Raw genomic sequence first — 41,464 nt, 5'->3', positions numbered from 1 at the left:
GACTCGGCGCCCTTCACTCACTTCGTTCGTTTCGGGTCGGCCATTCGCCCTTAAAATGCTCCTCTTGGTCGCATTTTATTGCAGGGCTCTCTTCGAGTCCTAAAAATGGTGGGCCCGGTAGGACTCGGCGCCCTTCACTCACTTCGTTCGTTTCGGGTCGGCCATTCGCCCTTAAAATGCTCCTCTTGGTCGCATTTTATTGCAGGGCTCTCTTCGAGTCCTAAAAATGGTGGGCCCGGTAGGACTCGAACCTACGACCAATTGATTATGAGTCAACTGCGCTAACCAACTGCGCTACGGGCCCAAAAGACATTCAGTTTGGGAATTATAGCATAATGCCAATTTCCTTGCAAGAAAAAATTAGGCCAGGCATTGGGCAATCTACGAATATATCGGCATTATAACTGTTAATTATTGCGGTAAGAAACACCGCGCCGGTTTAAAACGCCTGGGATAACAGTTGACGCCATTTTTTAACCCAGCCGTCATTGTGCCCGCAATCGTCCACAATAGTAACCGTTTCGCATTTACTATCCCCTGCCGCGCGGGCAAACCCTTCTATAACACTTATCGGCACAACGCTGTCTCCGGCTCCGGCAAAATGGCATTGAGGTATTTTGGAGATTTTTCCCGCATAATCCGCCGGGTTGAGTGAGCCTTCCAGCTGGCTGACCTTATGATAACGGTTAACTGCCTCATGGTCAAGATTACCGGCAATCGTTATCAAGCCGGACACATCATCTCTTTTGGCGGCAATCAATACAGCCACAGCGGCACCGCCTGAATATCCTATGAGCAAAACATCGCTTGCCCCTGATTGCATTTTTAAAACATCTATCGCTTCATTCATTGAATCTATAACCTCCTGTGAAAAACGCGCCTGCGACCAATATCTATCATGATAATTCCTCTCTTCTTTTTCAGATATATACTGGCATGGCCGGGCAAGATACGCCGTGTTTTTATGCGGATCAATTGCCGCTAATTTTAAGACAAGAGGCTGGGACGGAGTAGGATTACCTGAAACAAACCTTCTGGAACTAAACGCGAACCCGTCCCCTTCTATATATACCCTTAATAAACTGGACGCTTCGTCAAATCTGGTATATGCCGTAAGGCAAAAAAAAGATGTCGCAAGTCTTTGTTTTTTAAAACCGGAATCAACAGCCGTTTTATCCGCCGCTTCCAAGCCGCTGGTAAGATACGAGATTGAATATGCCGGCAAAGGCTTCCATAATGCGAACACAAGAAATACCGCGAAAGCTCTTGCCAAGACGGTAACAAAACTTTTTATCCGGGCATTATTATACGCAATCCGTCTAAACCAAAAGGAAAAATGTTCCATTATATTATCCAGCCTCCGCCAATAACAGAGTTATTCTTATAAAAAACAGCCGCCTGGCCGGGGGTTGGCGCGCTCTGCGGCCTGTTAAAATATACCAAAGCGCCGCCGTCTTGCTGGATTTTCAAAACCGCGCGGGTTTTTGCATGCTTATACCTGATCTTGACATATACGCGATGATCTTTTTTAAGTTCTGCGGACGGCATATTATAAATAGTATTTTTAACTCGCAGGGACCCTTTCATGGTATCACCATAATCTCCTACGGTTATATCTCCTGTCTTATGGTCTATATCAGTCACATAAACAGGGCTTCCGTAAGCTATGCCCAAACCCCGCCTTTGGCCTATAGTAAAAAAACAAGTGCCTTCATGTGATAAAAGCCTTCTGCCAAGCCGGTCTTTAACAATGCCTTTTACTATCGCGCCGCCAAGCCGTTCCCGGAGAAAACGTTTGAGATCATTATCCTGCACAAAACATATTTCCTGCGATTCACCATCGGGCAAAAAACTCAATCCAATCCGTCTGGCAATATAATAAATATCGTTTTTTTTATAATCCCCTACTGGTAATATAAGCCGGGAAAGCGTGTCCTGGCCCAGGCAGAACAGCACATATGACTGGTCTTTGGCCTTATCTCTTGCCTCTTTGATAAAAAACCTGCCGCGTATCAGGCTATAATAGCATCTGGCATAATGGCCGGTGGCGATATAATCAGCGTTAAATCTTCTGGCCTGTTCAATTAATACCGGAAATTTTACCTCCTTATTGCACACAATGCAGGGATTAGGGGTCTGGCCCTGCCTATAGCTGTCTACAAAACTTTCTATCACATCTTCTTTAAATTTTTTTGAGTAATCCACAAAATAATGGGGAACACCGATTTTTGCACATACCTCTTTCGCGCGAGAACAATTGTCCGAAAAAACAGGTAAACCATCCTGCCCTTTCCGGGCGCTTAAAAAGCCCATTGTAATACCTATCACAGAAAAACCTCGTCTGCGCAAAAGGTATGCCGCAACGGATGAATCAACACCGCCGCTCATGGCTAAAACAACCGTCTTATTTCTCATGTTTAAACCGAATCAGGATCAAAAAAGATGCCTTTTAGGCAAAGATTGGATTATTACGCCTTCGCGAAATGATTATAGAGATATTGGATATTGATTATACAGGCGCCTTGCGGCAGGCAATCGTCTGCCGTAAAGCGCCTGTATAATTTATATCATTTTACCAAAGTACATGCCATAACAAATCCGACAAACGATGTAGCAACCATAGACATAAGCTTTATAAGGATATTTAATGCCGGCCCCGCGGTATCCTTGAACGGATCGCCTACGGTATCGCCTGCTACGGCCGCCTTATGAGCAAAACTGCCTTTACCGCCGTGGTTTCCTTCTTCAATATATTTCTTTGCATTATCCCAAGCCCCTCCGGCATTTGCCATCATCACTGCCAAGACAAACCCCGACACAAGGGCGCCTACCAAAAGGCCTATGCCGGCCTCAAGGCCCACAAATATTCCAACCAACACAGGAGCAATTATAGCCAGTAAAGACGGTAGTATCATTTCTTTTTGGGCGGCAGTGGTGGCAATTCCTACGCATGAGGCATAATCTGCCTTTGCCTTGCCCTCCATAAGGCCTTTTATCTCTTTAAATTGGCGCCTGACTTCAACGACAATTTGACCAGCCGCTTTACCCACTGATTTCAACAGCATTGAACAAAATACAAAAGGCAGCATGCCTCCTATGAAAAGGCCGACTATAAGCCTTGGATTAAGCAGGGAAAGATCTTTCATTCCTCCTCCAAGAAAAACTACCTGATCCCTGTAAGCTGCGATAAGAGCCAGCGCGGTAAGCGCGGCAGAGCCTATGGCAAAACCTTTGCCTGTCGCGGCAGTGGTATTTCCCAGAGAATCAAGAGCATCCGTCCTCTTCCTTACCTCGGAACCCAATCCGGACATTTCCGCGTTTCCACCGGCATTGTCAGCAACAGGCCCATAAGCATCGGTAGCAAGAGTAATACCCAGAGTTGAAAGCATGCCGACCGCCGATATGCCCACGCCATATAACCCCATACTTGAATTGGATGCTCCTCCGGCAAAATAAAATGCCGCCAATACGGCCGCGCCGACTACAATAACGGGCAGCGCCGTAGAGAGCATACCTACAGACATGCCGAAAATAACAGCTGTTGCCGGGCCCGTCTCCGCGCTTTGGGCGACCTGTCTGGTCGGGCTATAACGCGCGGACGTATAATATTCTGTTGAAACCCCTATTACAATCCCGCAGAATAAACCCGCAAGCATAGCATAATATATACCTATATACTGCATGCCAAGGACATGTTTGATTATAAAAAAAGACAAGACCACGATAAGTCCGGCGGAGACTATCACGCCTTTTCTTAAAGCCATAAGCAAAGCGCCTTGCGAGGCATTTTCTCTGCTATTTACAAAAAACGATCCAACTATAGAGCACAATATTCCGATACCGGCAATTATCATAGGCGCTATCACGCCATTAATGCCAAGCCCCGCTGAAACAGCCAAAGCCGATGATGCCACAATAGCCCCGACATAAGACTCATAAAGATCAGCTCCCATGCCGGCAACATCTCCGACATTATCACCAACATTATCAGCAATAACGGCGGGATTGCGCGGGTCATCTTCAGGTATGCCTGCTTCAACCTTTCCTACAAGATCAGCTCCCACATCGGCCGCCTTTGTATATATACCTCCTCCTACCCTTGCAAAAAGGGCCTGCAGGCTTGCTCCCAAAGAACGCATCAAAAGTATGCTTGTTACAATAAAGATCTTATCATATCCTACCGGTGCCGGATTATTTGAATAATACCAATCTAATATGTAAAACCACGCAACCAAGTCCAGAAGGCCTAAGCCTACTACAACAAGGCCTAAAACCGTTCCGGCGTTAAAGGCAACCCGCAGGCCCCCATTCAAGCTTGTCTTCGCGGCAAACGCGGTCCTCGCGGAAGCATTGGTAGCCATTTTCATTCCTATATAACCGGACAAGGCGGAAAAAAATCCGCCTGTGAGAAATGCGAAAGGGACAAATATCACAAGATACCCGCAATGTACAAAATATAATAGCAGTAAAAAAACAAACAAAAAAATAATGCCTACCACGGAATACTGTCTTTTGATATAAGCCTGGGCGCCTTCTCTGACAGCGCAGGCTATCTCTTTCATTTTGTCGGTGCCTTCATCCATCTTCATAATCCTAGCCCCTAAGAAGCACGAGAACGCAAGCGCAAGCAACGAGCTCAAAGGTGCCAGTACAAGTAATGGCGACATTCTTTTTCTCCTTTTTTTAAGGTTTAAAAAAATTCCCCACAAACATATAGATGCCGCGGGGGCGCGTCAATCGGATAATTATACAACACGAAAATTCAATTAACAAGAGAAATTTAAAAAATCAAGCCTTAAAAATTACTTTTTATCGTTATCACTTCAATGCCGGGATACAAGGACAGCAGTTTCTTTCTAGTTTCTTCTCCTCCGATAAAAATAGCCGTGGCAAGAGAGTCAGCCAAAAAACAAGAATCAGCTATAACCGTTACAGAACTATATTCGCCGTTAGAAGGATAGCCTGTCCTCGGGTCTATCAGGTGGCTATAGCACTTTCCTTCATACATAAAAAACTGCTCATACCCGCCTGATGTCGCGGCCGCCTTATCGGATAGAGATATGACCTCACAAATATTTTTTTTATCATAAGGGTCTCTTATGCCGACACGCCAGGGTGAGAAAAGGTTTTTTTTACCTAAGCAAAAGATGTCGCCTCCGGCATTTATCATCGCGGACTTGATGCCGGAGATCTTTATCTGGCTTACAGCCTTATCTACCGCATATCCCTTGGCAACAGCTCCAAGGTCTATGCTCATGCCCTTCTTCTTAAAAAATACCTCTTGGCTCTCCGGATTCAGCGCAAGGTTACCGGGACCGGTTAAAACAAGGTTGTCTCTTATATCCTTGGCATCCGGCATTATCTTATTATGTATGCACAGTTTCCACAGTTTGGCGACAGGAGCTATCGTAATATCAAAAACCCCGTCGCTCTCGCGGTTCAGCCTGTCGGAATGGTATATCATGGCAAAAAGCTCTTTGTCCGCGTGAAAAGGACCAACACAAGCAGACCTGTTGAGATTGCTTAATTGGCTTCCAGTATCATACATATCGGCAATCTGCTCAACGCTGTCAATGGCGAGAAAAGCACTATCAAAAACAGGCCCAAAATCATTCCAAACAAAACCGGTCAATACAATGTCAACAAAGGTCCCCATCTTGAATCTGGTACGGGTCTCTGTCTTAAGGCACAAGGTAACTGTTATAGCCAGGCATATAACAATAAAAACCGATTTATATAAAATATTTTTAACGCTCATTTATGTTATTAATCCAAAACTCGGGGCTCATATCTTTGATAAAAGCGGCTCTAAGTCAACGTGTTCGGCAACCAGGCGTTCTATCATTGCGATCTTATCTTTCTCGCCGGGATGTATTTTTACTATCATATTATCAATCTTCGTTACTATCTCAAACGTGTCTTCCTGCACAAGCAGAGCGGGTATTTTGCTCTCCTCAAGCTTGCCCCTTATTTTTCTATTAGGCATCAGCCCGCATGTTATGATAAAACCCGCCAATATATCCTGTTGAGGCTTTCTTCTGCGGTTCTCTCTTAATAGCGCCTTTATTAGGTCGTCCCTGTCGCCTGATGTAATCACAAGGCTCCTTTCGCCCATCTGCCTTAAAACATTGCCCGGTAAACCCGCAGCAACTACAAATTTGTTTATGGCCTTAAGCATGTTCTCGGCCGAACCGCTTATAAACCTGCCTTTCAGCTCATCAGCCACATGTTCCATTGCGGGTGTGTCAAGCACCTTAAGATACGGTATCACGCCAAGAACATTAACGCCTTGGCGCTGAAAACCTTTTCGGACAAGGCTGTCTATCTTCTTGTATTTTGTGTCCTGGACCTTGTTTATTATAACGCCGGCTACTTCAACGCCCGCCTGCTTAAAAAGAGGCAACGAAAGCATAATCTCGTCTATCGGCCTGCCTATCCCGCCGCCGGACACTATGACTACCTTGGAGTTAAGCATCTTGGCGACAACGGCATTAGACATATCAAAAACCGAACCAACGCCCGCGTGGCCGGTACCCTCTATTACGACCAGATCGCTTCCTTCGGATATTTTCTTAAAGGCATTTTTTACCTGTAACTCCAGAGGCTTATGGTCAGGATTATCTATGTATTTCTGGGTAAAACCTTTTTCTATCGCCACAGGCGACATATCCTTCAAATTTGATTTTATACCGAATATCTCCTCTATCAGATATGAATCTTCATCTATATTGTAACCTTGTTCAACAAGATACCGCTGGCCGATTGGTTTTATAAAACTGACATTATTAAATTTCTTCTTAAATAATGCCATCAGACCCAGCGAAAGCGTGGTCTTGCCGTCATTCTGCCGGGTGGCTGCTATAAATATTCTTTTAGGCATGATTTGAAATCCAAAAAAAACCGGTTTTTTTAGACAACTTGCACGCAAGGCCTGTTTTCGCGCGGACAGAATAAATATTTATTTCAAAACCCGGTACGCGCGCAAGAGGCCTAAAACTCCAAAAGCCCGGCCCTGAAGGCCTTAATGTAATTCATTGAATATTCGTCTTTTCCGAGTATGGCATCCTGGGCAATAGAAAAAACCTGCTTTGGCATGTCCTTACCTGACAATAATGCGCCTGTCTGCTTCTGTGTGGGATCCAGTATAGCTGCGTCTATACCGGCATCTATGGCAAGCCTGATAAATACCGCGTTAAGAATATCACGCCTGGGCAGGCCGAATGAAATATTGCTTAAACCGCCTATGCAGCTTATGCCTTTGCCTTTTAATATTTTAACCGCCTCTAAAAAACAGCGCGCCTGGCCGGGCTCTGTGCTAACGGGCTTGACAAGCGGATCTATAAAAACATCCCGCCTGTCTACCCCCTGTAAAGCCGCGTATTTTATTATCTCCTCTGCCACAGAAACCCTGCCCTCAACGTCATCGGGTATACCGTCGTCATTTATGGAAAGCGCTATAATAAAGCATTGCCTGCAGGACATAAAACTTTTCATAAAACCAATCCTGGATTTTTCACCGGTAATAGAATTGACAAAAGGCCTTTTCGCGCATAAGCCTATAGCCTCTTTCACGATACCAGGGTCAGGGCTGTCAATACTTAAACCGCACCCAAATTTCTCTTGCACATTTTCCAGCAGCCAGATAAGATCATCTTTTTCTTTCGCGATAGAAGCGGCCGTATTTATGTCAATATATTGGGCTCCGGACAACAATTGGCTTCCTGCCTCTTCCAACAATACGTCAAGCCTTTTTCCGGCTATGGCTTCTTTTATGTGCCTGCGGGTTGAATTAATCTTTTCGCCTATTATTATCATATACCCGCTTGTTCCTTATAGCTGTCTTCTATAGCCTTTATAATGCAGACTATCGTGTCATTTACCGGGGTTTTTATACCGGCGTTTTTCGCGTATCTTGATATGGCGCCGTTTATAAAATCTATTTCCGTGCGTTTTTTGTTAAGCACATCCTGAAGCATGCTTGAAATATTATCGGCGGTAGACTGGCACACGGATTCAACCTTAGCCAGCGGGTCATCAAATATAAGCTTTATCTTATTTTTCTTGGCCACTTTTACGGCCTCAATAACCAGTTGACGCATCAACTCTTTTATGCCTTCGCGCTTAAGGATTACGCCGTTGGGAACCCGGCATATTGCCGACAAAGGGTTAATACCGGCGTTTATGATAAGCTTGCTCCATAAGGCATTGCCTATATCTTTGGAAGTTTTTGTCATGATACCGGCATCATTTAAGGCATTTGATATGTGGCGGACGTCCCTGAAAAGCTTTCCGTCAAGCTTGCCTATCACCGTGTCCCCTTTGCCGGTGTGTTTTACTCTGCCGTCAGAGATCAGGGTAGCTCCATGTGATGTTATAGCGCAGACAGTCCTGTCCTGCCCCACCATGTCCGATACAAGCTGTAGGTTCCCAATACCGTTCTGCAATGACATCACATTTGTCTCGCCGGAAAGCAAAGGCTTGATTGAGGCAAGCGCGGATTCGGTATCATATGATTTGGTTGCTATAACAACCAGCTCTGACTGCCCTATCAGCTTGGCATCAGCTGTTATATTAACGCTTTGCTTTGCGGCTGTCACGCCTTCTATGGTAATTCCCGATTCTTTAATCTTTTTAGCCCGCTGGGGATGTTTATCCAGCAACCAGACATCATGCCTGCCTTTCTGCCTGGAAAGCAAGCCTGCCAACAAACACCCTATCGCCCCGGGGCCTACTATCGCTATTTTCATATACTGCCTTTGTTGTCTTCCGGATAAAAATTAACCTTCTGCTGTTTCAACCGCCGCATTAGCCTTTGCTCTTGGACTGGCGCAATTTAAGCGCCTCTTCCGGGTTCATGGTATACATATGTTCTCTATCGGGAAAAACGCGGCGCTTGACTTCGTCTTTATAATTCCTTGCCGCATTCTCTATCTGCGAATATATATCGGCATATTGTTTTACGAATTTAGGTTTACGCGGCCTTGTGATGCCGAGCATATCATAGGAAACAAGCGCCTGCCCGTCACAATAAGGCCCGGCGCCAATACCGATAGTAGGTATATCAACGGTCTCGGTAATAATTTTTGCCAACACGTCAGGCACGCATTCAAGCACAAGGCTGAAAACACCCAGACCGCTTAAAACCACGGCCTGTTCAATAATTTTATTCGCGGCGTCAACGTCCTTTCCCTGGACTTTCAAGCCGCCGAGTTCATCCGCCGTCTGGGGCGTAAGGCCTATATGCCCCATAACAGCAATGCCTGAATCCAATATATCCCGGACAACTTCAGGGCAGTATTTAAACCACTCAACTTTGACCGCGCCGCAGCCTGCCTCGTTAATAAATCTTTTGGCATTGGCGGCGGCCTTTGATATGTCCTTTTGATAGGACTCAAAGGGCATATCCCCTACAAGGAGGCTTTTTCTTACCGCCCGGGAGACGGCCTTGGCATGATGTATCATCTCATCCATCGTCATATACTTTGTAGACTCCAGCCCCAGCTCGGTATTGGCAACGCTGTCGCCCACGAGGATTATATCTATTCCCACATCATCAAATATCCTGGCCATCGGATACCCGTAAGCCGTCAGAAGAGTTATAGGCTCTGATCTGGCCTTCATTTGTTTTATCACATCAGGCATAATCATGTTCATATCACATTCAGGAAACTTTTTACTATTCCCGGGTCAAATTCTATACCGCTTTTTTTCTCAATTTCTTTTTTGGCATCATCCCTGCTCATTCCCTTGCGATATGGCCTATCCGTCGTCATGGCATCATAGGCATCGCAAATCTTTATTATCCTTGCCGACAGGGGTATCTCTTCGCCTTTGAGCCCGTCCGGATAACCGGTGCCGTCATAGAGCTCCTGATGATAGCGCACTAAATCTGATAGGGCCGACATGCTTCTTATCGGTTTTATTATATTTACGCCGATTATCACATGTTGTCTCATCTCTTTCTGTTCCTCTTCATTCAACGGGCCTTGTTTTTTCAGAACCTCATCCCTTACCCCTATCTTTCCCACATCGTGTAATACAGCTCCGTTTTTAAGTATCTTCATCATCTCTTCATCAAGGCCCATTTCCCTGCCAAGCCTTTGGGCATAATCAGATACCCTGTCAATATGGCCTCTGCTATAAGGGTCTTTTGCTTCAACCGCAACAGCCAGGGCGGTCACGGTCTCAAGATAGGTCTTTTCAGCGTCTTCATTAAGCAAAAAGTTTTCTATAGCTATAGCGGTTTGGGCCGAGACATTTGATAATAAGGCCGTGTCGTCGCTGCTAAAAGACCGGCCACGCGTTTTATCGCACAATATAATTACGCCTAAAGTATCGTCTTTACAAATCAGCGGCGAAACAACGATAGATTCCCGGGCCAATTTATTCTCATATTCAAACCGCGCAAGCGCGTTTTCTTTGATGTCGGATGCGGTTTCTATGGTTTTTAATCCAAGCGCTTTACCGGTCAGGCCCTGATCCATAGCCAGTTCAGTTTTTCCGGCAGGGTCAAATACCCCAAAACTAACCCTCATCACAAGCCTGTTCTTTTCATTGTTTACAATATATATGGCCCCCGATCTGGCCTCTGTGCCCTGGATCAGAGTCTGCAATATAAGCTCAAGAAGATTTTCTATACCCTTAGTTGATGTAACCGCTGAACCTATCTTGTTCAATATATGCTGGAGCAGTTTTTTTGATTGTTCCAGTTGTTTTATCTTATTCTGTAATTCAGCGGTAATTTTATTAAATGAATTTGCCAGCTGGCCTATCTCCTCATCATTGGCATGTTCAACCCTTTTGTCGTAATTACCGCTTGCGATTATGGCGGCGTTTTTACTGATACGAGACAGTGAGACCATACTTCTTCTGACAAGGTCAAAAGAAGCTAAACTTAATAATACCACAAGAAGTATAGTAATGTTGAAAAAAGGCAGCTGCTTTTCAACCAAAGGAACAATCTGAAAATAATGGATAATAAAAAGTATCAGCAATATCGGCACCAAAGACATGAGAATAAATGCCACGCTGAATTTTTTTTGTAAACTCACCGTGGATAAACTTTCTATCTTTATCTTAGGATTCATACCGCCTCCCTATCATAGAGCAAAAAACAAACATAAATATCAAAAACATTTTTCCTTTTTTCATGCCGCGTTACAGGCCGCGAATAAACAGGCACAGCTCATATGCCGGCCCTGTCAACTATATCAGGAACAAGCCTCTCCCAGCCAATAGGCATAATATGCACCCCGTCGCATATATTCTTTAACCGGCCGATCAGGCCGCACGCTATTCCGACAGATTCTTTTTGTTTGTCCGCGGCAGTATCAATGCGTTCAATAAGCGCTTTTGGCACATATATGCCCGCGACATTATCATTCATATATAATGCCATCTTGGCCGATTTAAGCAATACAATGCCCGCGATTACAGGCACATTATATTTTGACACCTTGTCCATAAAAAGGCCGAACCTTTCCACATCAAAGACAGCCTGTGTCTGAAAAAATTGAGCTCCGGAATCAATCTTTTTTCTCATCTTTATCAATTCAGGTTCAATGGGCTCCGCGCACGGATTAACAACCGCGCCCAGGCAAAAATCAGGCTTGCCATTAAGCTTATTTCCCGACATGTCCCTGCCCTGGCAAAGGCCTCTGGCAACGTTAAGGAGCTGGACCGCATCCAGATCAAATACCGGTTTTGCCCCAGGGTGATCTCCGCTGGCAGGATGGTCTCCTGTAAGTATCAGGACATTGCCGATACCGAGAGCTGATGCTGAAAGCAAATCCGAGGAAAGGGCAAGCCTGTTCCTGTCACGGCATGTAAGCTGAAATATAGGGTCAATGCCCGCTTGTTTAAGCATGTAACAGCCTGCCAAAGACCCAAGCCTCATAACAGCGCTTTGCAAGTCAGTAACATTTACAGCATCAACTTTTCCGGCAAGAGGCCTGGCATCTTCAACCATCCTAAAAATATCAGTGCCTTTCGGAGGAGCTGTTTCGCTTGTTACTATAAATTTTTTTGCCTTTATGGCTTCTCTTAGACCCATATCAAACTATCACCTTTTGGGGCCTTGACTGCAACGAATAATCGCGGGGACAAGCTATCTTTTCCATGTTCTCCAGTTTGCGCAATACCTTAAGCCTTTCATATATCAGTATCCACGCGCAATCCTTTTCCCTGTCAACCTCGCATTTTTTATTTTTGGAACCGCCGCATGGGCCGTTAAGCAAACCCTTGGCGCACATCGTTATCGGACATATGGCATCCGTCTTGTCAATAATACACTCGCCGCAAAGGACACACTTCTGCGAAAAATGCCCGCCGCGTTCAAATTCTCCTAAAAAAAGAGTATCAAGCGCCGGTAGGACCGTTTTGCCCATAATACCGTCTTTTATAGCTTGCACTCCGTCGCCGCATGTAAGGGCCAATATGGCATCCGCGCCCTTTATGGCGTCTTTGTTCTGATAGGCGAATTGCTTTACCTTAACGAGATGACAGGCCGGGTCAAGTATGGCTTTACCTGTTGCAACCTTGCCTTCTGCCTCAAGCAATGCCTGCATATCGCAAAGCTGTTGTTCGCCGCCGGTCTTGCACATGGTAGCGCATTGCGCGCAACCTATCAGGAATACAGACTTATAACCTTTAAGCATTCCCAAAATAACTTCTGTCTCTTTCTTCCTCGTGACTATCATAGCGCGTTGACCTGCCGTTTAAAAAGTTCTATACAATTTCTCATAAGTATAATTGTCGTCAAAGGGCCGACGCCTCCGGGTACCGGAGAGATATGAGAAGCCCTGCCCAAGGCTTTGCTGTATTCTACATCACCTACTATCTTGTCTTTAATCATATTTATTCCGACATCAATAACCACGGCCCCCGGCCTTATCCATTCACCCTTAACCAGCTCCGGTTTGCCGACAGAAACAACAAGCACCTCCGCTCTCCTGATATGCTCTAAAAGCATGCCCCTGTTATAGGTCTCTACATGGCATACGGTTACTGTGCATAACCTGTCAAGCAAAAGCATGGCGAGCGGCTTTCCAACAATCCCGCTGTGGCCTATAATGACCGCTTCCCGGCCCTTTAACTGTTCTCCTGAAATGGCAAGCAATTCCATAACAGCCGATGCCGTAGGCGGCACCACCTTATAGGAGTTAAGCAGAAGCTTACCTTTATTTTCGGGATTAACGCCTTCGGCATCTTTGTCGGATGATACAAAAGAGGAGAGTTTTACCATATCAAAACGGCCGGGCAAAGGGGATTGCAGGATAATACCGTTTATTGACTCGTCATCGTTTAGGGATAAAATGCTGTCAACAAGGTCTTTCTCTTTGCAGGAAGCGGGTAATTCTATAAGCCTGTATTCTATGCCTATTTCTTCGGCAACTTTTTTCTGCGAATTCACATATAACGAGAAAGGGGTTTCGGTACCTATCTGGACAGCGGCAAGCCGCGGGGCATACCCCAAAGAGTCTTTTAACCCGGCTATCTCTTCCTTCAGGCGCCGTTTGATCTCGCCGGCCCTTAGTTTGCCATCAAGTATTCTGGCCGGCATCAGGCATCCATCCTTTCCATAATAACCGACAATATCTTGGACTTTATCTGCTTCATGTCTTTTTGCAGAGCGGAATAAGCCTGTATCTTTGAACGGGCGAAAGACTTGTCTTTAATAAAACGAGTATTGGAATTTATGTTTGTCAATCCTGTTTCAAACGCGGCATCCAGATCATGTATAGCTGAAACAATATCGGAAAGGATAGATTTTTTCCCCGCATAAGAAAGCTCAAGGGCCGCTATAGCCGCCTCGTAACAATAATCGCACACCTTTTGGGCCGGAACTATTGCTTTTTTAACGGCCTTCTGGAAATCGGCGGAATCCCGGGCATATTTCTTGAAAGCCAATGCCAGGCTTTCATAGGCCTGGGCATCTTTATCAATAAGCAAGGTAAATTTCGCTCTTAAATTTTCAGACTTTTTTAAAGACTTCTGCGCCCTTTCTTTATAACCGTTAAAACCCTTGTTAGACAAAGTAAAATGGGCCACCATGCTCAAAAGTCCGCAACCCAAGGCTCCGGCAAGCGCCGAAGCGCTTCCTCCCCCGGGAACCGGCCTCGGCCCGGCAAGGCAATCCAGATATGATTTTATACTCTTATTCGCGTATCCCATGGATTTTGCCAAAAATTATAATCGTCCTCATCACTTATTTATTATATCCGAACAACAAAATAACTCAAGGATTAATTGGCCCGTTTTGTATTGTCTTAAAATAGGCCTTTTATCTTCCCAAGAGTATCCACATCAATACCCCATGCCGCAGGGCATTTCGGCAAACCGGGCAAAAGTAATATATCGCCGCATACAGGCACAACAAAACCCGCTCCGGCAAAAACCCTTATATCATTCACCTTAAGCTTCCAACCGCTCGGCGCGCCTTTAAGCATGTGATTATCAGAAAACGAAAATTGGGTTTTGGCAATATTGACCAATAGGTTTCCAAGGCCGATATCCTCAATTGTATCCAATGCCTTTCCCGCTCTATCGCTTATCCAAACAGACCCGGCGCCGTATATCTTTGTCGCGATAATTTTGATTTTTTCTTTCAGCCCGGATGATGTATTATACAAAAATCTAAACGCGCAAGCCCTGTTTTTAATGGATTTTATACAGGCATTGGCAAGATCCAGGGCGCCCTTGCCGCCGCGCTTAACGGCATCCGATAAATAGCTCTCTGCGCCGAAATCATCGCATGCCCTTTTTATATCGTCAATGTCTTTGATCGTATCGGATGGAAACCGGTTTATGGCAACTATAGGCTCTATACCGAAACTCCTTATTACGCCTATATGCCTTTTAAGATTCGGCAAACCCTGAATATCAACAGCCCGTTTTGAAGCAACAAGGACTGCCAGCGACGGTTTAATGTTACCCTGCCTGCAGACTATATCAAAAAACTTTTCCGCCCCAAGATCAGCGCCAAAACCGCTTTCCGTAATCACATAATCACACAATTTAAGCCCGGTAAGAATAGCTATAAGGCTATTAGCGCCGTGGGCGATATTGGCAAAAGGCCCGCAGTGCACAAACGCGGGCCCGCCTTCCAGGGTCTGAACCAAATTAGGCATAAGAGCGTTTGCAAGAAGAGCGCCCATTGCTCCGACAGCCCCTAATGCCTTTGCCGTGACCGGTTCCTTCGTATTTGAAAAAGCCGCTATAATCCGGGACAACCTGTTTTTGAGATCGGCTATGTTTTTGCTCAATGCCAAAACCGCCATAATTTCTGAAGCGGCTATTATATCAAAACCGCTTTTATACGAAATGCCCTTTTTGATGGTAAAACGTATATCGCGCAGTGTCCTGTCGCTGATATCAATAGCGCGCTTTATTTGTATGCTGTTTTTATCAACCGCCAATTTATTGCCAAAATAAATACTGCTGTCAAGCATGGCGCATAAAAGATTATTGGCGGCAGAAACCGCGTACGCGTCACCGGTAAAATGCAGGTTTATATCCTCCATCGGTATTACCTGTGAATAGCCGCCGCCGCAGGCTCCGCCTTTTATGCCGAACATTGGGCCAAGAGACGGTTCGCGCAGGCACAGGATGGCCTTTTTGCCCAATAAATTGAACGCCTGGGCCAAGCCGACTGCCGTGGAGGTTTTGCCTTCCCCGTGTTTTGTAGGGGTCATAGACGTGACCAATATAAGCCTGCCATCAGGCTTGTCTTTTAACCTGTCGTATGCTGAAAGCGACACCTTAGCGATATGCCTGCCGTATGGGAATAACTCACCCTCATTAATACCGGCATCTTTGGCTATACGGGTTATCGGCCTCGGGCGCGCCTTTTGAGCAATATTGATATCCGAAATCATAGCTGTCCTGTGGTTATGCCAATATTATTGCCGAAACTTCGCCTATGCACAGGGGAATATCCTATTCGCCTGATAGCAAGCATATGAGACGCGGTCCCATACCCTTTATGACGGGCAAAACCATATTCGGGAAATATCTGGTCATAAAATTTTAAAAGCCTGTCCCTGGTCACCTTTGCTATAATAGAAGCGCAGGCTATGGACAGGCTTTTTTGGTCACCGCGGATTATGCACCTTTGGTCAACCTGGATCCTTAAGCGCATATTGCCGTCAATCAATAACAAATCCGGCCTAATACATAGATTCAGTACGGACATCCGCATCGCAACCATTGTGGCCTGGTATATATTAATCCTGTCAATATCGTCTTCCGCTACAATACCTATTCCGATAAACGCCTTATTTAATATCTGCCCGTAGGCCAGTTGGCGCGCGGATGGAGAAAGCCTTTTTGAATCGTCAATCGCGCAAGAAAAATCATAGCTCTTAAGTATCACTGAAGCCGCGACAACGGGGCCGGCCAAAGGCCCTCTGCCGGCTTCATCTATACCGGCAATAAATTTATAACCACCGGCCTTTGCCTTTAATTCTTCGCCTATCAGGCAATTATTGCTTCGCGTCCTGGCCAATCTTTTCCTCAATTACCGTCTTCTTACCGACTTTGCTTCTAAGATAATAGAGCTTGGCCCGCCTTGACCGTCCGCGCTTGATCAATTCAATCTTATCAATGCTCGGAGAATGGAGGGGAAACGTCCTCTCCAGGCCTTCTCCATAGGAAACGCGCCTCAATGTGAACGTCTCTCCCGTGCCGGAGCCTTTTCTGGCTATCACAATACCTTCAAAGGCCTGCAGCCTCTGCTTGTCCTCTTCAACGATCTTAACAAATACTTTCAAGGTGTCTCCGACTGAAAATTGTGTCAGGCCTTTCTTGGTATATTTTTCTTCAACCATTTTTATCTTATCCATCTCCATTGCTCCTTTATCGTTTTTACGCCTAATATGTTATTATTTTAGGATATCTTTATCCTGCCAACTATGCGCCCGCCGTTATGTCTAATTGCGCCATATGCTTTATCATATCAGGTCTCTGGTTTATGGTTTTACGTATAGATTCAAATTTCCTCCACTTGTCTATCGCGCTGTGGTTTCCCGATAAAAGCACGGCGGGGACCTTTTTGCCTTTATAGTCCGCGGGCCTGGTATAATGCGGATATTCCAGCAAGCCGCTTATAAAGCTCTCATCCGTGTTTGAACCAAGGTCTCCGAGAACGCCGGGAACCAGCCGCGCCACCGCGTCAATGACAACCATTGCGGCAAGCTCTCCTCCTGTCAGCACATAGTCGCCAATAGAAATTTCATCAGAAACATAATCCCTGATCCTCTCGTCCACCCCTTCGTAATGCCCGCACACTAATATCAACGATTCTTGCCTGGCAAGATTATTGCACAAATCCTGATTCAATACACTACCCCTAGGCCCCATAAGTACGGCCCTGGCTTTTGGGCAGGCGCGTTTTATGCTTTGTAAAGCGTCTATAACCGGCTGACATTGCAAAACCATGCCCGGCCCGCCGCCAAAAGGCTTATCATCCACTTTTTTATGCCGGTTAAGAGAATATTTCCTGATGTCGTGTATGTCTATCCTTAACCTGCCCGAAGCCCTGCCGCGCTTAAGAATTGATTCTGAAAACACGGAGGAAAACATTCCCGGGAAAAGCGTGAGTATATGTATATTCATCGCCTTCATTTTAATGGGCCTTTATATTATGCCATCGGTAAAAGAATATCCATCCAGAAAAAAATAAACAATTGCAATACGCTGTCACGCCTTCTGGACTATGCTCTTTATGGTGTCCGTCATTTTTGCCCCTACACCAATCCAATGCGCGACCCTCTGTTTATCTATTTTTACATATACAGGGTTTTTTGACGGGTCATAAAAACCTATTTCCTCTATTGATTTTGAGTTCGCGCCTTCGTGGCTGTCGCAAACCACAATCTTAAAATGCGGCTTGCCTTTTGTCCCCATCCTCTTAAGCCTTATTGAAACTGACATACCGTTACTCCTATTTTTTAGTTGTTATACTGCCGTTTTTTAACGCCCGGGCGCATTATAATGCGCCGGTTGAGTAAAAACACAGGTCCGGCCTATGCTTTGACTCTCATTATCTTTGCGCCAAGAGAAGAGAGTTTCTTCTCCATGTTCCCATACCCTCTGTCAAGATGATATATCCTGGAAATGGTCGTTTTGCCCCTGGCAACCAAACCTCCTATCACAAGAGCCGCGGACGCCCTTAGATCGGAGGCCATAACTTCGGCGCCGCTTAGACACTTTACGCCGTGTATTATCGCGCTTTCCCCCTCAAGCAGTATATGCGCCCCCATTCTGTTTAATTCGCCGACATGCATAAAACGCTCGGGATATATTTTCTCGGTTATTATGGCTATACCTTTTGAAACCGACATAAGGGCCATCATCTGCGCTTGCAAATCCGTCGGAAAACCGGGATATGACAATGCCGTAACATCTATTGTTTTCAATCTTCGCTGGGCCCTGACCCTTATATCTCCGTTGGCTTTGGCATTAATGACAGCGCCAGCCTCGGAAAGCTTATCGGTAAGCGCTCTAAGGTGCCCTATATTGGCACCTTTTATAATAATGTCCCCCCTGGATGCGCAGGAAGCTATCATGTATGTTCCGGCTTCTATCCTGTCAGGTATAACGGTATGTTCCGCGCCACGCAGGCATTTAACTCCTTCTATTTCTATAGTATGGGTATTGTGCCCTTTTATCCTGGCGCCCATCTTAATAAGAAAATTGGCAAGGTCAACTATTTCCGGTTCGCAGGCGGCATATTCTATTATTGTCCTGCCTTTGGCAAGCGTTGCGGCCATCATCACGTTGGCAGTAGCTAAAACAGAAGAACCAAAAGAGCCTCCCAGATATACAGGGCTTCCCCTTAAACCCTTAGTTTGAGCTATTACATAACCGTGTTCTATTGTTATATCGGCGCCAAGCGCTCTTAATCCTTTAATATGGATATTTATGGGCCTTGGGCCTATCACGCATCCGCCGGGTAATGACACCTTCGCGTATTTCTGTTTCGCCAAAAGGGCCCCAAGTATACATATGGACGCGCGCATAGTGCTTACATAGCTATATGCCGCTGTATTTCCTTTGTATCCTGCCGGATCAATTTCAAGCACTCCGTCACAAAAATTCGTCTTTACTCCCAAGGCGCGCAATATCTTGCACATGGTAAAGACGTCGCTTAATTGCGGCACCCCTTTTATCAGGGATTTTTCATTGGACAGTATGCAGGCCGCCATTATGGGCAACGCGGCATTCTTTGAGCCGTCCACCCTGACTTCGCCCGATAATCTTGTAGGCCCTTCTATAATAAGTTTATCCATTATCTTTAAATCTCCCTGCAGCACAACACAAAAAAATTTATGGCCGGTTATTTCAGGCGAGCCGTAACTACTCTCGCGATGCCATTTAAATCGTCAAAAAAATTTATATCGTAAAACATGCCCGAACTGTCAACAATGGCCTTTATCCTATTGGAACTGTTATCCGGTATTTCCAGGCCTATGATACCGTCTTTTTTTAAAAAATCCGGAGAATCTTTTATTATGCGTCTGTAAAAATCCATACCGTCCGCGCCGCCGCATAAAGCCTGTCCGGGTTCATGTCTAAGCTCAACCGGAATGCCGTTCATATCAGCACAGCTGATATAAGGCGGATTGCATATTACGGCATCAAATAATTTTCTGTAGTCATCAGGCAGAGAAAACAGGTCTGCCTTTATGGAAATCACGCTTTCCGATACATTGTTTAGCGCCGCGTTTTTTTTAGCTGTTTCAAGCGCCTCATCAGAAATGTCGGAACTTATTATTTTACAATGGGTTAATGCCTTTGTCAATGATATAGCTATATTTCCACTACCAGTGCAAAGGTCAAGTATATTCAAGGGGTATAACTGCCGCGGGCCGCTTAAAAAATGTGTCATCGTCTGGACAAGTATCTCTGTTTCAGGCCTTGGTATAAAAACACCTTTTTTGACTTTAATATCATGGCCGAGGAAATTTGCCATACCTAATATATACTGTAACGGCTCTCCTTTTATCCTGCGGTTGAGCATCTGCTCAAGCGACAAAAAATCATCCGCGCAAAGCTCTGCCTCATTGACATACAAATCTACCAAAGAACTATTAAGCAAACTGCGCAAGATCGCCTGCGCATTAGCGGCAGGCGATTCTATGCCTGCGTCTTTCAGGCGCCTGATAATCTCGTTTATTTTGATTCTTTTACGGGCGCCGGTTTGCGTGCCTGCCGTATGGGCATTATGTTCAATATCCGTATTAGAGATTTTCAAGTTTCTTTTTCCTGTCCGACTCAATAAGAGCGTTTATCAGATCATCCAAATCACCTTCTAATACAGCTTCCAATTTATGAATAGTAAGGCCTATCCTATGGTCGGTGACGCGCCTGTCCGGAAAATTATAGGTTCTTATCTTCTGGCTCCTATCGCCCGTGCCAACCTGGGTCCTTCTCTGCATGGTTATCTTATCAGCCTGGTCCTGCCTGAATTTTTCAAAAAGCCGCGAGCGCAGTATTTTCATGGCCTTTACTTTATTCTTAAGCTGTGAGCGTTCATCCTGACAGGATACAATCACATTGGTAGGTATATGCGTTATCCTAACGGCTGAATCCGTGGTATTCACGCTCTGGCCGCCGCATCCGCTTGAGCGGTATACGTCAATGCGTAAATCCTTAGGTTCAATCTTGATATCCACTTCCTCGGCTTCAGGCAAAACGGCAACCGTCACAGCCGATGTATGTATTCTGCCCTGGGCTTCCGTAGACGGCACCCTCTGAACGCGGTGTGTCCCGCTTTCGTATTTAAGTCTTTTGAAAATATCATGGCCTTCAACGGAAAATATCACCTCCTTAAGGCCTCCTGCCTCGGATGGAGATGTATTCATAACATCCACTTTCCATCTATTAGCCTGAGCGTATTTCGTGTACATTCTAAACAGGTCCGAGACAAAAAGAGAAGCTTCAAGGCCGCCGGTACCGGCCCTTATCTCCATTATTATATTACGCGACGCATCCGGATCATCTTCAATAAGCATACCCTCAAGCTCAAACATGACCCCGGACTGCTTTGCCTCTATATGCGCTATCTCTAATTTGGCCAGCTCAATAAAATCAGACTCATGTTTTTCTCTAAGCATGGCCTCAAGGCCGGATTTTTCATCCTCATACCGCATATACGCGTCGTATTTTTCAAGCAATTGCGACATGGACGACAGTTCTTTGGCGTATTTTTGATACAGCGGCCTGTCGCTTATAACCTTGTCATCCGACAACAGGGTTTTCAGCTCTTCAAAACGCTTTTTTTTATTTTCTAATAATTTTAACATAATATCAGCTATCCGGTAAAAGCGGCTTGAAACGCGCCTCTGTAGGAAGCGTCTTTCGCGGTCATTGCTTTCTGTATTTCTTCATGAATTTTTCAACGCGGCCGGCGGAATCCACAAATTTTTGCTTACCCGTGAAAAAAGGGTGGCACTTGGAACATATTTCAACTTTTATGTTCGGCTTAGTGCAGCGCGTATGGATCACCTCGCCGCAGGCGCATGTTATAGTGGTCTCTTTGTATTCCGGATGTATCTTTTTCTTCATTTTATTTCTCCTCCCTGTAAACGGTTTGATCGCCTGCCGATAAAGAAACCGGGCAAGCCTTATTGGTTCATGCCCATTAAAAATTCCGCGTTCGTTTTTGATTTGGATAATTTTTCAATAAGAAGCTGCATAGACTCATCCGAAGGCAGCTCGTTTAATATCTTCCTTAATATCCATACCCGTTTGAGCTCGTCGGGATCCATGAGCAGGTCTTCTTTCCTTGTATTGGACCTTTTGATATCAATGGCCGGATATATCCTTTTTTGAAAGAGGCTCCTGTCTAATTGCAGTTCCATATTGCCCGTCCCCTTGAACTCTTCAAATATCACCTCGTCCATCCTGCTTCCGGTATCAACCAGCGCGGTAGAGATAATGGTAAGAGAACCGCCTTCTTCAATGTTCCTCGCCGCGCCGAAAAACCTTTTAGGCTTATGCAGGGCGTTTGAATCAACTCCGCCGGAAAGTATCTTACCGCTATGGGGGACAACGGTATTATAAGCGCGGGCAAGGCGCGTTATGCTGTCCAGGAGAATAAGCACGTCTTTTTTATGTTCAACAAGCCTCTTTGCCTTTTCAAGCACCATCTCGGCCACCTGCACATGGCGTTCCGCCGGTTCGTCAAAAGTAGAACTGATCACCTCGCCTTTGACAGAGCGCTCCATGTCAGTCACCTCTTCAGGCCTTTCATCAATTAAAAGCACTATTAATATGGTGTTTGGGGAATTCTTAGTCACGGCATTAGCTATTTTCTGAAGTATTATTGTCTTACCGCTATAAGGAGGCGCGACAATCATCCCGCGCTGGCCTTTGCCTATGGGCGTCAGTAAATCCATGACTCTTGTTGAAAGCTCTTTCGGGTCATTCTCCAGTAAAAACCTCTCTTTAGGATAAAGCGGGGTAAGGTTTTCAAAAAGAATCTTGTCTTTGGCCTTTTCGGCGTCAGTAAAATTCACCTGTTCAACTTTAAGCAGAGCAAAATAACGTTCTCCTTCCTTTGGAGAGCGTATCTGCCCATGCACGGTATCGCCTGTCCTTAAATCAAACTTCCTGATCTGGCTGGGCGATACATAGATGTCATCCGGGCACGGCAGGTAATTATAATTAGGAGACCTTAGAAAGCCAAACCCGTCGGGCAGGACCTCAAGCACTCCGCCGCCATTCATGGCGGCTTCATTGCGGGTCTGGGATTGCAGTATCCTGAATATAAGATCCTGTTTTTTAAGGCCAGTTACGCCATTAACCTTAAGATCACTGGCAACCTGATTCAACTCCGAAACTTTCATTTTCTTTAATTCTGCCGCGTCTATAGTCATTTACCTTCTCCCTGTTTTTTAATTTTTTTGCCTGCGGCCCTGCAGCAACGCCTTAAATCCATAAGGCTTGAGCCATTATGTATAATATAATCCGCTCGCTTGACTTTATCGTGAAGCGGCATCTGAAACCTAATGCGGGACAACGCCTCATCAGCGGACAGCTTCTTTATTTTACAGCGCTGTATCTGTAAAGCCAATGACGCCATTACAACTACAATATAATCGCATCTTTTATAAAACCCCGATTCAATCAGCATAGGAGCATCAATAACAATACTTCTACGCCCTTTCTCACAAAGGCTATTGATCTTTTCATCTATACGGGCCTTAATGACAGGGTAAGCAATGCCGCATAGCTTACGATAATCTGTTTTACAAGAGAACGCTCTGGCAGCCAGTTTCTTTCTATCAATAAGACCCTTACTGCCAATAATGCCTCTGCCAAAACAGGATACCAACCGTTTTGTTAAAGAACCCGTGTCCTTGAGAAGCTCGTGCGCGAGCTTATCGGCGCTTATTAAGTCTGCGTGTAAAAAACGCGCTATATACCGTGCCGCGGAAGATACTCCCGTAGACATGCCGCCTGTAATCCCGATAATCATAAGTATCATCTCCTGTGCCGATCCGACATCTATATACCAACTCTGGCAAAGCGCGAAACAGGCCGCCTTATAAACAGCCTTAAGGCCCGATATAAGGCGCGCGCCATGCTTTGTTAATCACAAACCCCCGCGGCTTTCTTATATATCCTGATATATTCATGGGCGGAAGCGCTCCATGAGAAATCGTAATCGGCTATTTTCTTTATAAGCCTCATCCACCTCTGCCTGTCGTTATAGACCTTTACGGCCCTTGACACCGCCTCCAACAATTGGCCCGGAGTGGAATCGGCGAACACAAACCCGTTGCCTTTTTCCGTATCCGGGTCGTATTCATAGACGGTGTCCGCGAGCCCTCCGGTCTTTCTTACAACAGGCACCGTGGAATACCTGAAACTGATAAGCTGCCCCAGGCCGCACGGCTCGTATCTTGACGGCATAAGAAATATGTCGCAGGCGGCATATATCTTCTGCGCCAATACCGCGTCAAAGGCAAGGTTTATAGACACTTTTTTTTCGAGTTTTTTAGCTATATCGCTTAAAATATTATGATATTTCAGCTCTCCTGAACCCAAAAGCACAAAACCAGCGCCCAGGCCGCACATGTCGGGTATGATATCGGCAAGGATATCGTATCCTTTTTGGTAAGCCAGCCTGCCGACAGTGCCGATAAGCGGCATGCCTAAATTCATATCCAGGCCGAGTTCTTCAATCAGCATCCTCTTATTATCGTATTTCAATTCAAGATTATCGCTTGAATAGTTTTTGTAAATATGCCTGTCGCGGCGCGGATCCCATATATCGTAATCTATCCCGTTCAGCACGCCAAAAAGGCATGAGGACCTGAATTGCAGTATACCCTCCATGCCGCAACCATATTCACCGGTCTGTATCTCTTTGGCGTATGTTGGGCTGACAGTGGTAATAATGTCCGAGAACATTAAACCCCCTTTTAAAAGACTGAATTTTCCGTAATATTCCAAACCATCTATATTAAACAGAGATTTGTCCAGGCCTGTTTTATGCCATTGGCAGGCGTCAAAAACACCGTTATAGGCTATATTATGGATAGTAAAAACCGTTTTTGTCCGCGCGAAAAACGGGTCATCGCGGTATACGCTCTTTAAATACACAGGCACAAGCCCGGTCTGCCAATCATTGCAGTGAATAATATCGGGCCTGAAACCGTCTTCTTTTACCATTTCAAGCGCCTTCAGGCAATAATAGGCGAACCTGTCTAAATTATCCGGATGGTCAAAACCGTCCTTATCTCCGTAAATACCCTCCCTGCCGTAAAGTTTATCATTGACTATAAAGCGGACATTGATCGCTTTGCCAAGCAGAGCGCTGTCCCCACTAGCTTTTACACAGCCGTATTTAGGCATAATTACGCGCACCTCGTGGCCGCAGTCCTCCAGGGCAATGGGTAAAGCGCCCGCAACATCGGCAAGCCCGCCCGTCTTGGCAAAAGGAACCACCTCGCTTGAAAGAAATAATATCTTCATAATAATATCAGCCTCCGCAGACAACCGTACTATAATTACGCATCCTGCCAGCTCTTACCGTTCGCGACGTTTACCTTTATGGGTACCTTCAGTTTTACCACGCCTTCCATTGACTCTTTAATGATACTGCTGGCTTTTTCAAGTTCCGGCTTCGGCATGTCAAATACCAATTCGTCGTGCACCTGTAATATCATCTTGGTCTTTAAATCGGCGGCTTTAAGTTTATTTGACACGTTTATCATTGCGATCTTGATCATGTCAGCGGCAGTGCCCTGTATCGGAGTGTTTACGGCCGTCCGTTCGGCAAACTGCCTTACGTTCTGGTTTTCAGAACTTATCTCGGGTATATACCGCCTTCTGTTAAACATGGTAAGAACGTAACCGTTTTCCCTGGCAAATTCAATCTGGCTTAGCATAAATTCACGAACACCCGGATATCTTGAAAAGTAAGCATCTATAAAACCTTTGGCCGTGTCAACCGGTATGCCCAATTCTTTTGACAGGCCATAAGGACTCATGCCGTATATGATACCAAAATTCACCGTTTTAGCCTGGTTTCTCATGGTATCGTCAATTTCACGCGCAGGCCTGTCAAATATTAACGAAGCAGTATATCTGTGTATATCCATTCCATTTATAAAAGCCTCTACTAATGTATTGTCCATGGATAGATGAGCCAGGATACGTAATTCAATCTGCGAATAATCCGCCGATAATATTATCCCGTTTTCAAAAGACGGCTTAAATGCGCCTCGTATCTTTTTACCAATATCCGTCCTGACCGGTATGTTCTGCAGATTGGGGTCTGACGAACTAAGCCGGCCCGTGGCCGTCACGGTTTGGTTAAACGACGTGTGTACCTTTTTAGTGCGTCCGTTAACAAGCCTCGGTAAGGCGTCAATATACGTGGATACAAGCTTGGAAAATTCCCTGTATTCAAGTACGATTTTGGGCAAGTCATAATTTACTGAAAGAGCGGAAAGCACGTCCGAATCCGTTGATACGCCCGTCTTTGTCTTCTTTATCACCGGCAGAGCTAATTTTTCAAAAAGCACATGGCCAAGCTGCTTTGGAGAGTTTATATTGAATTCACAGCCGGCAGACTCATATATACGCCTTGTAAGGTCATCAAGCCTCTCCCGAAGGGACTTTGACATGCTAACAAGAAAGGACGTATCTATTTTCACCCCATGAAATTCCATATCAGATAATACCTCTATGAGCGGGAGTTCTATGTCCCTGAAAAGGCCGTCCAAAGATTTGCGTTCCAATTTCTCTTCAAGCACCTCTTTCAACCGGAATGTAACGTCAGAATCCTGGCAACAATATCTTGCTATGCTGTCCAGTGGAACCTGCGCCATCGTAATCTTCGTTTTGCCTTTACCTATAAGCTCGCTGATATCCGTCATCGTAAGCCCAAGGTGTTCCATGGCGATATCGGAAAGGTTGTGGTTGGGTTTTGACGGATTCAAAAGATAAGATGCCACCATGGTATCAAAAAATATACCTTTTAGGTTGATACCAAGGTTACGCAATAAAACGCATTCATATTTTATATTTTGTCCGATCTTTTTTATGGAATGATTCTCAAAAACGGTTTTGAGGTTGTCTAATACAAATTGTTTTTGGGACACAGGCCATCCGTCTCCTACAAAACTGACATAATCCGCCTTTCCGGCGGCCCGGCAGAACGATACCCCAACAATCTCGCAGTCCATGGGGTCGGTTGAGGTAGTCTCAAAATCAAAAGCCCAGAGCTTGTCCTTTTTCAATGACTCCAAAAGCAGGCCGAATTCATCTTCTGAAGATATCACGCTATAGGCCCCTTCGGGTTGGCGCTTTGGAGAGAACTCTTCGGCCAGCTTACGAAATTCAAGCTCACTAAAAAGAGCAAACAGCGCTTGGGCATCAGGCTGGGTTGTCCGCATGGCCTCAAAATCAATATCTATATCAACCATTCTGTCTATTTCGGCAAGCTCCCTGCTTAAATATATCTTATCAATGTTCTCTTTGATCAAACTGGCCTTGGAACGGCTTTTAATCTTGTCCGCGTTCTTTATCAAATTGTCCACGGTCTTGAACTCTGCCAAAAGATCAACAGCTGTTTTTTCGCCGATACCCGGCACCCCGGGTATATTGTCACTGCTATCCCCCATAAGGGCCATGATGTCCACCACATGTTTAGGACCCACACCGAAACGGGAAATGACCGCATCCTCATCATATATAACGCCTTCTTTGTGCGTTGAATAGACCCTTGTATTTTTTGACACAAGCTGAAGCGCGTCTTTATCGCCGGTAACGATAAGTGTCATAATGCCGTTTTTATCTGCGCGCAATGATATGGTCCCGATAATGTCATCTGCCTCAAAACCCTGCTTCTCGTAAATCGGTATCCGGTAGGCCCTGACAATATCCTTGATAACCGGTATCTGTGCCGCAAGGGACTCGGGCATAGGCTTACGGTGAAGTTTATAGGCTTCATATTTTTCATGCCTGAATGTAGGCCCCTTCAGGTCAAAAGCTATAGCTAAGAATTCCGGCTGTTCCGATTCTATAATTTTTTTGAGCATTGAGACGAAGCCATACACGGCGTTTGTAGGAAAACCCTTAGAATTGGCAAGCTCCCTTATGGCATAAAAAGCCCTGTAACAGAATGAATTACCGTCTATTAAGAACAGTCTTTTTTTATCCATAGCTATAATACGATTCCGCATTCATGTCACGGGTTATAATTTCGGAAAGGAGATACCAGGATACTAGTTTAAAGAAAAGAGTGCGAACTAAAACAACGCGTTATTCAATAGAGTTCAGAAGCTCCTCCATCCCTGTATTTTCTTGCTCAAGCTTATCATATAAAAGCATAAGCTCGTGCGTGGCCTTGACAAACCATTCTATATCATCTTTGCTGTAAGGATGTATCTTATAGCATAGATTGTAATAACCTTCCGCCGCTTTGAAATTTCCTATCTGGCATTCTTTTTGAGCCATCTCAAGAAAATACTTAACCGCAAGCCTGTCCACGCGCTGGACCCGTTTATCATATTCGGACATCACATCGGCAAGCTGTATCTTTATCCCTTCTATTCTCTTGCGCGCGGCAAAAACCTGCTCATGCAGGATAACGGATTTTAAAAAAAGCTTCGCCGGTTCATGCGAGGGATCTATCTCAAGGATCTGCTCAAAGCAGAGTCTTGCGTTGCCATATTGCTTTGTATCGTAATATGTCTTACCCTTGCTATAATGCCTGTTGATAGCCTCTGTCTTTTCCTGAAACTGCCTCTGCTTGGCGTCCGCCATCCTGGCATACTCTCTGACTACGCCTTCTTGAGATGAGGCGTAAATACCGGGCTGGCCTTGTCCAGTCTGCGGCTCGGTTGCGGTATAGTCTGCCGCAAAATTGCCTCTTACCGATGAGGCGTAAATATTGCCAATGCAAACGATAACAAGATTAGGTATTACAGATAATATTATTAAGCTTGAACGCTTTAATATGGCGGTTTTCATCTGCATATAATATACACAAATCGCGGCAGGTTGTCAAGGCTATAAGATAACGAGATCAATTCAATTTATGCCTTCTTAAAGACTCTTTCAAATCTCTTATAATATCTTGCGCCGAATTAATCATCAGCCGTATTTTCATCGCGTCTATAGGTTCTTTGCCGAGCTCTTTGTTAATACCGTCAATTGCCTCGTCTATGCTTGCCGCATATTTTACATTGGCCTGGGCCACATCCCTTAAATTACGTATCACATCGTTAAGCAAATGAGCAAGGCTCTGGAGCTCATCGTTCTTTCTCAAATAGATGTCGTGGTTTAAATCCCCGTCAGCCAGTTTCTTTAACACCAGTTCCAGCTTATACCATGGCCCGGCGACGCGGTGTGAAAGTATTATTCCAAACCAGATGGCAAACGGAAAGATCATAAACGTGGAAATAAGCGCCTTGGCGTTGGCGTTTCTAAGAAGCGCGATAAGCCTGCCTTGCGGATAGACATTGGCCAGTTTTTCAGACAAATATGGAAATACCGCCAAATATGTCATAGAACTGGACAATAGAGCCGTAAGCAGTATAAAAACTGATATCACCAGCGCATAACGTAACTGAAAAGATTTTTTTATCAGATATATTTTTCTTTTTATCAGCGCCATAGTTTCAGCTATCCTTTCTCCATAATGAAACTTCCCGTAATATATCAAGCCGCAGTCTATCAGACATATAAAAACTCTTCACCTTGGAAACAGCAGTATTAACAGGCATATAACGGGTAGGTTCTTCATTAATAGCTACAATCAGATCCCGCGCCGTCAAGCCGTTTACAGCCGCGTCCGAACCGGGCCTGACCGCTTGGACGACAAGGCCTTCTTCTTCCATGCCAAAGGATATACCGCAGTCGGCCTGCATGTCGCCGTGCCCCTTGCGCCTTGATATGGTTATCGCGCGTTTTATCACCAACGATATTTCAGAAGACGGGCCGCCTATCAGCAAGTCAATAACCGAATCGGTTTCAAGATAACCTACCATCTTGCCCCATATTGAATAAATAATATCCGCTTCTCTTATCCCGGACTTATCAGCAGGCGACAGGGGGTCAACAGAACCTATTCTGGGCGCGTAATCGCTATCATGCAGTGTTATGCCTATGCTTGACCTTAGCCTTTCCCGGGGAGAAACCGCGCTGGTTTTTTCCGACGGAGTATAGGCCCTGCCCGATTTCATAAAAAGGTCTTTCTTGCGCTCCATATCGTTTTTAAATTTTTTTTCCGGGTTCCTTAACAGAGTGGAGCGCATGAATATAAATTTTTCCCTGGCCTCTTTAAAAGCAGGGTTGGCATCATGCGCCCTTTTGTAATATGAATAGGCCTTTGAAAAATTACCTCTTTCCTGATGATAGTCTCCAAGCTTAGACAGGTTCTGTTCTATTGTATCGTATAAGATGTCTTTTATGAGGGCCTTGTCTATTCTTTTTTCGCCTTCAAAAGTACTCAATATAATATGAGTAGCATAATTTTCAACTACTATACCTTTTATTTCACTGCCGTCATTTTGATAAACCGTGTCCGCAAGGGCGGAACTGCCAGATGACAAACAGGCAAGGCTGGCGGATTGAAAGCAAAGTAACAGGCAAAATTTCACGATCGTCATTTTCATCTAATAGATCACCTTTATTATCACATAGAGAAGCAGAAGGATAAGCCCTATGGCAATTATATAAAAATCATTAAAATACAGAAAATCTTTCAATCTTGACGCGGTTTTATTTTGATGGCCTGCCTTCCGAAACTTATCCTGGGCCGCAGATACTCCGCCCGCGGCAGGGTCAGACAACAACTCGGCCTTTAAGGCTAATATATGTTCCTCTTTAAAACGCAGATACATACCTCCAACCTGATAGGCCGGTATTCTGCCTTCGCTTACGAGTTCGCGCACTTCTTCCTCCGTAAGATTCAGATAATCAGCGGCCTCCTGAAGCGTCAATAATCTATCGGACATATCCAACTCCCGGACTAACCAACATCAAACACACCCATTAAAACCATCTTCATTAATTCTTAAAAACAAACAATACCCTATTGCGCAATTAAAAAAATCGCGCGGCAGAATAAAACTATCTACCGACCTTTTCTTTTGCCAGCCAATTATCAATATCCTGTTTATGAAATTTCCAGGCATTGTTCTCTTTCACCGCGGGTATCTTTTTCTGGGATGCCCACTCCTCAATAAGTGAAATATCAACCTCAAGATAGCGCGCGACCTCATCCAGCGCCATGGCTCTGGATTTGGCAGAAGAAGCAGTATAACCAAGCGATGAACTCATACTGCATCTGCCATTTAAAATAGCACCTTCCGAAATACCGATTACCGGGGCCGATATGTCGCCAGTTATCTGCGCGGGAGGAATAATACTGATCCTTTTTGTAGCCGTTATATTGCCCGAAACCCTGCCGGCTATAGTAATATCCTCTCCATCAATTTCAGCCTTGACTTGGGCATTCGCACCTATAGTAAGCGTTCCTTTTGTATCCAGCTTGCCTTCAAACTCACCGTTTATGCGCAGATTTACAGGGTCTTTAAAGATCATGGTACCCTGCATGGTCGCATTGACATCCAAGATCTTTTCATTATCCGCCGTATTGCCTCGCGTTCTTCTTATGCCCTGCATATAGACACCTCCTCTTGGGTAAGCCTTGTGATGCCGGCAAGATACAGCAGGCACCATAGAGGCCTGGTTGACCCTGAATACGCGCTAAAAACAGCCTATTCAGAGTATCTATATACTTCCATTTCAAACAAAAACTTCACCGAGGGCTTGCTTCACGCTGTCAACACCTATCAATTCCATATCTTTATACCTTATGACATTTTCCAGATCGGAGGCAGGCATGACGAACCTCTTAAACCCCATCCTTTTTGCTTCATTGACTCTCAAGCGAACCTGCGAAACGCTCCTAACCTCTGAACAGAGGCCTACTTCTCCCGCCACAACCGTATCGTTGCGTACCGGCTTATTCTTAAAACTTGAGCAAATAGCCACGCAAACAGCCAAATCCGACGCGGGTTCATCTACCCTGACCCCTCCTACAACGTTAAGGAACATATCGTAATTGGCAAGATTAATACCGATATTTTTTACAAGTCCGGCCGCAAGAAGCAGCATCCTGTTTGAATCAAATCCAATGGCCTTCTGTCTTGGAATGCCGTAGCTGGATCCCGATACAAGGGCCTGGACCTCAATCAGGATAACCCTTGCCCCTTCAAGCGCCGCCATCACGCAGGAACCCGGAATCGTATTGTGCCTGCGGCAGGAAAAAATACGCGAAGGTTCCTTTACCTCTTTCAATCCCTGGTCTGTCATTGAAAATATCCCCACCTCATCAGTAGCGCCAAACCGGTTTTTGATGGCCCTTAATACCCTAAAGCTGGATTCCCTTTGCCCTTCAAAATAAATAACACAATCAACTATATGTTCTAATAATTTAGGCCCGGCTATAACACCTTCTTTGGTAATATGGCCTACAAAAAAAACGCATATTCCTAAAGCCTTGGCGGAAGCCGTTAGCAAGGCTGACGATTCTTTTATCTGGGTTACAGTACCCGAGCTCTGCTCAAATCCAGGGCTATAAAGCGTCTGCACGGAATCCACTATAACAGCCCATGGCTGGAGCTCTTTCATATAAGACATAATAAGCGAAGTATTTGTTTCGTTGACAATATAAAAATTGTCAAAGGAGGCATTAATCCTTTCAGACCTTAGCTTTAATTGATTTACAGATTCTTCGCCGCTTACATAAAGTATCTTTTTATCGCGGCTCATGATTGCCGACATCTGAAGCATAAGAGTTGATTTGCCTATGCCCGGTTCGCCGCCCACAAGAACAACAGAACCTTCAACAAGTCCGTCCCCTAACACGCGGTCTAATTCACCGATACCTGTAGCGGCACGCAAAAGCCGGCTTATTTTTACATCGGACAGTTTCCTTGGCGGACAGGTACCGGCAATATCGCCTATGCCGCGTGAAACGGCAGGCCCGTCAGGGCCTGAAACATGCTCCTGGACAAAACTATTCCAGCGTTCGCATTCAGGGCATTTGCCTATCCATTTCACGCTTTGGTATCCGCAGTTCTGGCATAAAAAAACTGTCTTTAAAGCCACGCGACCCTCTCTAACCCGTACCGTCAATACACGCCTTTTCCGGTACGAAAATTACGATGGACTAAAATTTGAAACCGGGCCTGAAACAGGTTTTTTATCCTCGGTAGGCTTCACTCTTTGCCTGCCCCCTCCGCCCAAAAGTTTCCATGGATGAGCTTTCAGGTCCTTGACCATTGTTTCAGCCTCATTATATATGGTCTCGTCATAAATCAACTTTCCTACGGTGCCGTGACCACTTTTGACCTGCGCCAGTATTCCTTCCATGTGGTCAATGGCTTGTTCCAGCTTGAGCGCTATTTCATAGCCCTTCTTTGTTATCTGTTCAACAGAAACCGAATCATGGCCTCTCATAACACCGCAGTCTTGCACAAGCGGGGAGGACGGAGTGCCTGGTATAATCTCAACATATTTTTCACCGATCAAGCCTAATGTGTTTATGATGACCTGCGCGTCTTCCTCAACCTTGGCATCATCAGTCAGCCACAGCTTCAACCTCACCATGGTTTTCCCTTCATTGTCTTTAAAAACACCGGATTCCTTGACTTCTCCGACACTTATCCCCGCGAGTCTGACGGGCGCCGACGGCTGTATGCCGTTGGCAAAACCCAGCTCCACGAAAATAGTATATCCCGGTTTAAAGAAAAAATCACTTATTGAAAACGTAATAACTGTCAGTATAACAAGCCCGATCAATATAAAAAGCCCTACCTTTACGTTAAATTCCAAGGATTTCATGCCGCCTCCTGTTTCGTGCTATTAAATTCCATGGCCCAAACGTTCCCCTTCCGTAATAGGGCCTTTGGACGCGCCTGATACAAATTGCTTCACTATAGGGTCGTTGGTATTCTTTATCTCCTCGGGGCTGCCCCTCTGGATTATCCTGCCATCGTAAAGCATGGCAATATCATTGGCTATTTTATAAGCGCTGACCATATCATGAGTCACCACAATGGAAGTAACCTCTAATTTATCGTGCAGCATCTTGATAAGGTCATTAATCGCGTCAGCCATGATGGGATCAACACCCGTTGTTGGTTCATCATATAAAATAATTTTAGGGCGCATGCATATGGCCCTGGCAAGGCCCACGCGTTTTTGCATACCGCCCGAAAGTTCAGAAGGCATCAAATCTTCTATGCCATAAAGTCCGACCAAAGACAGCGCCTCTTTTACCCTTTTATATATTGTCACCATGTCAAGGTCTGTATGTTCAATCAGGTTAAATCCGACGTTTTCAGCCACTGTCAGAGAATCAAAAAGCGCGGCGCCCTGAAACAGCATGCCGAAACTCAACCTCAACTCGCTTAATTCCTTGTTCGTCATCTTCGTTATGTCTTTACCGTCAATAATAACCTGGCCGGAATCAGGCTTTACTATACCTATAATGTGTTTTAAAAAAATACTTTTGCCGCATCCTGAACGGCCTATAATAACCTGGGTAACGCCCGTATTTATCATAAGGTTCAAGTCCTTAAGGACATGATTGCCTGAAAATGCCTTGCGCAGGTTTATAGCGTCTATCATCTGCTCTCCCTAACGTCCTATAAAATAAAATAATGCCGTAAATAAGCAATCAGCGGCAATGATCAATATAAAAGACGTAACAACGCTGTGGGTGGTTGAACGGCCCACCCCTTCAGCCCCGCCAGAAGTGCGAAAACCTTCATAGCAGCTGACGATAGCAATAATTATCGCGAAAACAGCGCTCTTTAAAAGTCCCGTATAAAGGTCTTTCGCTCCCAAAGGACTTGTCGTCATGTTTATATACATACTGGAACCTATGTGAAGCTTAAAAACGCCCACAACATAACCCCCTATAATACCGATGAAAACAGCATAGACCGTAAGCAGAGGCAGCATAATCACAAGGGCGGTGAACCTGGGAACGACAAGGTACTTGATAGGATTGGTGGCAAGGGTTTCAAGGGCATCTATCTGTTCCGTGACTTTCATTGTCCCGAGTTCAGCGGTTATTGACGCCCCAACCCTTCCGGCAACAACAAGCGCCGTAAGAACCGGCCCCAATTCGCGCACCATTGAAAGAGCGACCAGGCTGGCTATATACATTTGAGCGGATATCCTTTGCATCTGATAAGCACTTTGCAGTGCCAGAACCATTCCCGTGAACAAAGAGGTAAGCAGAACAATAGGCAAAGAATTCACGCCAACCTTATACATCTGTTCAATTATCTGCCTTCTGCGATACGGCGGTATAAAAGCCCAAAAAACAGCCTCCAAAAACAAAACAACCACTCCGCCCGTATAATACAGTGAGGAGTTTATTCTTCCTAAAAAACGCTTATATATAGATTCAATATTCATCGCTTTATTTTATTATAACATCTAAAATATAGTTACGCCATTCCAATACAAAAAAATCAAATAATATTCAAATCCGGGTATAACTTAAAATTTATATTTTTTCTTGATACCAAAAAACTCTTCCCTTTCCTTGGCCCGGAATTCCAAAACGCTATCTTCATAAAGAAGGTCATACTCAAGCTGAAATTCATCCCGGCCTTTTTTGGACGGGTCGTATTTTGTCTCATCCTCCATATGCGTTTTATATCCCAGCCTAATACCGTTGCCCAAAGAACGCTGAAGCAAAAAATCTCCGCTCTCATCAATCCTGGTTATATCCCATCCTTCCCAAACAATGGTTTTGTCCGTTGTTGAAACTGAAATATCCTCCAGAAAACGCGTTGAAGCAAAATTCCTCATATCTAATTCCCCGTTAAGCATCAGCGACAAGTCTTTATGCGTTATGCGGGAATCCGTCAGTTTCAAAAAAGGCCACGTCCCTTCGGCATTAACAATCATCTTATTATAATCCATATCGCCTATATTGCCGTTTTCGGATATAAGACGCACCCTGGCCAATAGATTGGCCGGGGTACCGTCAATATCCATCCTGCCGGACACGGTACCTGAAACATCAGGCCTGTTCTCAATAAAAACGCTTAAAATGTTTTCCAGAACGAAATTATTAAAAGTCAGGCTAAGGTCTATCTTGCCGCCGCAGGAACCATTAAACGAACCTGAAGCCGACAATGTATCGCCTATCTTGACATATATCAGCCTTATTTTTTTAGGCTCCAGCATGAGAGAAGCTTCTATCTCGCTTATAGGCTGGTAATTGACAACACTGGCCTGCGTGCCCATGTCCAGCAAAAGGTGAGATATCGTATTATTCTTGAAAACGGTTTTGACGTTAATACTTGTTTTATTAGAAAAATCCTGCCCAAAAACCTTTAACTGCTGGTTCTTTAATTCCACCGACAATGAACCCGAATAATCATAACTGCCTTCAAGCGAAATCGTACCCTCATTCGGCGTAAGAACAGCGTTAAACCTTTCCTTGGCGGGATCAATGACGGCGTCTACTGATAGCAAATGATTTATGTCGGCCTTGTCGGTTTCAATACCCACTCTTGAGCCTAATGTAAAAATACCTTTTTCATATATAGAATACATCCTAAAATGAACCGCCTTCTTTTCCTTCACGTCAGCCCTTCCGCGGATAGTAAGATTATCTATGGGTCCGGTAACAAGCGCCTTCATACCGTTAAGTATGAGGCCTTCTTTTCCGGAAACGGGCCTTATATCCAGGTCAAGCTCTACGCGGCAGGGGCTGGTATTATTTATAATCTCTCCGTTCAGGCAACCCAATACCTGGTCAAAAACGATAAATATTATATCATCCAGTAATATCTTACCCTGCCTTAACCTTATCCTGCCGTTAATGCCCCTTGATATAATAGCATTGTTTTCAAGTATGAAAGAACCCTTGCTCAAAGACAATACGGTCTCTTTAACGCCTGCCGCGGGGGCCTTGTTGGATAATATATCAAATAATGAATACTCAAGGCTTGCCGAATCAAAATCAAGTTTAAACCTGCCAAAATCAAAAATCATCCCCTTGAAATATATTTTACGCAAAGGGCTTCCGCTGACCCGTTCAATGCTGACCTTTGAAGCGGTCATTGTGGAAAATGTAGCCTCAATGTTAACCTTGAATTCGCGCCTGTATTTATCTAAACTGTTATATATGACAATGAACAGAAATATTAATAATAAAAAAAATATAAATACCGCTATCGCGTATAACTTTTTGCAAAATGTCATATGCAGTCAGCGTCTTCCCAATTCCTATTTTGTTCCGGATCTATAAGTTTTTAAAAAACTTCCGCCGCGTATAAATCAGGGCATATCAAAAACAAGATGGTCCCTTGAGAAACCGACCTTGATCTTTTTAGTGGACTTAAGGCCGCCTCTTATTATCTCTTCTGCGAGGGGGTCTTCAAGATAAGACTGTATAATCCTTTTGAGCGGCCTGGCACCGTATACGGCATCAAAACCTTTTTCTATTAAAAATGCCTTGGCATCAGGCGTTAGCTCTATATCAATATCATGCTCCGACAAGCGCTTGACCACCTGCGCTGTTTCAATCTCAAGTATTTCCTGGAGATGCTCCTTAAGAAGCGGGTGAAAAATAATTATGTCATCAACCCTGTTGAGAAATTCGGGTTTGAATGACTTCTTGACTTCGTCCATAAGCTGGCTCTTGATATTTCTATACGTTACACCCTCGTCTTTTGGCTTAAACCCTAACGCGCCCTGCTTTTTCCAGAGGTCGGCGCCAATATTGGATGTCATAATAAGTATGGTGTTTTTGAAATCAACCTTTCTGCCGAAACTATCCGTCAATCTGCCCTCTTCAAATATCTGAAGAAGCATGTTAAAGACATCCGGATGCGCTTTCTCTATCTCATCAAGCAAAACGACCGAATAAGGCCTTCTTCTGACCTTCTCCGTGAGCTGGCCCCCTTCTTCATAACCAACATAACCGGGAGGGGCCCCTACAAGCCTTGATATGTTAAATTTTTCCATATATTCGGACATATCTACCTGTATTACGGCATCTTCATCTCCGAACATAAAGTCCGCCAATACCTTTGCCAGCAATGTTTTGCCGACACCCGTAGGCCCAAGAAATATAAATGAACCTATCGGCCTCTTCGGGTCTTTTATGCCTGCCCTGGAACGCCTTACGGCATGCGCGATGGATTTTATAGCCTCATCCTGGCCGACCACCTTCTTATGCAGCTCCTGTTCCATCTTAAGCAGGCGCTCCGACTCGCCCTGCTCAAGCCTTATAAGCGGTATACCGGTCCATTTGGAAACAATATAAGCGATCTCATCTTCGCCTATGCTGGGGACATGCTCTGTCCTCTTTTCTTTCCAGAGATTGCGCTGTTTCTCAAGCTCTATTTTTGTTGTCCGCTCAAGATCCCTGCATTTTGCCGCTTTTTCAAAATCCTGCGCCCTGACAGCCGATTCTTTTTCCTGGCGGGCCTGTTCAATATCGTCCTCAAGCTTTTTAAGGCTTGGCGGGGCTGTCATTACACTTAAACGCGCCTTTGAGCCTGCCTCATCAATAAGGTCTATAGCCTTATCAGGCAGATATCTGTCGGGTATATACCTGTCTGACATCTTTGCCGCGGCGCTCAAAGCCTCATCAGTGATCTTTATTTTATGATGGGATTCATATCTTTCTCTCAACCCTTTGAGTATGTCTATGGTCTCTGCCACATTAGGCGGATCCACCATAATTGTCTGAAAGCGTCTTTCAAGCGCGGCGTCTTTTTCTATAAATTTCCTATATTCATCCAGAGTAGTAGCCCCGACACATTGTATTTCCCCGCGCGATAAGGCAGGCTTTAATATGTTAGAAGCGTCTATGGCGCCTTCGGCGCCGCCGGCACCCACCAGGGTATGCAATTCGTCAATAAACACTATTATATTCTCTGAACGTTTGATCTCGTCCATAACGGCTTTGATCCTTTCCTCAAACTGGCCGCGGTATTTCGTTCCAGCTACCATAAGGGCGAGGTCAAGAGTAATGACCCTTTTCCCTTTCAATATCTCCGGGACATCTCCGTTAATGATCTTCTGGGCAAGGCCTTCAACAATTGCCGTTTTTCCAACACCAGCCTCTCCAAGCAAAACAGGATTATTCTTAGTCCGCCTGCTCAATATCTGTATAACCCTTTCAATCTCGTCTTTTCTGCCGACCACGGGATCAAGTTTGCCTTCCTTGGCAAAAACGGTAAGGTCTCTACCGAAAGCATCCAAAGCGGGTGTCTTACTTTTTTCAGGGCTTATGCTCGGAGCCTGACCTGGAGTTACTGAACCAAGCAATACCATTATCTCGTTTCTTACCCTGGCCAGGTCAAGACCCAGGTTTAAAAGCACCTGTGAGGCAACACCCTCCGACTCCCTGATAAGGCCAAGCAAAAGATGCTCTGTCCCTATATAATTATGCCCTAAATGCCTTGCCTCATCCATGGCAAGCTCAATGACTTTCTTGGCCTTTGGGGTAAACGGAATATCCCCCGATACGACCGTAGCGGGTCCGGCGTGAACAAGCTTTTCAACTTCCAGCCTGATCATATCAAGAGAAAGCCCTAGATTTTGTAAAACAGCCGAGGCAACCCCTTCACCCTCTTTTATAAGCCCGAGCAGTATATGTTCGGTGCCTATATGATTGTGATTAAAACGTTTTGCCTCTTCCTTTGCAAGTATTATGACTTTTCTCGCCCTTTCAGTAAACCTGTTAAACATTATGGCGCCTCCGATTGTGCGTTTTTACGCGGACCGAATATGCTTCTGACTTGCGGCAATCTGGACCCGCATTTTATTAGGACACCGGACCCGGATGATTACTGTTTCTCCATCTTGAGCCTGGATTTAATTATCTCCGCGCGTTTTATATCACGTTCTGACGGCGGCAATAGCTTTCCCGCCATCTTCTGCAGATGAGCGGGCTGTATAAGAATGAAAAGTTCGTTAAGGCTTCGCGCGTCCATATCCTTTATTATGCCGAGACCGATACCTAATCTTACCAGCGACAAAAGATCTATTGTCTCCGCGCTTGTAATAATATGCGCGCTTTCAAGCGTAGCGTAGGCCCGCGATATCTTGTCCTCTATTATATCTCTTTTTTTTTCTTTCAAAAATTCCCTTGAGCCCCTTTCCTGCGAAACGACCTGCTTTATGATTCTCGTCAAATTGTCAATAGTCTCCTCTTCGCCGCGGCCCATTGTGACCTGATTTGATATCTGGAAAAAATTCCCTATCGCTTCTGTGCCCTCACCGAAAAACCCGCGTACAGTAAGCCCTAATTTTGAAACCGCTTTGATCAGGTCGTTGATCTGCCTTGTCATAACAATAGCGGGAAGATGCACCATAACGGAAGCGCGCAAGCCCGTTCCTGTATTTGTGGGGCACGCCGTAAGATAACCCCAGCAATCAGAATAGGCAAACTGGATTTTTCGTTCTATATCTTTTTCAAGCCTGACCATAATATCCCATGCCTCGTTAAGGGCTATACCGGACTGCATGACCTGAAGCCGCAGATGATCCTCCTCATTGACCATTATGCTGGTTTCTTCGCCTCGTGAGATAAAAACCGATTTACGGCCGGTATCTATCGCATGTTCACGGCTGATAAGATGTCTTTCAATAAGAAATTGTTTATCTATCGGGCTCAAAAGTGACATATCAACATACGCCGCATCCTTCATATAGTCGCTGGATAATACGGCCTTTCGGGAAAGTTCAATAACGCGGCTCTTTGTCTGGTCGTCGGACCAATCAACAAACAGCAATCCGTCAATATTTCTGGCAAGCCTTACCCTGCTTGATATCGCTATATCCGATTCAGGGCCTATGCCTTTAAGCCACACGCTGGTATGCTTTATCAGGTTATCTATGTCCATATACGGTCTCGTCATGTTTATCCGGGTGGTATTTTCATCACAACTTATTATACTACACCCGCGTCAACGCTTGCCTTCCCCCGACTCCAGCATCTTAATCTTGTCGCGCAGGACAGCCGCCTTCTCAAATTCCTCTTTCTCAACGGCATCAGCCAATTCCAGCCTGATATCTTTAAGGATATCCTTGGCAGAACGAGGCTTTTGCGATTTCCCGTCAGACCTTATTTTGTCTTTGCGGATTTCACGCGCCTGCCTGCCTATATGGCATGGCGTGCCGTGAATTTTTTTAAACAAGGGAAACAGCGCCCTGCTAAAGGTCTCATAACACCTCGCGCACCCGAATCTGCCAATTTTCTTAAAATTATCATAACTCATGTTGCAAGCAGGGCATTTGATGTTTATATGGCTTTTCTTGGATACCATGTCATCGGGCATATCTACAAGGCCGGACAAAAGCTCCGCTATACCGAAATGCTGATACATTGAGGCGCCTTTGGCTCTGGCACACTGCTCGCAGATGTGCAGTTCCGTTATATTTTCATTTACAACTTCGGTAAGGTGCACCGTTGCCTCGTTTTTCTTACATATATCGCACAACATTCGCGCTCTCCTTAGGATTAGTATCTGACCCCGTCCACTCTGGCCATCTTATGAAATTCTTCCGAAAATAATAATGTCATTGGCCCGGGTTTTCCGGAGGCTATTTTTTTAGCATCTACCCTGACTACAGGTATAAGCTCTGCCGCAGTTCCTGTCAAGAAACATTCATCAGCCGCGTATATTTTTTCGCGCCTGAAGTTGCGCTCTTTAAGGCTGATCTTTTTGGCCCTTGCTATCTCTATAACCGCGTCGCGGGTAATACCCTTAAGGATACCTACTGAAAGCGGCGGTGTATAGACAACGGAATCCTTTATGATAAAAATATTATCTCCGGTGCACTCTGTTACATACCCTTTGGCGTCAAGCATGATCGCTTCTTCACGGCCGCTTTCGGTAGCCTCAATCTTTGCCATTATGTTGTTTAAATAATTAAGAAGATCGGA

General features: G+C 45.0%; 40 protein-coding genes and 1 tRNA gene. All 41 read right to left on the bottom strand.

Annotation, left to right across the window (positions count from 1 at the left end):
- Window positions 1-227: 227 nt before the first annotated feature.
- Window positions 228-304, bottom strand: a tRNA-Ile gene (locus tag PHV77_06735).
- A gap of 135 nt (window positions 305-439) precedes the next feature.
- Window positions 440-1,345 carry an alpha/beta hydrolase gene (locus tag PHV77_06730; GenBank protein MDD5504983.1) on the bottom strand — a complete coding sequence of 302 codons (906 nt, stop codon included), beginning with the start codon at window positions 1,343-1,345 and terminating at the stop codon, window positions 440-442.
- On the bottom strand, window positions 1,345-2,415 hold the full coding sequence (mnmA, locus tag PHV77_06725) for a tRNA 2-thiouridine(34) synthase MnmA (GenBank protein MDD5504982.1): 1,071 nt from the start codon (window positions 2,413-2,415) through the stop codon (window positions 1,345-1,347). Before mnmA ends, PHV77_06730 begins: the two co-directional genes overlap by 1 nt.
- A 152-nt stretch (window positions 2,416-2,567) precedes the next feature.
- Entirely contained in the window at window positions 2,568-4,667 is a 2,100-nt protein-coding gene (locus tag PHV77_06720) for a sodium-translocating pyrophosphatase (GenBank protein MDD5504981.1), read from the bottom strand.
- A 128-nt stretch (window positions 4,668-4,795) separates the two neighbouring features.
- On the bottom strand, window positions 4,796-5,758 hold the full coding sequence (locus PHV77_06715; protein MDD5504980.1) for an FAD:protein FMN transferase: 963 nt from the start codon (window positions 5,756-5,758) through the stop codon (window positions 4,796-4,798).
- Window positions 5,759-5,785: 27 nt separating this feature from the next.
- The gene (locus PHV77_06710) at window positions 5,786-6,880 is read right to left on the bottom strand and encodes an AAA family ATPase (GenBank protein ID MDD5504979.1); all 1,095 of its coding nucleotides are present in this window, start codon (window positions 6,878-6,880) and stop codon (window positions 5,786-5,788) included.
- Between the two features lie 110 nt (window positions 6,881-6,990).
- Window positions 6,991-7,815: a dihydropteroate synthase gene (locus PHV77_06705; protein MDD5504978.1), complete on the bottom strand. Its 825-nt coding sequence runs from the start codon at window positions 7,813-7,815 to the stop codon at window positions 6,991-6,993.
- The gene (locus PHV77_06700) at window positions 7,812-8,747 is read right to left on the bottom strand and encodes a 2-dehydropantoate 2-reductase (protein MDD5504977.1); all 936 of its coding nucleotides are present in this window, start codon (window positions 8,745-8,747) and stop codon (window positions 7,812-7,814) included. The genes PHV77_06705 and PHV77_06700 overlap by 4 nt, the downstream gene beginning before the upstream one ends.
- 58 nt (window positions 8,748-8,805) lie before the next feature.
- Window positions 8,806-9,654 carry a 3-methyl-2-oxobutanoate hydroxymethyltransferase gene (panB, locus tag PHV77_06695; protein ID MDD5504976.1) on the bottom strand — a complete coding sequence of 283 codons (849 nt, stop codon included), beginning with the start codon at window positions 9,652-9,654 and terminating at the stop codon, window positions 8,806-8,808.
- Complete coding sequence (locus PHV77_06690; GenBank protein MDD5504975.1) at window positions 9,651-11,087, bottom strand: HD domain-containing protein; 1,437 nt, start codon at window positions 11,085-11,087, stop codon at window positions 9,651-9,653. Before PHV77_06690 ends, panB begins: the two co-directional genes overlap by 4 nt.
- Before the next feature lie 98 nt (window positions 11,088-11,185).
- Window positions 11,186-12,052, bottom strand: coding sequence for a methylenetetrahydrofolate reductase (locus PHV77_06685; GenBank protein MDD5504974.1), 867 nt, complete (start codon window positions 12,050-12,052; stop codon window positions 11,186-11,188).
- A 1-nt stretch (window position 12,053) separates the two neighbouring features.
- The gene (locus PHV77_06680; GenBank protein ID MDD5504973.1) at window positions 12,054-12,698 is read right to left on the bottom strand and encodes a methylenetetrahydrofolate reductase C-terminal domain-containing protein; all 645 of its coding nucleotides are present in this window, start codon (window positions 12,696-12,698) and stop codon (window positions 12,054-12,056) included.
- A complete protein-coding gene (locus tag PHV77_06675) occupies window positions 12,695-13,561 on the bottom strand; it encodes a bifunctional 5,10-methylenetetrahydrofolate dehydrogenase/5,10-methenyltetrahydrofolate cyclohydrolase (protein MDD5504972.1) in 867 nt (288 codons plus the stop codon). Before PHV77_06675 ends, PHV77_06680 begins: the two co-directional genes overlap by 4 nt.
- Window positions 13,561-14,184: a cyclodeaminase/cyclohydrolase family protein gene (locus PHV77_06670; GenBank protein MDD5504971.1), complete on the bottom strand. Its 624-nt coding sequence runs from the start codon at window positions 14,182-14,184 to the stop codon at window positions 13,561-13,563. Before PHV77_06670 ends, PHV77_06675 begins: the two co-directional genes overlap by 1 nt.
- A gap of 83 nt (window positions 14,185-14,267) precedes the next feature.
- Complete coding sequence (locus PHV77_06665) at window positions 14,268-15,875, bottom strand: formate--tetrahydrofolate ligase (protein MDD5504970.1); 1,608 nt, start codon at window positions 15,873-15,875, stop codon at window positions 14,268-14,270.
- Window positions 15,872-16,516 (bottom strand): ribonuclease HII, encoded by a 645-nt coding sequence (locus PHV77_06660; protein ID MDD5504969.1) that lies wholly within the window; start codon window positions 16,514-16,516, stop codon window positions 15,872-15,874. Before PHV77_06660 ends, PHV77_06665 begins: the two co-directional genes overlap by 4 nt.
- The gene (rplS, locus tag PHV77_06655; GenBank protein ID MDD5504968.1) at window positions 16,482-16,841 is read right to left on the bottom strand and encodes a 50S ribosomal protein L19; all 360 of its coding nucleotides are present in this window, start codon (window positions 16,839-16,841) and stop codon (window positions 16,482-16,484) included. The genes PHV77_06660 and rplS overlap by 35 nt, the downstream gene beginning before the upstream one ends.
- Window positions 16,842-16,908: 67 nt before the next feature.
- On the bottom strand, window positions 16,909-17,613 hold the full coding sequence (gene trmD, locus PHV77_06650; protein ID MDD5504967.1) for a tRNA (guanosine(37)-N1)-methyltransferase TrmD: 705 nt from the start codon (window positions 17,611-17,613) through the stop codon (window positions 16,909-16,911).
- A gap of 84 nt (window positions 17,614-17,697) precedes the next feature.
- Window positions 17,698-17,931 carry a 30S ribosomal protein S16 gene (rpsP, locus tag PHV77_06645; protein ID MDD5504966.1) on the bottom strand — a complete coding sequence of 78 codons (234 nt, stop codon included), beginning with the start codon at window positions 17,929-17,931 and terminating at the stop codon, window positions 17,698-17,700.
- A gap of 92 nt (window positions 17,932-18,023) precedes the next feature.
- Entirely contained in the window at window positions 18,024-19,289 is a 1,266-nt protein-coding gene (gene murA, locus PHV77_06640) for a UDP-N-acetylglucosamine 1-carboxyvinyltransferase (GenBank protein ID MDD5504965.1), read from the bottom strand.
- Window positions 19,290-19,336: 47 nt separating this feature from the next.
- On the bottom strand, window positions 19,337-20,254 hold the full coding sequence (gene prmC, locus PHV77_06635; protein ID MDD5504964.1) for a peptide chain release factor N(5)-glutamine methyltransferase: 918 nt from the start codon (window positions 20,252-20,254) through the stop codon (window positions 19,337-19,339).
- On the bottom strand, window positions 20,241-21,305 hold the full coding sequence (gene prfA / locus PHV77_06630) for a peptide chain release factor 1 (GenBank protein ID MDD5504963.1): 1,065 nt from the start codon (window positions 21,303-21,305) through the stop codon (window positions 20,241-20,243). Before prfA ends, prmC begins: the two co-directional genes overlap by 14 nt.
- Before the next feature lie 61 nt (window positions 21,306-21,366).
- Window positions 21,367-21,567, bottom strand: coding sequence for a 50S ribosomal protein L31 (gene rpmE / locus PHV77_06625; protein MDD5504962.1), 201 nt, complete (start codon window positions 21,565-21,567; stop codon window positions 21,367-21,369).
- A gap of 59 nt (window positions 21,568-21,626) precedes the next feature.
- Window positions 21,627-22,880, bottom strand: a complete 1,254-nt coding sequence (gene rho, locus PHV77_06620) for a transcription termination factor Rho (protein ID MDD5504961.1) — start codon at window positions 22,878-22,880, stop codon at window positions 21,627-21,629.
- Window positions 22,877-23,482, bottom strand: a complete 606-nt coding sequence (gene coaE, locus PHV77_06615) for a dephospho-CoA kinase (protein ID MDD5504960.1) — start codon at window positions 23,480-23,482, stop codon at window positions 22,877-22,879. The genes rho and coaE overlap by 4 nt, the downstream gene beginning before the upstream one ends.
- 113 nt (window positions 23,483-23,595) lie before the next feature.
- Window positions 23,596-24,984 (bottom strand): glycogen/starch synthase, encoded by a 1,389-nt coding sequence (locus PHV77_06610; GenBank protein ID MDD5504959.1) that lies wholly within the window; start codon window positions 24,982-24,984, stop codon window positions 23,596-23,598.
- A gap of 35 nt (window positions 24,985-25,019) precedes the next feature.
- Window positions 25,020-27,680: a DNA polymerase I gene (polA, locus tag PHV77_06605; protein MDD5504958.1), complete on the bottom strand. Its 2,661-nt coding sequence runs from the start codon at window positions 27,678-27,680 to the stop codon at window positions 25,020-25,022.
- Between the two features lie 100 nt (window positions 27,681-27,780).
- Window positions 27,781-28,497: a tetratricopeptide repeat protein gene (locus tag PHV77_06600; protein ID MDD5504957.1), complete on the bottom strand. Its 717-nt coding sequence runs from the start codon at window positions 28,495-28,497 to the stop codon at window positions 27,781-27,783.
- Between the two features lie 49 nt (window positions 28,498-28,546).
- Entirely contained in the window at window positions 28,547-29,137 is a 591-nt protein-coding gene (locus PHV77_06595; GenBank protein MDD5504956.1) for a methyl-accepting chemotaxis protein, read from the bottom strand.
- A gap of 4 nt (window positions 29,138-29,141) precedes the next feature.
- Complete coding sequence (locus PHV77_06590) at window positions 29,142-30,137, bottom strand: PDZ domain-containing protein (protein MDD5504955.1); 996 nt, start codon at window positions 30,135-30,137, stop codon at window positions 29,142-29,144.
- Window positions 30,138-30,479: a helix-turn-helix domain-containing protein gene (locus PHV77_06585; protein ID MDD5504954.1), complete on the bottom strand. Its 342-nt coding sequence runs from the start codon at window positions 30,477-30,479 to the stop codon at window positions 30,138-30,140.
- 115 nt (window positions 30,480-30,594) lie between these two features.
- Window positions 30,595-31,149, bottom strand: coding sequence for a polymer-forming cytoskeletal protein (locus tag PHV77_06580; protein MDD5504953.1), 555 nt, complete (start codon window positions 31,147-31,149; stop codon window positions 30,595-30,597).
- A gap of 123 nt (window positions 31,150-31,272) precedes the next feature.
- Window positions 31,273-32,640 (bottom strand): DNA repair protein RadA, encoded by a 1,368-nt coding sequence (gene radA / locus PHV77_06575; protein ID MDD5504952.1) that lies wholly within the window; start codon window positions 32,638-32,640, stop codon window positions 31,273-31,275.
- A 51-nt stretch (window positions 32,641-32,691) separates the two neighbouring features.
- Entirely contained in the window at window positions 32,692-33,375 is a 684-nt protein-coding gene (locus PHV77_06570) for an MlaD family protein (GenBank protein ID MDD5504951.1), read from the bottom strand.
- 21 nt (window positions 33,376-33,396) lie between these two features.
- Window positions 33,397-34,164 carry an ABC transporter ATP-binding protein gene (locus PHV77_06565; protein MDD5504950.1) on the bottom strand — a complete coding sequence of 256 codons (768 nt, stop codon included), beginning with the start codon at window positions 34,162-34,164 and terminating at the stop codon, window positions 33,397-33,399.
- 9 nt (window positions 34,165-34,173) lie between these two features.
- On the bottom strand, window positions 34,174-34,962 hold the full coding sequence (locus PHV77_06560) for an ABC transporter permease (protein ID MDD5504949.1): 789 nt from the start codon (window positions 34,960-34,962) through the stop codon (window positions 34,174-34,176).
- Between the two features lie 84 nt (window positions 34,963-35,046).
- Window positions 35,047-36,765, bottom strand: a complete 1,719-nt coding sequence (locus PHV77_06555) for a hypothetical protein (GenBank protein MDD5504948.1) — start codon at window positions 36,763-36,765, stop codon at window positions 35,047-35,049.
- Between the two features lie 75 nt (window positions 36,766-36,840).
- Complete coding sequence (locus tag PHV77_06550; GenBank protein MDD5504947.1) at window positions 36,841-39,264, bottom strand: ATP-dependent Clp protease ATP-binding subunit; 2,424 nt, start codon at window positions 39,262-39,264, stop codon at window positions 36,841-36,843.
- 98 nt (window positions 39,265-39,362) lie between these two features.
- On the bottom strand, window positions 39,363-40,421 hold the full coding sequence (locus PHV77_06545; protein ID MDD5504946.1) for a protein arginine kinase: 1,059 nt from the start codon (window positions 40,419-40,421) through the stop codon (window positions 39,363-39,365).
- A 63-nt stretch (window positions 40,422-40,484) separates the two neighbouring features.
- Entirely contained in the window at window positions 40,485-41,021 is a 537-nt protein-coding gene (locus PHV77_06540) for a UvrB/UvrC motif-containing protein (protein MDD5504945.1), read from the bottom strand.
- Between the two features lie 17 nt (window positions 41,022-41,038).
- On the bottom strand, window positions 41,039-41,464 hold a 426-nt coding region (locus PHV77_06535; protein ID MDD5504944.1), incomplete at its 5' end, for an aminotransferase class IV.

It is taken from the genome of Candidatus Omnitrophota bacterium (assembly GCA_028716165.1).
Classification (GTDB): Bacteria; Omnitrophota; Gorgyraeia; order JABMRG01; family JABMRG01; genus JAQUQI01.
The sequence above is the reverse complement of the archived record's forward strand: the minus strand, read 5'-3'. Positions and strand labels throughout refer to the sequence as shown.

Excerpts from the sequence above, each read along its gene's own strand:
- PHV77_06730 (MDD5504983.1), bottom strand. The coding sequence starts at position 1,345 with ATGGAACATTTTTCCTTTTGGTTTAGACGGATTGCGTATAATAATGCC.
- mnmA (MDD5504982.1), bottom strand. The coding sequence starts at position 2,415 with ATGAGAAATAAGACGGTTGTTTTAGCCATGAGCGGCGGTGTTGATTCA.
- PHV77_06720 (MDD5504981.1), bottom strand. The coding sequence starts at position 4,667 with ATGTCGCCATTACTTGTACTGGCACCTTTGAGCTCGTTGCTTGCGCTT.
- PHV77_06715 (MDD5504980.1), bottom strand. The coding sequence starts at position 5,758 with ATGAGCGTTAAAAATATTTTATATAAATCGGTTTTTATTGTTATATGC.
- PHV77_06710 (MDD5504979.1), bottom strand. The coding sequence starts at position 6,880 with ATGCCTAAAAGAATATTTATAGCAGCCACCCGGCAGAATGACGGCAAG.
- PHV77_06705 (MDD5504978.1), bottom strand. The coding sequence starts at position 7,815 with ATGATAATAATAGGCGAAAAGATTAATTCAACCCGCAGGCACATAAAA.
- PHV77_06700 (MDD5504977.1), bottom strand. The coding sequence starts at position 8,747 with ATGAAAATAGCGATAGTAGGCCCCGGGGCGATAGGGTGTTTGTTGGCA.
- panB (MDD5504976.1), bottom strand. The coding sequence starts at position 9,654 with ATGAACATGATTATGCCTGATGTGATAAAACAAATGAAGGCCAGATCA.
- PHV77_06690 (MDD5504975.1), bottom strand. The coding sequence starts at position 11,087 with ATGAATCCTAAGATAAAGATAGAAAGTTTATCCACGGTGAGTTTACAA.
- PHV77_06685 (MDD5504974.1), bottom strand. The coding sequence starts at position 12,052 with ATGGGTCTAAGAGAAGCCATAAAGGCAAAAAAATTTATAGTAACAAGC.
- PHV77_06680 (MDD5504973.1), bottom strand. The coding sequence starts at position 12,698 with ATGATAGTCACGAGGAAGAAAGAGACAGAAGTTATTTTGGGAATGCTT.
- PHV77_06675 (MDD5504972.1), bottom strand. The coding sequence starts at position 13,561 with ATGCCGGCCAGAATACTTGATGGCAAACTAAGGGCCGGCGAGATCAAA.
- PHV77_06665 (MDD5504970.1), bottom strand. The coding sequence starts at position 15,875 with ATGATTTCGGATATCAATATTGCTCAAAAGGCGCGCCCGAGGCCGATA.
- rplS (MDD5504968.1), bottom strand. The coding sequence starts at position 16,841 with ATGGATAAGATAAAAATGGTTGAAGAAAAATATACCAAGAAAGGCCTG.
- trmD (MDD5504967.1), bottom strand. The coding sequence starts at position 17,613 with ATGAATATACATATACTCACGCTTTTCCCGGGAATGTTTTCCTCCGTG.
- rpsP (MDD5504966.1), bottom strand. The coding sequence starts at position 17,931 with ATGTCAGTTTCAATAAGGCTTAAGAGGATGGGGACAAAAGGCAAGCCG.
- murA (MDD5504965.1), bottom strand. The coding sequence starts at position 19,289 with ATGGATAAACTTATTATAGAAGGGCCTACAAGATTATCGGGCGAAGTC.
- prfA (MDD5504963.1), bottom strand. The coding sequence starts at position 21,305 with ATGTTAAAATTATTAGAAAATAAAAAAAAGCGTTTTGAAGAGCTGAAA.
- rpmE (MDD5504962.1), bottom strand. The coding sequence starts at position 21,567 with ATGAAGAAAAAGATACATCCGGAATACAAAGAGACCACTATAACATGC.
- rho (MDD5504961.1), bottom strand. The coding sequence starts at position 22,880 with ATGACTATAGACGCGGCAGAATTAAAGAAAATGAAAGTTTCGGAGTTG.
- coaE (MDD5504960.1), bottom strand. The coding sequence starts at position 23,482 with ATGATTATCGGGATTACAGGCGGCATGTCTACGGGAGTATCTTCCGCG.
- PHV77_06610 (MDD5504959.1), bottom strand. The coding sequence starts at position 24,984 with ATGAAGATATTATTTCTTTCAAGCGAGGTGGTTCCTTTTGCCAAGACG.
- polA (MDD5504958.1), bottom strand. The coding sequence starts at position 27,680 with ATGGATAAAAAAAGACTGTTCTTAATAGACGGTAATTCATTCTGTTAC.
- PHV77_06600 (MDD5504957.1), bottom strand. The coding sequence starts at position 28,497 with ATGCAGATGAAAACCGCCATATTAAAGCGTTCAAGCTTAATAATATTA.
- PHV77_06595 (MDD5504956.1), bottom strand. The coding sequence starts at position 29,137 with ATGGCGCTGATAAAAAGAAAAATATATCTGATAAAAAAATCTTTTCAG.
- PHV77_06590 (MDD5504955.1), bottom strand. The coding sequence starts at position 30,137 with ATGAAAATGACGATCGTGAAATTTTGCCTGTTACTTTGCTTTCAATCC.
- PHV77_06585 (MDD5504954.1), bottom strand. The coding sequence starts at position 30,479 with ATGTCCGATAGATTATTGACGCTTCAGGAGGCCGCTGATTATCTGAAT.
- PHV77_06580 (MDD5504953.1), bottom strand. The coding sequence starts at position 31,149 with ATGCAGGGCATAAGAAGAACGCGAGGCAATACGGCGGATAATGAAAAG.
- PHV77_06570 (MDD5504951.1), bottom strand. The coding sequence starts at position 33,375 with ATGAAATCCTTGGAATTTAACGTAAAGGTAGGGCTTTTTATATTGATC.
- PHV77_06565 (MDD5504950.1), bottom strand. The coding sequence starts at position 34,164 with ATGATAGACGCTATAAACCTGCGCAAGGCATTTTCAGGCAATCATGTC.
- PHV77_06560 (MDD5504949.1), bottom strand. The coding sequence starts at position 34,962 with ATGAATATTGAATCTATATATAAGCGTTTTTTAGGAAGAATAAACTCC.
- PHV77_06555 (MDD5504948.1), bottom strand. The coding sequence starts at position 36,765 with ATGACATTTTGCAAAAAGTTATACGCGATAGCGGTATTTATATTTTTT.
- PHV77_06550 (MDD5504947.1), bottom strand. The coding sequence starts at position 39,264 with ATGTTTAACAGGTTTACTGAAAGGGCGAGAAAAGTCATAATACTTGCA.
- PHV77_06545 (MDD5504946.1), bottom strand. The coding sequence starts at position 40,421 with ATGGACATAGATAACCTGATAAAGCATACCAGCGTGTGGCTTAAAGGC.
- PHV77_06540 (MDD5504945.1), bottom strand. The coding sequence starts at position 41,021 with ATGTTGTGCGATATATGTAAGAAAAACGAGGCAACGGTGCACCTTACC.